At 64.4% G+C, this 56,211-nt stretch carries 53 protein-coding genes and 1 riboswitch (2 of these 54 running past the window's edge); of the genes, 25 read left to right on the top strand and 28 right to left on the bottom strand.

The window, feature by feature from the left end; translation table 11 throughout:
- On the top strand, positions 1-67 hold the end of the coding sequence (locus ACX3OW_RS15210; RefSeq protein ID WP_459096638.1) for a PilZ domain-containing protein. Its footprint begins 185 nt before the window's first position; only the last 67 of its 252 coding nucleotides appear in the window; its start codon lies beyond the left edge, outside the window; its stop codon occupies positions 65-67.
- Positions 68-225: 158 nt separating this feature from the next.
- On the opposite strand, the gene ACX3OW_RS15205 is transcribed toward ACX3OW_RS15210, so the two are convergent.
- Positions 226-483 (bottom strand): hypothetical protein, encoded by a 258-nt coding sequence (locus tag ACX3OW_RS15205; protein WP_459096637.1) that lies wholly within the window; start codon positions 481-483, stop codon positions 226-228.
- 151 nt (positions 484-634) lie between these two features.
- On the opposite strand from ACX3OW_RS15205, the gene ACX3OW_RS15200 reads away from it, so the two are divergent.
- The 4 genes from ACX3OW_RS15200 to ACX3OW_RS15185 all read left to right on the top strand — a co-directional run bounded on the left by ACX3OW_RS15200 (position 635) and on the right by ACX3OW_RS15185 (position 4,759).
- Positions 635-1,522 (top strand): LysR family transcriptional regulator, encoded by an 888-nt coding sequence (locus ACX3OW_RS15200; protein ID WP_459096636.1) that lies wholly within the window; start codon positions 635-637, stop codon positions 1,520-1,522.
- A 201-nt stretch (positions 1,523-1,723) separates the two neighbouring features.
- Positions 1,724-3,337, top strand: a complete 1,614-nt coding sequence (gene xseA, locus ACX3OW_RS15195) for an exodeoxyribonuclease VII large subunit (RefSeq protein WP_459096635.1) — start codon at positions 1,724-1,726, stop codon at positions 3,335-3,337.
- A gap of 49 nt (positions 3,338-3,386) precedes the next feature.
- Entirely contained in the window at positions 3,387-3,608 is a 222-nt protein-coding gene (locus tag ACX3OW_RS15190; protein WP_459096634.1) for a DUF2093 domain-containing protein, read from the top strand.
- 2 nt (positions 3,609-3,610) lie between these two features.
- Entirely contained in the window at positions 3,611-4,759 is a 1,149-nt protein-coding gene (locus ACX3OW_RS15185; RefSeq protein ID WP_459096633.1) for a hypothetical protein, read from the top strand.
- Here ACX3OW_RS15185 and ACX3OW_RS15180 read toward each other — a convergent pair.
- Genes ACX3OW_RS15180 through ACX3OW_RS15170 form a run of 3 tightly spaced genes read right to left on the bottom strand, consistent with a single transcriptional unit; the run spans position 4,756 to position 7,171 of the window.
- A complete protein-coding gene (locus ACX3OW_RS15180; RefSeq protein WP_459096632.1) occupies positions 4,756-6,027 on the bottom strand; it encodes an O-antigen ligase family protein in 1,272 nt (423 codons plus the stop codon). The two genes, ACX3OW_RS15185 and ACX3OW_RS15180, sit on opposite strands and share 4 nt — an antisense overlap.
- 45 nt (positions 6,028-6,072) lie before the next feature.
- The gene (locus tag ACX3OW_RS15175) at positions 6,073-6,315 is read right to left on the bottom strand and encodes a DUF4170 domain-containing protein (RefSeq protein WP_459096631.1); all 243 of its coding nucleotides are present in this window, start codon (positions 6,313-6,315) and stop codon (positions 6,073-6,075) included.
- Positions 6,305-7,171 (bottom strand): 3'(2'),5'-bisphosphate nucleotidase CysQ, encoded by an 867-nt coding sequence (locus ACX3OW_RS15170; RefSeq protein WP_459096630.1) that lies wholly within the window; start codon positions 7,169-7,171, stop codon positions 6,305-6,307. Before ACX3OW_RS15170 ends, ACX3OW_RS15175 begins: the two co-directional genes overlap by 11 nt.
- A 265-nt stretch (positions 7,172-7,436) precedes the next feature.
- Between ACX3OW_RS15170 and ACX3OW_RS15165 the strand changes: the two genes are divergently transcribed.
- Together ACX3OW_RS15165 and ACX3OW_RS15160 are read left to right on the top strand one after the other, a co-directional pair.
- Positions 7,437-7,952, top strand: coding sequence for a DUF6101 family protein (locus ACX3OW_RS15165; RefSeq protein ID WP_459096629.1), 516 nt, complete (start codon positions 7,437-7,439; stop codon positions 7,950-7,952).
- A gap of 124 nt (positions 7,953-8,076) precedes the next feature.
- Complete coding sequence (locus ACX3OW_RS15160; RefSeq protein ID WP_459096628.1) at positions 8,077-8,811, top strand: class I SAM-dependent methyltransferase; 735 nt, start codon at positions 8,077-8,079, stop codon at positions 8,809-8,811.
- A gap of 5 nt (positions 8,812-8,816) precedes the next feature.
- On the opposite strand, the gene ubiA is transcribed toward ACX3OW_RS15160, so the two are convergent.
- Complete coding sequence (ubiA, locus tag ACX3OW_RS15155) at positions 8,817-9,749, bottom strand: 4-hydroxybenzoate octaprenyltransferase (RefSeq protein ID WP_459096627.1); 933 nt, start codon at positions 9,747-9,749, stop codon at positions 8,817-8,819.
- A 128-nt stretch (positions 9,750-9,877) separates the two neighbouring features.
- Here ubiA and ACX3OW_RS15150 point away from each other — a divergent pair, with 128 nt between their 5' ends.
- From ACX3OW_RS15150 to ACX3OW_RS15125, 6 genes are all read left to right on the top strand, one after another.
- Positions 9,878-10,618 carry a 16S rRNA (uracil(1498)-N(3))-methyltransferase gene (locus ACX3OW_RS15150; RefSeq protein WP_459096626.1) on the top strand — a complete coding sequence of 247 codons (741 nt, stop codon included), beginning with the start codon at positions 9,878-9,880 and terminating at the stop codon, positions 10,616-10,618.
- Positions 10,619-10,684: 66 nt separating this feature from the next.
- Positions 10,685-12,055: a glutamate--cysteine ligase gene (locus tag ACX3OW_RS15145; protein WP_459096625.1), complete on the top strand. Its 1,371-nt coding sequence runs from the start codon at positions 10,685-10,687 to the stop codon at positions 12,053-12,055.
- A gap of 188 nt (positions 12,056-12,243) precedes the next feature.
- Positions 12,244-13,518: a phosphoribosylamine--glycine ligase gene (gene purD / locus ACX3OW_RS15140; protein ID WP_459096735.1), complete on the top strand. Its 1,275-nt coding sequence runs from the start codon at positions 12,244-12,246 to the stop codon at positions 13,516-13,518.
- Positions 13,451-14,530, top strand: coding sequence for a patatin-like phospholipase family protein (locus ACX3OW_RS15135; RefSeq protein WP_459096624.1), 1,080 nt, complete (start codon positions 13,451-13,453; stop codon positions 14,528-14,530). Before purD ends, ACX3OW_RS15135 begins: the two co-directional genes overlap by 68 nt.
- A gap of 162 nt (positions 14,531-14,692) precedes the next feature.
- The gene (locus ACX3OW_RS15130) at positions 14,693-15,208 is read left to right on the top strand and encodes a GFA family protein (RefSeq protein ID WP_459096623.1); all 516 of its coding nucleotides are present in this window, start codon (positions 14,693-14,695) and stop codon (positions 15,206-15,208) included.
- 81 nt (positions 15,209-15,289) lie between these two features.
- Positions 15,290-17,599 (top strand): Tex family protein, encoded by a 2,310-nt coding sequence (locus ACX3OW_RS15125; RefSeq protein WP_459096622.1) that lies wholly within the window; start codon positions 15,290-15,292, stop codon positions 17,597-17,599.
- 124 nt (positions 17,600-17,723) lie between these two features.
- Here ACX3OW_RS15125 and ACX3OW_RS15120 read toward each other — a convergent pair whose 3' ends face one another.
- On the bottom strand, positions 17,724-18,170 hold the full coding sequence (locus tag ACX3OW_RS15120; protein WP_459096621.1) for a nucleoside deaminase: 447 nt from the start codon (positions 18,168-18,170) through the stop codon (positions 17,724-17,726).
- Positions 18,171-18,260: 90 nt separating this feature from the next.
- Here ACX3OW_RS15120 and mutL point away from each other — a divergent pair, with 90 nt between their 5' ends.
- Both mutL and ACX3OW_RS15110 read left to right on the top strand, forming a co-directional pair.
- Positions 18,261-20,081: a DNA mismatch repair endonuclease MutL gene (mutL, locus tag ACX3OW_RS15115; RefSeq protein ID WP_459096620.1), complete on the top strand. Its 1,821-nt coding sequence runs from the start codon at positions 18,261-18,263 to the stop codon at positions 20,079-20,081.
- A gap of 3 nt (positions 20,082-20,084) precedes the next feature.
- Entirely contained in the window at positions 20,085-21,650 is a 1,566-nt protein-coding gene (locus ACX3OW_RS15110) for a VOC family protein (RefSeq protein ID WP_459096619.1), read from the top strand.
- A gap of 119 nt (positions 21,651-21,769) precedes the next feature.
- Here ACX3OW_RS15110 and edd read toward each other — a convergent pair whose 3' ends face one another.
- The 4 genes from edd to ACX3OW_RS15090 all read right to left on the bottom strand — a co-directional run bounded on the left by edd (position 21,770) and on the right by ACX3OW_RS15090 (position 26,982).
- The gene (gene edd / locus ACX3OW_RS15105; protein WP_459096618.1) at positions 21,770-23,584 is read right to left on the bottom strand and encodes a phosphogluconate dehydratase; all 1,815 of its coding nucleotides are present in this window, start codon (positions 23,582-23,584) and stop codon (positions 21,770-21,772) included.
- Positions 23,585-23,707: 123 nt separating this feature from the next.
- Complete coding sequence (gene pgl, locus ACX3OW_RS15100) at positions 23,708-24,403, bottom strand: 6-phosphogluconolactonase (protein WP_459096617.1); 696 nt, start codon at positions 24,401-24,403, stop codon at positions 23,708-23,710.
- Between the two features lie 145 nt (positions 24,404-24,548).
- The gene (gene zwf, locus ACX3OW_RS15095) at positions 24,549-26,027 is read right to left on the bottom strand and encodes a glucose-6-phosphate dehydrogenase (protein WP_459096616.1); all 1,479 of its coding nucleotides are present in this window, start codon (positions 26,025-26,027) and stop codon (positions 24,549-24,551) included.
- Positions 26,028-26,040: 13 nt separating this feature from the next.
- On the bottom strand, positions 26,041-26,982 hold the full coding sequence (locus ACX3OW_RS15090) for a glucosamine kinase nucleotide-binding domain-containing protein (protein ID WP_459096615.1): 942 nt from the start codon (positions 26,980-26,982) through the stop codon (positions 26,041-26,043).
- A gap of 214 nt (positions 26,983-27,196) precedes the next feature.
- Between ACX3OW_RS15090 and cobU the strand changes: the two genes are divergently transcribed.
- Complete coding sequence (cobU, locus tag ACX3OW_RS15085; RefSeq protein WP_459096614.1) at positions 27,197-27,751, top strand: bifunctional adenosylcobinamide kinase/adenosylcobinamide-phosphate guanylyltransferase; 555 nt, start codon at positions 27,197-27,199, stop codon at positions 27,749-27,751.
- Positions 27,752-27,908: 157 nt separating this feature from the next.
- Here cobU and cbiB read toward each other — a convergent pair whose 3' ends face one another.
- The 4 genes from cbiB to cobA all read right to left on the bottom strand — a co-directional run bounded on the left by cbiB (position 27,909) and on the right by cobA (position 32,826).
- Entirely contained in the window at positions 27,909-28,871 is a 963-nt protein-coding gene (cbiB, locus tag ACX3OW_RS15080) for an adenosylcobinamide-phosphate synthase CbiB (RefSeq protein ID WP_459096613.1), read from the bottom strand.
- Positions 28,872-29,164: 293 nt separating this feature from the next.
- The gene (locus ACX3OW_RS15075) at positions 29,165-30,598 is read right to left on the bottom strand and encodes a cobyric acid synthase (RefSeq protein ID WP_459096612.1); all 1,434 of its coding nucleotides are present in this window, start codon (positions 30,596-30,598) and stop codon (positions 29,165-29,167) included.
- Between the two features lie 181 nt (positions 30,599-30,779).
- The gene (locus ACX3OW_RS15070; protein WP_459096611.1) at positions 30,780-32,069 is read right to left on the bottom strand and encodes a cobyrinate a,c-diamide synthase; all 1,290 of its coding nucleotides are present in this window, start codon (positions 32,067-32,069) and stop codon (positions 30,780-30,782) included.
- Positions 32,062-32,826: a uroporphyrinogen-III C-methyltransferase gene (cobA, locus tag ACX3OW_RS15065; protein ID WP_459096734.1), complete on the bottom strand. Its 765-nt coding sequence runs from the start codon at positions 32,824-32,826 to the stop codon at positions 32,062-32,064. The genes ACX3OW_RS15070 and cobA overlap by 8 nt, the downstream gene beginning before the upstream one ends.
- Before the next feature lie 176 nt (positions 32,827-33,002).
- Here cobA and ACX3OW_RS15060 point away from each other — a divergent pair, with 176 nt between their 5' ends.
- Positions 33,003-33,731, top strand: coding sequence for a cobalt-precorrin-6A reductase (locus ACX3OW_RS15060; protein ID WP_459096610.1), 729 nt, complete (start codon positions 33,003-33,005; stop codon positions 33,729-33,731).
- Here the strand turns inward: ACX3OW_RS15060 and ACX3OW_RS15055 are convergent.
- The gene (locus ACX3OW_RS15055; protein ID WP_459096609.1) at positions 33,665-34,147 is read right to left on the bottom strand and encodes a cobalamin biosynthesis protein; all 483 of its coding nucleotides are present in this window, start codon (positions 34,145-34,147) and stop codon (positions 33,665-33,667) included. The genes ACX3OW_RS15060 and ACX3OW_RS15055 overlap by 67 nt on opposite strands.
- Before the next feature lie 242 nt (positions 34,148-34,389).
- On the opposite strand from ACX3OW_RS15055, the gene ACX3OW_RS15050 reads away from it, so the two are divergent.
- Both ACX3OW_RS15050 and ACX3OW_RS15045 read left to right on the top strand, forming a co-directional pair.
- Positions 34,390-35,322 carry a cation diffusion facilitator family transporter gene (locus ACX3OW_RS15050; protein WP_459096608.1) on the top strand — a complete coding sequence of 311 codons (933 nt, stop codon included), beginning with the start codon at positions 34,390-34,392 and terminating at the stop codon, positions 35,320-35,322.
- Between the two features lie 43 nt (positions 35,323-35,365).
- Positions 35,366-35,836 carry a hypothetical protein gene (locus ACX3OW_RS15045; protein ID WP_459096607.1) on the top strand — a complete coding sequence of 157 codons (471 nt, stop codon included), beginning with the start codon at positions 35,366-35,368 and terminating at the stop codon, positions 35,834-35,836.
- Between the two features lie 187 nt (positions 35,837-36,023).
- On the opposite strand, the gene cobO is transcribed toward ACX3OW_RS15045, so the two are convergent.
- From cobO to ACX3OW_RS15020, 5 genes are read right to left on the bottom strand one after another with little or no spacing between them, the layout of a single operon-like run.
- Positions 36,024-36,665 carry a cob(I)yrinic acid a,c-diamide adenosyltransferase gene (gene cobO / locus ACX3OW_RS15040; protein ID WP_459096606.1) on the bottom strand — a complete coding sequence of 214 codons (642 nt, stop codon included), beginning with the start codon at positions 36,663-36,665 and terminating at the stop codon, positions 36,024-36,026.
- Complete coding sequence (gene cobN, locus ACX3OW_RS15035) at positions 36,662-40,399, bottom strand: cobaltochelatase subunit CobN (RefSeq protein ID WP_459096605.1); 3,738 nt, start codon at positions 40,397-40,399, stop codon at positions 36,662-36,664. Before cobN ends, cobO begins: the two co-directional genes overlap by 4 nt.
- A gap of 21 nt (positions 40,400-40,420) precedes the next feature.
- Positions 40,421-41,479, bottom strand: a complete 1,059-nt coding sequence (gene cobW / locus ACX3OW_RS15030) for a cobalamin biosynthesis protein CobW (protein ID WP_459096604.1) — start codon at positions 41,477-41,479, stop codon at positions 40,421-40,423.
- A complete protein-coding gene (locus ACX3OW_RS15025) occupies positions 41,476-42,207 on the bottom strand; it encodes a CbtA family protein (protein ID WP_459096603.1) in 732 nt (243 codons plus the stop codon). The genes cobW and ACX3OW_RS15025 overlap by 4 nt, the downstream gene beginning before the upstream one ends.
- Positions 42,208-42,229: 22 nt before the next feature.
- A complete protein-coding gene (locus ACX3OW_RS15020; RefSeq protein ID WP_459096602.1) occupies positions 42,230-42,415 on the bottom strand; it encodes a CbtB domain-containing protein in 186 nt (61 codons plus the stop codon).
- A 39-nt stretch (positions 42,416-42,454) separates the two neighbouring features.
- Positions 42,455-42,695, bottom strand: a riboswitch (cobalamin riboswitch).
- A 156-nt stretch (positions 42,696-42,851) separates the two neighbouring features.
- Between ACX3OW_RS15020 and ACX3OW_RS15015 the strand changes: the two genes are divergently transcribed.
- Positions 42,852-43,106: a DUF2164 domain-containing protein gene (locus tag ACX3OW_RS15015; RefSeq protein ID WP_459096601.1), complete on the top strand. Its 255-nt coding sequence runs from the start codon at positions 42,852-42,854 to the stop codon at positions 43,104-43,106.
- Positions 43,107-43,200: 94 nt separating this feature from the next.
- A complete protein-coding gene (locus tag ACX3OW_RS15010) occupies positions 43,201-43,557 on the top strand; it encodes a DMT family protein (protein WP_459096600.1) in 357 nt (118 codons plus the stop codon).
- A gap of 137 nt (positions 43,558-43,694) precedes the next feature.
- On the opposite strand, the gene ACX3OW_RS15005 is transcribed toward ACX3OW_RS15010, so the two are convergent.
- Positions 43,695-44,639, bottom strand: coding sequence for a zinc ABC transporter substrate-binding protein (locus tag ACX3OW_RS15005; protein WP_459096599.1), 945 nt, complete (start codon positions 44,637-44,639; stop codon positions 43,695-43,697).
- A 187-nt stretch (positions 44,640-44,826) separates the two neighbouring features.
- On the opposite strand from ACX3OW_RS15005, the gene znuC reads away from it, so the two are divergent.
- From znuC to ACX3OW_RS14990, 3 genes are read left to right on the top strand one after another with little or no spacing between them, the layout of a single operon-like run.
- Positions 44,827-45,627 (top strand): zinc ABC transporter ATP-binding protein ZnuC, encoded by an 801-nt coding sequence (gene znuC, locus ACX3OW_RS15000; protein ID WP_459096598.1) that lies wholly within the window; start codon positions 44,827-44,829, stop codon positions 45,625-45,627.
- Positions 45,617-46,435 carry a metal ABC transporter permease gene (locus tag ACX3OW_RS14995; RefSeq protein ID WP_459096733.1) on the top strand — a complete coding sequence of 273 codons (819 nt, stop codon included), beginning with the start codon at positions 45,617-45,619 and terminating at the stop codon, positions 46,433-46,435. Before znuC ends, ACX3OW_RS14995 begins: the two co-directional genes overlap by 11 nt.
- Complete coding sequence (locus ACX3OW_RS14990; protein WP_459096597.1) at positions 46,425-46,838, top strand: Fur family transcriptional regulator; 414 nt, start codon at positions 46,425-46,427, stop codon at positions 46,836-46,838. The genes ACX3OW_RS14995 and ACX3OW_RS14990 overlap by 11 nt, the downstream gene beginning before the upstream one ends.
- A gap of 1 nt (position 46,839) precedes the next feature.
- Here the strand turns inward: ACX3OW_RS14990 and rsmD are convergent, their stop codons facing one another.
- From rsmD to ACX3OW_RS14955, 7 genes are all read right to left on the bottom strand, one after another.
- Positions 46,840-47,403 (bottom strand): 16S rRNA (guanine(966)-N(2))-methyltransferase RsmD, encoded by a 564-nt coding sequence (gene rsmD, locus ACX3OW_RS14985; RefSeq protein WP_459096596.1) that lies wholly within the window; start codon positions 47,401-47,403, stop codon positions 46,840-46,842.
- Between the two features lie 70 nt (positions 47,404-47,473).
- A complete protein-coding gene (locus ACX3OW_RS14980) occupies positions 47,474-49,426 on the bottom strand; it encodes a pseudouridine synthase (protein WP_459096595.1) in 1,953 nt (650 codons plus the stop codon).
- Positions 49,427-49,542: 116 nt separating this feature from the next.
- Positions 49,543-50,250 (bottom strand): hypothetical protein, encoded by a 708-nt coding sequence (locus tag ACX3OW_RS14975; protein WP_459096594.1) that lies wholly within the window; start codon positions 50,248-50,250, stop codon positions 49,543-49,545.
- A gap of 82 nt (positions 50,251-50,332) precedes the next feature.
- Positions 50,333-50,896: a signal peptidase II gene (gene lspA, locus ACX3OW_RS14970; RefSeq protein ID WP_459096593.1), complete on the bottom strand. Its 564-nt coding sequence runs from the start codon at positions 50,894-50,896 to the stop codon at positions 50,333-50,335.
- A 151-nt stretch (positions 50,897-51,047) separates the two neighbouring features.
- On the bottom strand, positions 51,048-53,966 hold the full coding sequence (gene ileS / locus ACX3OW_RS14965) for an isoleucine--tRNA ligase (protein WP_459096592.1): 2,919 nt from the start codon (positions 53,964-53,966) through the stop codon (positions 51,048-51,050).
- Between the two features lie 79 nt (positions 53,967-54,045).
- On the bottom strand, positions 54,046-55,239 hold the full coding sequence (locus ACX3OW_RS14960; protein ID WP_459096591.1) for a glycosyltransferase: 1,194 nt from the start codon (positions 55,237-55,239) through the stop codon (positions 54,046-54,048).
- On the bottom strand, positions 55,239-55,595 hold the full coding sequence (locus tag ACX3OW_RS14955) for a hypothetical protein (protein WP_459096590.1): 357 nt from the start codon (positions 55,593-55,595) through the stop codon (positions 55,239-55,241). The genes ACX3OW_RS14960 and ACX3OW_RS14955 overlap by 1 nt, the downstream gene beginning before the upstream one ends.
- A 151-nt stretch (positions 55,596-55,746) precedes the next feature.
- Between ACX3OW_RS14955 and ACX3OW_RS14950 the strand changes: the two genes are divergently transcribed.
- Positions 55,747-56,211, top strand: partial view of a helix-turn-helix transcriptional regulator gene (locus ACX3OW_RS14950; RefSeq protein WP_459096589.1) — the start only. Its footprint extends 642 nt past the window's final position; 465 of the gene's 1,107 nt are visible here — the first part of the coding sequence; the start codon lies at positions 55,747-55,749; its stop codon lies beyond the right edge, outside the window.

Genomic DNA, 56,211 nt, shown 5'->3' with positions numbered 1-56,211 from the left:
TAAATTCGCCTGCACCGTCGTCTGGCGCACCGCCACCGAAATCGGCGTCACCTACGCCGCAACCTGAACAAAAAAGCCGGACAAGCGCTCAACGCACTGGTCCGGCAAGTCATCAGGAAACGGGACCGACGGCAAAACCGGCCCGGAAGATGGCACGAGCGCGCATAGCGATTGTCCGTACCAACAGGGACGCGTCGGCATCAGGCTGACGCAAATCCGGCTTGATCAGAGGCGGGCGCTGCAGGCGCGGGCGGCGCTGAGCACCCGACCAGCCTGGCCCGGCGTGGTCATCGCCACGACAACGTCATCACGTGAAATGCCGAGATCGCTGAGGCGACTGTGATCGAGATCCAGCAGGGCTGACAACGCGACCCGTCGGGTATGCGCGGCCTGGGCCTGGGCGATCCAGCGCGCGAAGGCGGCAATTGGATTGGCTGGCGTGGCGGCCGCGATTGACCGCTCGCCGGGGAGCGAGAGAGCCATGATAGTCTCCAAACATGTGGTTGTGCCGAGGGAGGTCGGCGGGGCCGGCGCGAGAATATTGCGTCGATGATCAAGAGCTAACGCTCTGGACATCCATTCGTCCAACAAATAGATTTCATCTACCCTATCAAATTGAGTGATGGTGATTGCGATGGCATCTCCCCTCGATCTCGATCAATTGCAGAGCTTCTGCGCCATTGCCGATTGCGGCAGTTTCACCGAGGCAGCGCGCCGGGTGAACAAGACCCAGTCGGCGGTGTCGATGCAGATCAAGCGGCTGGAAGAACGGCTGGGCCAGTCGCTGCTGACCCGCGATGGCCGCAGCGTGACGCTGACCCTGCATGGCGAGGCGCTCTATGCCCGCGCTCGCAAGATGCTGCGCACCAATGCCGAAATTCTCGATCATTTCTCCGATGGCGACCTGGCCGGCTCGATCCGCTTCGGCGTGCCCGACGACTATGCCGTCCGCCTGCTGCCGGTGATCCTTTCCAGCTTCCAGCGCACCCACCCCAAGATCGCCGTCGACGTCGCCTGCATGGCCTCCGAACATTTGCTCGAAGGCATGCGCGCTGGCCGCTACGATCTCATCGTCTTCACCCAGGGCACCGAGCAGAATTACGGCGAGCTGTTCCGCACCGAAAAAATGTTCTGGGTGGCCAGCCATGGCGGGCGGGCTTTGGCCAGCGATCCGGTGGCCATCGCCTGCGGGCCGCAATATTGCATCTGGCGCAAGGACGCGATGGAAGCGCTGGACCGCAGCGGGCGGGACTATCGCATCGCCTATACCTCCTCCAACGCCACCGCGATTTCGAGCGCCGTGCTGTCGGACCTGGCTGTCGGCTTCCTGCCGGAAAGCGCGCTACAGCCGGGCATGCGCGTGATCAATGACGAGATCGCCCTGCCCCGGCTCAACGACGCCCAGATCGCGCTCAAGCGGGCCAGCCACGCCTATGGTGGCATCTATGACGCGCTGGCCAATCATATCGTCCAGTCGATGGGCAATCTCGACGCACCACGCGGGGCCGAGGCGGCGGAGTAGTCGCCCTCGGTCGCCGCCCTCGGGTCGAGCCCAACCCTCGATCGTCACCCTCGGGCTTGACCCGAGGGCTCTTCACTTCCCCAGGTCAGACGAAGTGCAGCATCCTCGGGTCGAGCCCGAGGATGACGGTCTGTGGGTGACTTTGTGGACGAGCCCTCACCGAACCCTTGACCAGCCCCTTCTGATATCGCACCAGAGAGCATGGCCGACACCCTCACCAATGCCGCCGAATTTACCGTCAGCGAAATCTCCCAAGCGGTCAAACGCACCGTCGAGGATGAGTTCGGCCATGTGCGCGTCCGCGGCGAAATTTCCGGCTTTCGCGGACAACATTCCTCGGGCCACGCCTATTTCACCCTTAAGGATGAAAGCGCCTCAATCGACGCGGTGGTGTGGAAAACCAGCTATGCCAAGCTGAGCTTCAAGCCGCAGGAAGGGCTGGAGGTGATCGTCACCGGCCGGCTCACCACCTTCCCGCGCTCCTCCAAATACCAGATCGTCATCGACAATATCGAGCCGGCCGGCGCCGGCGCGCTGATGGCATTGCTCGAAGAGCGGCGGAAAAAGCTGCTGGCCGAGGGCCTGTTCGACCGCGACCGCAAGCGCGCCCTCCCCTATCTGCCGCGCGTCATCGGCGTCATCACCTCGCCCACCGGCGCGGTGATCCGCGATATTCTGCATCGCCTCGACGACCGCTTCCCCAGTCATGTGCTGGTGTGGCCGGTGCGGGTGCAGGGTGACACCTGCGCGCCCGAAGTTGTCAACGCCATCGAAGGCTTTAACGCGCTGCTACCCGACGGACCGATTCCTCGCCCCGATCTGCTGATCGTGGCCCGCGGCGGCGGCTCCATCGAGGACCTGTGGGGCTTCAACGAGGAAGCTGTAGTCCGCGCTGTCGCCGCCAGCGGCATTCCAATCATTTCAGCTATCGGTCACGAAACCGATACGACGCTGGTCGACTACGCCTCGGACATGCGCGCGCCCACGCCCACCGCAGCCGCAGAAGCGGCGGTGCCGGTGCGGGCCGAACTGATCGGCTATGTCGACGATCTGGGCTCGCGCCAGCGTCAGGCCGCGCGCCGGCTGACCGGCAGTGCCCGTGACCGCCTGCGCGCCGCCGCAGCCGGCCTGCCCCGCCCCGGCGATCTCGTTGCCACCCAGCGCCAGCGCCTCGACCATGCCGCCAGCAATCTGTTTACCGGGTTGCGCCACTCCGTGCAGGAGCACCGCCTGCAATTTTCGCGGCTCGAGCCTCGCCTCGGCCCCAAACTGCTGGAGCGTCGTCAGGCCGAATTTAGCGAGCGGCTGCGCAATCTCTCCATGCGCGCCGATGCCGGCCTGCGCCAGACCGTCGATCGTGCCCGCCTGACCCATAATCCACGTGCCGAACGCCTCGCCGCTGCTGCCGGCCGACTGGTCGAACGCAAGCGCGCCCAATTCGATGCCATATCGCCCAAGCTGTCGCCAAATGCGCTCAAGTCCGAACTGCGCCACTCCCAGGGCCAGTTGGCGCCACTGACCGCAAGACTGCTGGCCGGCATCACCCAGACGCTGGCCGACCGCCGCGCGGGGCTGGCCCAATCGGGCAAGCTGTTGGCCTCGCTGAGCTACAAAAATGTGCTGGCGCGCGGCTATGCGGTGATCAAGGATGGCGAGGGCAATCTGGTGCAGCAACGCGCTGGCCTGCAGCCAGGCGACATGGTGGCTATCGAGTTCGCCGATGGCGCAGTGGGCGCGACCATTGCCGGCAGTCCGGCGGTCAAAAAGAAGCCCCGTCCCGCCTCGGACGGCGACACGCAGGAAAGCCTCTTTTGATCTGGCGCATTGCTCGCTATATCGATGCAACGCTTGAAGGAGTGCCAGCATGAACATCTTCGACAAGGGCTTCGCGCCCACCGAGGCGGTCATCCGCTATCTTGATGGCGACTATGTCGTGCTCAAGCCCGGCAGCTTCGTGCGCTGCGCCATCACGCAAAAGCCCATTCCGCTCGATGAACTGTTTTACTGGAGCGTCGACCGGCAGGAGCCCTATGCCGACGCCGTTGCCGCCCACACCGCTTTCGAGCGCTTCGGCCGCGGAGTCTGACGGTGGCGGCCGCAGCGTCGGGCCCCAGCCGGTTCCTTTTCATTTCCAACGGTCATGGCGAAGACGCCATCGCCGCAGCCGTCGTTGCCCAGCTCCCCAATACGGTCGCCGTTGAAGCCTATCCGATGATCGGCGCCGGCAATGCCTATACCGGGGTCTGCCCGATTGTCGGGCCACGCGCCACGCTGGCCTCCGAAGGCTGGCGCAATGTTAAAGGCTCACTGCGCCGCGACATCGCCACCGGCGGTCTGGGCACCGTGCCCCCGGCCCTCGGCTTCCTTCGCAAGATGGTCGGAAAATATGATCGCGTGGTCGTGGTCGGCGACATGGTCGGGGTGCTGGCCTGCTACCTCACCGGCCATCGTGGCCTCTATTATCTCGACGTCTACAAAACCGGCGCCGCCCGGCTCTATTCCAGCGCCGAACGCTGGACCATCAAGCGCGCCTGCACCACGATCTTCTGCCGCTCCGACAGCCTGGCGCAGGTGCTGGAACAGGCCGGCGTCGATGCGCGCTCGGCCGGCAATGTGATGATGGACACCATTCCGCAGGGCGATTACGACGCCAACAGCAGGCGCAGCCGGCCAATGGCGGTGACGCTGCTGCCGGGCAGTCGCGCACTGACGGCGGAAAGCTTTGCCCTCCAGGTCGATGCGCTGCGCACCCTGCCGACCGAATTGCGCCCGGATGTCTTCCTCGCCGTCGCCGGCAGCATCAATGTCGATGATCTGGCGCGCAAGACCGGGCTCAAACGCACCTCCATGCTCAGTGTCGAGCCGGGTGATCTCGGCGAACTTTCCGACGGCGACCTGACCATCCACATGGCGCGTGGCGGGGCGATGGGCAATCTGCTGCTGGCCTCCGATGTCGTGCTGTCGCAGGCCGGCACCGCCACGGTGCAGGCACTGGGCCTGGGCAAGCCGGTAATCACCTTCATCAACCCACGCGACCGCCGCTCGCGCTTCAACGACGAACAGCAACTCTTCGGCGAAGCCCGCACCGTCACCACCGCGGAGGCCCCCGCCATCGGGGCCGCCCTGCACCATTTGCTGGAAAATGATGATGAGCGCCGCCGGCTGGCCGGCATCGGCCGCCAGCGCATCGGCGGCCCAGGAGCCATCCACGCCATCATCGACGCCCTGGTGCGCTAAGGCTGGCTGGCCAAAGTGGTGCGCTGCAAGGCCATCAGGTAGCCCAAGACCAGCACAAACAGCATGGTTTGCGGCAAGATACCGAACATGGCGTTGGTCAGCCCCAACACGCCATAGCTCACCACCAGCATGATACTGCCCAACACCAGCGCGTGGTTTTTCCGCGCCGCCGCAGGCCATAGCAACACCAGCGGCGACAGCATGACGAAGCAATAGGCGAGGATACCGAACAGGCCTGCCATGGCGGCAAAATTGGCCAAATCGTTGTGGTAATTGTCCAATTCGGCCAACCCAGCCATACCCGGATACAGTTGGTTGGCGAAGGGCATGATCTGGCCCAGCCCAATCCCCACGATTGGCGACGATTTGAACGCCGCCAAAGCCGAATTCAGCATCGCCAACCGGATGCTATCCTGTTCCCGGATCGCCTGTGCCACTGGCGTCTGCGCAATGAGCACGGACAGCTCGGACGCGTCAGGGACCTGCTCGGGCGGAAGCCCCGCGGCGGCCTGGGCAATCTCGTGGTCGGCCAACTCGGCCGCATCAAAGAGCATGGTGGTTGCGCGATTATCTGGCGAGAGTGTCGTCAGCCCTACCGCCGCAGCCAATATAATTGCCACCCCGACAAGGGTCAGCCAATCGCGCCGGTTCCACCACACCAGGAAGGGAACCGCCACTGCCGCCGTCGCGAACCAGGCCAGCAATGGGCCACGGGAGCCCGACAGCAGGACCGCGACCAAGCCAGCCAGTGGCCCGATCAAAAACAGCAGCCGCATCGGCGATCGCCCGGCAACAACCCCTGTCAGGGCCATGAAGCCCAGCACGGCAGCAATGCCGCCATAGTGGATGGGATTATTGCCGACACCAACGCGCATGCCCTCAATCGACGCGGTCTCGGCGAGCCCCATCAGGCAGGCGGTCACGGCACCGGTCAGGCAGGCCAGGGCAAAGGCATAGGGTGACAGCCATTCCGGGCTGCGCTGGATCAGCACTGCGACGCCGGGCGCCAGCAAAAATGCTGAGAACACGGCCAGCGGCAGCAGATCCAGTTCACTCTTATAGACAAAGGGAATGGTGAGCGCGATCAGCACCAGAGCCAGCAGCGGGAGTCGAGCCGGCCAGGTCTTCAGCACGGCGTCACGGCTAACCAGCGCCAGCCCCAGCCCAAACAGGCCGGCCGCCAACACGATATAGTCGGCCACGAAGGGCGCCGTGCCCATGAAGGCGAGCCCGGAGACCAACATGATGCTGGAAAGGGAATTCAGCACGCCGCTATCCTCGTCTAATACAGCAAAAAACCTGACCGCGAAGTCTTACGGCTTGTAGGTTTCGGGCTCGAGCAGGCGGTGCAGGTGGACGATGAAATAACGCGTATGGGCGTTGTCGACGGTCATCTGCGCCTTCTGCTTCCACACCGCATAGGCCGATGCATAGTTGGGGTAGAGCCCGACGATGTCGACCTTGTCGAGATCGGAGAAGGTCACGCCCTCAAGGCTCGACAATTCGCCGCCGATCACGAGATGCAACAGCTGCTTGGTGGGATCTTCATTTGCCATCGGTCAGGTCCGTCAGTGAGGGAATGGAGAGTTCGGTGTCGCCGGCATCGGGCGCGGGACAACCATAGACTTTGATCAGTGCCGCGTGCACCAGCGGTTTTAGGCTCATGTCGCTCAGCGCTGCAAGCGCCCCGTGGCGCACGTCCCGCTTGTTGAATAGCGGGAACCCCTCGCACACATCAGCAAAATCGATGCCCGCCTCGTTCAGAATGAGCGCGGCGGCGGCAATATCCCAGTCCTGGCTGCCGCGCCGGGCCACGGCGGCGTCGAGCTTGCCGGTGGCCACCTGCACCAGCCGATAGGCCAGCGAGGGGAAAGCGGGGCCGCGGGTATAATGCAGGCCGGCCGTCTGCATCTCCTGATGCACGGCGCCCGGCGCCGGAATCAGCGGTGGCGCACCGGCCCGGCGGCTACGGCGAATGAGCTGGCCATTGAGACGCGCGCCGCCACCCTTGAGCCCGTCATACATTTCATCGCGCACCGGGGCATAGACCACCCCCGCCACCGGCACGCCATTTTCGACCACCGCCAGCGAAACCGTCCAGCTGTCCTCGCCGCGCAGGAACCCGCGCGTCCCGTCAATCGGATCGACGATAAACACCCGTTCGCATTGCAGCCGGCTAGGATTGTCGGCGGTTTCCTCGCTCAGCCAGCCATAATCGGGACGGGCATGCAGTAAAGAGGAGGCCAGATAGCGGTCGACCAGGATATCGGCCTCGCTCACCGGCGAGGCATTCTCCTTGTTCCAGCTCTTGACGTCGCGCCGGAAGAAGCTGCTGGCAATGATCCCGGCCGCGACCGCAGAGGAGCGGAGCAGTTCGAGATCGTCACTGTAACTGGTGGCGGGCGCTGGCATTGCGGGCCTTTTAGGCTTGGCGCGTGCCTTGGGCAAGGCCCCCGCCCCGCCGCAGCGCCGGGTGGCGGAATATGGCACGGTTAATGCCACCGCACCGAGCGCGGTTAATCGGTTCCTACCCGGTGCAAGACACCGCTAACCCTCTCGAAAAACAAGATAAACTTAACCCAACCGATTAAGGAGGCAGGTAAGGCGGCGCGCTATGGTGGGGGCATAAAGAGAGCGCAAAAAACAGCTCTCGAAGTTGACAGGAAGGCGAATTCAAATGGTTCATGGTGTCGCGATGGAAGGGACTTCGGTCGTTCTCGCATTCGGCCGCCCGACGCTGGCAGATCGCCGCTTCGTGGCTGCCAACGACAACGGCCCCAAAGATCCCGTCAAGACCGTTACCGTGCGCCGCATGCTGGAACAGAGCGGCGTGGCCATCAAGGTCAAGGTGCCGGTCACTGAATTCATCGGCGTCGCCGTGGCGACCCGCATCTCCGAAGAAGGCGTGCTGACCAGCTCGATCGAGCTGGTCCACTCCGACAACGAACTGAATTATCGCGTGTTTGAGGAAGAGGGCAATCACAACGTCGTCGCGGAATGGCAGAACTGGGGCAAGAAGCTCCGCCTGCCGCTGTTCATCAAGGCCGGCGACGGCGCCTATATGCCCTATAGCCAGCAGGTTGATGGCGTCATGGTCGGCAGCTCGGCCTCGCGCCGCAAGCTGGTCGCCGAAGCCAATCGCCGCCCGCGTTTCCTCAACCGCCGCAAGCCGGGCGCCCAGCCCGACGCCTAAGTTTACTGCGCCTCCAAAGCACGTCAAAAGGGGTGAACCGGTGGTGCGGTTCGCCCCTTTGGCGTTTTAAAAAATACGCCACCGCCGCATGGTGTGCATATTGAGCCGCCCGGAGGATGCTGGCATGAAACACGAAGACATTTGGGATGAGCAGGCGGCCAAGAGCTACGACACGCCCGGCACCGGCATGTTCGCGCCAGAGATACTCGGCCCCACGGTCGACCGCCTGGCGAAATTGGCCGGCTCGGGCCGCGCTCTGGAATTTGCCATTGGCACCGGCCGGGTCGCCGTGCCGCTGCGCGAACGCGGCGTGCCGGTCGCCGGGATCGAGATTGCGCCGCCCATGGTCACCCAATTGCGAACCAGGGCTGACGAGCAAACCATTCCCGTTGTCATTGGCGATATGACCAAGGCCACCGTCCCCGGTGAATTCTCGCTGGTATTCCTGGTGTTTAACGGCATTTCCAATGTGCTCACGCAGGACGAGCAGATCGCGTGCTTCCGCAATGCCGCGCGGCATCTAGGCCCGGGTGGGTGCTTCGTGATCGAATTATGGGTTCCCGAGCTGCCCCAGGCATTGCCGGCTGCGCAGGCGGTGGTGGGGCGCAGTCAGAATGGCTACATGCTGGTCGACAGTTTCGATGTCGTCGCCCAGCACGTCATTTCGCACCACTTCAACTTTGCACAGGATGCTGCGCCCACTCTGTTCCGGTCACCGCACCGCTATGTTTGGCCGTCAGAACTCGACCTGATGGGACAACTGGCTGGATTTACGCTAGAAAGCCGCCACGCTGATTGGACGGGGTCGGCCTTCACCGCCGCATCCAGATCCCATATTTCCGTCTATCGCCTGCCGTAACCGCGCTACCACACCCAATCGGCCAGCAGCGCCAGCGTCAGGGCAATGCCGACATAGTGGTTGGATTTGAACCGGGCCAGGGCATTCTCGGTGCCCCCGGTATCCAGCGTCTGCACCTGCCAGGCCAGAATGCCTGCCGCCACCAGCGACAGCACCGCAAAAATAATGCCGCCGCCGACCATCATGGCGGCCGTCAGCCACAGCAGATAGGCTACGATATAAAAGCCGGAAACGATCAATCGGGCCTGCGCGCCAAACAGGCGGGCAGTGGATTTAACGCCGATCAGCGCGTCATCCTCGATATCCTGCAGCGCATAGAGGGTGTCGTAACCGATGACCCAGAGGATGGTGCCGAAATACAGCAGCAGCGCCGGTACGGCGAGGCCGCCGGTTTGTGAACTCCAGCCCACCAAGGCGCCATAGGAGAAGGCCAGCCCCAAAAACGCCTGCGGCCACCAGGTAACCCGTTTCATGAAGGGATAAATCGCCACCAGCACCAGCGAAGCCACGCCGGCCCAGACGGTGAAGCGGTTGAACTGGAACAGGACCACCGAGCCCAGCAGCGCCTGCGCCACCAGAAACGCCAGCGCGTCGCGGGCCGTCACCTGCCCCGAGGGGATCGGACGCGAGCGGGTGCGGGCCACCTTGTCGTCGATGTCGCGGTCGACAATGTCGTTAAAGGTGCAGCCGGCGCCGCGCATCAGGATGGCGCCCACCAGCATCAGCACCACGCCCCACCAGTCAAATCCCTGCGCCGGATTGGCCACGGCAGCCAGGGCCAGCCCCCAGGCGCAAGGCCAGAACAGCAGCCAGAAGCCGATCGGCCGGTCCCAGCGCGCCAGCCGCGCATAGGGTTTCAGCCAGGCCGGGGCATAGCGATCAACCCAGTTGCCGGATTGGGCATCGGCAACGGTGCCGGAAGGATTTGCGTCTGGCATAGTGCCACGACCTCGTGGTTCGACAAGCTTAACAAGAGGTCTACTCCAACTCCGCCAATCACAGTAGACCTCATCCGGCCTTGTCGCAGGACGAGGTCGTGGCACAATGCCGCAAACTGGATTTCGTCATGCCCCGTACCCACGCCACCCTGCCTCGCCTGTTCGTTGAACCCGACCTGATCGCGGGAACCCAGCTCACCCTGGGCAAGGACCAGTCGCTGTATCTGGCGGCGGTGCTGCGCAAGAGCGTCGGCGATGAGGTGGTGCTGTTTAACGGACGGGACGGCGCCTGGCTGACCCGACTCACCAGCGACTCGAAAAAGTCGGTCGCACTCGAATTGGTCGAACAGATCGCGCCGCAAACGCCGGTATCGAATCTCTGGTATGGCTTTGCCCCGCTCAAGACCGAGCGGCTCGACTATGTGGTACAGAAGGCTGTGGAAATGGGTGTCGGCACCATCCAGCCGGTCATCACCCGCTTCACCCAGGTCAATCGGCTCAAGCATGAGCGGCTGCTGGCCAACGCCATCGAGGCGGCGGAACAATGCGAAGTGTTGAGCGTGCCCACAGTCGAAACCGAGATCACTCTGGAGCGCTTGCTCGACAATTGGCCCGCCGAACGGGCGTTGATCCTGGCCGATGAGGGCGCCGCCTCATCCTCGCCGGTCGCGGCGCTGGCCGCGCTCAAGGGCCGGCCGGTCGGGGTTCTCATCGGGCCCGAGGGCGGATTTTCCGACGAGGAACGAGCCAGATTGCTGGCACTGCCCTATATTGTGCCCATCAGCCTTGGCCCCCGCATCCTGCGGGCCGATACGGCGGCGGTGGCGGCGCTGGCGGTGATTCAGGCGACCATCGGCGATTGGCGATAAAAGCCGATTGCTTTCGGCTTGGACGGCGCTATGTTCCGCGCAATTATTTCCTGCAGAGTACGCCGAATGGCTGACCACGAGACGAACGAGCCGCTGATCGAATCGCGCGCCGACCTGATTGACGCCATGGCGCGCGGGTGCAAACCCGAGAGCGACTGGCGTATTGGCACCGAACACGAAAAACATGTGTTTCATACCAACCCCTTACGGCCCGTGACCTATGAAGGTCCGCAGGGCATTCGGGCACTGCTCGACGGCATTCAGGCCGAAACCGGCTGGCACCCCTTCTATGACGGCGACAGCCCGATCGGGCTGCGCAATGACGAAGTGGCCGGCGGGATTTCGCTGGAGCCCGGCGGGCAGTTTGAACTCTCCGGTTCTCCGCAGGCCGATTTGCATGGCACCGCCGCCGAACTCGCCGAACACATGGCCGTGACCAAGAAGGTCGCCGCACCGCTGGATATTCATTTCCTCGGGTTGGGCGTCACCCCGATCTGGTCGGTCGACCAGATCCCCTCGATGCCGAAATCGCGCTACGGCATCATGAAGCCCTATATGGAGCAGGTCGGCACGCTGGGCACGTCGATGATGTTCCGCTCCTGCACCGTGCAGGCCAATCTCGACTTTTCCAGCGAAGCCGACATGGTCAAAAAGCTGCGCGTCGCGGTGGCGCTGCAGCCGGTGGCCACCGCTTTGTTTGCCAATTCGCCCTTCTCGGAAGGCCGCGAGTCCGGCTATCTGAGCTATCGCAGCCATATCTGGCTCAACACCGACGACGCCCGCACCGGCATGCTCCCCTTCGCCTTCGACGAGGGTTTCGGCTTCGAGCAATATGCCGACTATGCCCTTGATGTGCCGATGTATTTCGTCATCCGCAATGACCAGTATGTCAATGTCGCAGGCGAGAGCTTCCGCGCCTTCCTGCGCGGCGAGCTGCCGCAATTGCCGGGCGAAAAGCCGACCAAGAAGGATTGGGAAGACCATCTCTCGACCATCTTCCCCGAGGTACGGCTCAAGCAGTTCCTCGAAATGCGCGGCGCCGATATGGGCGACGAGGCTTCGGTGGTGGCGCTGTCGGCATTCTGGACCGGCCTGCTCTATGACGAGGTTTCGCTGGAAGCCGCCTATGAGCTGATCGAGCCCTGGTCCAACGAAGACCGCGAGCAGATGCGCCGCGAGGTGCCGCGCCTGGCGCTGATGACCCCGCATGACCGCTCCAACCTCTATGATGTCGCCGCGCAGGCCGTGGGCATCGCCGAAGCGGGCCTCGTCCGCCGCGGCCGCCGCAACGCCCAGGGCAAGGATGAAACCATCCACCTCGCGCCCTTGGAAGAAACCATCCGCCTCGCCAAATCCCCAGCCCAGCGCTGGCTGGACAAGTTCCACGGCGAATGGAACGGCGACCTGACCCGCATCTTCAAAGAAGCCGAAATGTAGGCTGGGGCCACAAGCCTCTCCCCACCCACAATGTCACCCCGGCCTTGAGCCGGGGCCCATCCTGAGATCTCGAGATGGATCCCGGCTCAAGGCCGGGATGACACCGCGTTTTGGGGTGCGCCGGAGCAGAGCCCTTGCCACCGCCGCCCCGCTGGTGCATCACGCCCCCAGCAATGACGGAGGCTATGATGCGGGTTTTGGTGATCGGTTCGGGCGGGCGCGAGCATGCCTTGGCGTGGAAAATCGCCCAGTCTCCCCAACTGACCAAGCTGTTCATCGCCCCAGGCAATGGCGGCACCGGCGCCGTCGCCGAAAATGTCGTCATCGACATCACCGACCATCAGGCCGTGACTGACTTTTGCAAGCTGATGGCGATTGATTTCGTCGTCGTCGGCCCCGACGCGCAGGTGGTGGCCGGGCTGGGCGACGATGTGCGCGCCGCCGGCATTGCCTGCTTCTGCCCCAGCAAGGCCGCAGGCCAGTTGGAAGGCTCCAAGAGCTTTACCAAAGCCCTCTGCGACGAGATGAATATTCCCACCGCCGCCTATGGCCGCTTCGATAACGAAGCCGCCGCTTTGGCCTATCTCTACACTCAGGGCGCGCCGATCGTGATCAAGGCCGATGGCCTCGCCGCCGGCAAGGGCGTTACCGTCGCCATGAGCGTCGACGAAGCCGAAGCCGCCATTATCGACTGCTTTGCCGGCGCCTTTGGCGCATCCGGCGCCTCGGTGGTGATCGAGGAATTCATGGAAGGCGAGGAGGTTAGCCTGTTCGTTCTCTGCGACGGCACCGACATTCTGCCGCTGACCACCGCCCAGGACCACAAGCGCGCCTTTGAGGGCGACACCGGCCCCAATACCGGCGGCATGGGCGCTTACTCCCCCGCCCCGGTGATGACAAAAGAACTCTATGACGAAACCATCGAGCGGGTGATCTGGCCAACCGTTCGGGGCCTCGCCGCGCGCGGTACGCCCTATCAGGGGGTGCTCTATGCCGGGCTGATGCTGACCGCGACCGGCCCGCGTCTGGTGGAATATAATGCCCGCTTCGGCGACCCCGAAACCCAGGTGCTTGTCATGCGCATGGAGAGCGACCTGCTGCCGCTGCTCTACGCCACCGCCACCGGCACGCTGGCCGGCCATGACGTGGCCTGGATCGACCAGTTCGCATTGACGGTGATCATGGCGACCGAGGGCTATCCGGGCCATTATGGCAAGGGCTCGGAAATTCGCGGCGTCGACACGGTCAATCGTGATGACACTATGGTGTTCCACGCCGGAACCCGTCGCGACGGGGAACGTTTACTTGCTGCTGGCGGTCGCGTGCTGAACGTCACCGCGCTGGGCAAGGACCTCAAAGAGGCGCAACAGCGTGCTTACGCGGGCGTGGACCAGATTGATTGGCCAGAAGGCTTTTGCCGCCGAGACATCGGCTGGCGCGAGCTCGCCCGCACGTCCGTCTGAACCATTCCTCAACTTCGCCGGCCTAGGCTTCCGCAAGACCGTCTTTGACGCAGCATCGCCCCGCTCCCTGACCCCGCTGCAATTGCGCGGTCAGGCCCTCGGCCAGCAGCTGCGCTCGAAAGGCAAGGAGCGGGCCGGCATGAACAGCGGAGGGCTACCTCGGATCGGCGTGGCACTGGGCGGCGGGTCCGCCCGTGGGCTGACGCATATTCCCTATATCGAGGCGATGGACGAGCTGGGCCTCAAGCCCTCGGTCATCGCCGGCACCTCCATTGGCGCGCTGATCGGCGCCGGCTGGGCCGCCGGCATGACCGGCAAGGAGTTGCGCGAACACTCCTATCTGGTGCTGGGCACCATGCGCACCATCGCCAGCAAATTATGGGCCGCGCAGATTCGCGGCATTGGCGGCATTCTCAAAAACGGCATTTCGATGCAGCTCGACGCCACCAGCATTGTCGACGCCTTCGCCCCGAGTGATTTTCCGCTCGAATTCAAGGATCTAAAGGTGCCGCTTTATGTGGTGGCCACCGATTTCCAGTCCTGGCATCAGGTGGTGTTCAATACGGGCCTGCTGCGCCCGGCCATTGCCGGCTCCATCGCCATTCCAAGCCTGTTCAAGCCGGTGCTCTACGCCAATCACATTCTGGTCGATGGCGGCGTGGTCAATCCGTTGCCGCTGGACCAGGCCGATATCGACACCGATTTCCTTATCGGCATCGACGTCAATGGCGACCCCTCCGAGGGCCTGACCAAAACCGACCACAAGGCGCTCGATATCTGGTTCGGCTCGGCCCAGATCATGATGCATTCGCTGACCGCCCACATGATGGCGGCCTATCCGCCCGACATCTATATCCGCCCCCATGTCGCCGCCATCGGCGCGCTGGAATTCTGGCGCGTCCGCGAAATCGTCGCCCATGCCGAACAGGAAAAAGAACGCTTCAAACGCATCCTGGCGCAGAAAATCGAAGACTACATCGCCGATCGGGTCGAGGTCATCGACAGCAATTAACGGCAGTAGCCTCAAAAAACTCGGTGTCATCCCGAGATCCATTTACCGGCACAATCTCGAGATGGGCCCCGGCTCAAGGCCGGGGTGACACCGTGGGTGGGACTCCTCTTGTCGAATCCCCCCATTTCCAGTCGACCGGCTCAATCGACACGGAGCCCGCATATGGCACAAAATCGCGACCGTCAGGTCACTGCCACTTGCAGTTGCGGGCAGGTGGAAATCGAAGCGTGGGGCAAGCCGATTGCCAGCGTCATCTGCCATTGCGACGACTGCCAGGCGGCCGGGCTGATCCTGGGCGCATTGCCGGGCGCACCGCCGATGCTCGACGCGGCGGGGGGCACCGCCACGGTGCTCTATCGCAAGGATCGGGTGCGCTTCGGCAAGGGCGCGGAACTGCTGGTGAGCCACAAGCTGACCCCGGATTCGGCGACCAACCGGGTGGTGGCCAGCTGTTGCAATGCGCCTCTGGCCGTGACCTTCGATGATGCGCGGCATTGGGTGCCGCTCTATCGCGACCGGTTGAGCGGCGCTGTGCCGCCAATACAATGGCGCATCTGCACCAAATTCATCCCCGAAAACACCGCCCTGCCCGGCGCCATCCCGAGCAGTTCCATGTACCCCTTTGGCATGATGGCCGCGCTGGCGCTCTCGGCGCTGGCCATGCTGCTGCCGGGGTAAGCTGAGGATACTGCCCTAGTTTGGGTGTCATCGCTGCGTAAGGTCCAATAGGATTGCGCCCTTACGAACCGAAAGCCTGACATGTCCGCACTCGACACCCGCATTGCCGCCCAGATCGCCACCGAAATCGTCGCCCGACCCGAGCAGGTCAAGGCGGCGGTCGAATTGCTCGACGGCGGGGCCACGGTGCCCTTCGTGGCGCGCTACCGCAAGGAAGTGACCGGCGGGCTCGACGACACGCAATTGCGCAATCTGGCCGAGCGGCTGACCTATCTGCGCGAGCTGGAAGCGCGCCGCGCCGCTATCGTGAAATCCATCGACGAGCAGGGCAAGCTCACCCCGGTGCTGACGGCGTCGATCATGGGTGCGGTGACCAAGGCCGAGCTGGAAGACCTTTATCTGCCTTATAAGCCCAAGCGCCGCACCAAGGCCGAAATCGCCCGCGAGCGCGGGCTTGGCCCGTTGGCTGAAGCGATTTTGGCCAACCGCGCTAGCAACCCCGTCATGCTGGCCGAGAGCTACCTCACCGAAGAGGTTCCCGGCACCAAGGAAGCGCTCGAAGGCGCGCGCGATATCGTCGTTGAAGGGCTGAGCGAAAACGCCGCCCTGCTCGGCCAATTGCGCGCTTATATGCGCGACAAGGCCATGCTGCGCGCCAAGCTGGTCAAGGGCAAGGAAGAGGCCGGGGCCAAATTCTCGGATTATTTCGACCATGCCGAGCGCTGGAACAAGGTCGCCGGTCACCGCGCGCTGGCGATGATGCGCGGGCGCGACGAAGAGTTTTTGAGCCTCGACATCGAGGTCGATGCCGACGTCACCGAGCTGGTCAAGCCGATAGAGCGCTTCGTTGCCGGGGCCTTGCAGGCCCAGGGCAATGGCGCTGGCGATGCCTGGCTGCGCGAGGTGGCCGGCTGGGCATGGCGCACGCGGCTGCGCATCACCCTCTCCATCGATCTGATGGTGGAACTGCGCGAGCGGGCCGAAGTGGAAGCCATCGCGGTGTTTGCCCGCAATCTCAAGGATCTGCTGCTGGCCGCCCCGGCCGGCGCCCGCACCACCATGGGCATCGATCCCGGCATTCGCACCGGCTGCAAGCTGGCGGTGATCGACGCCACCGGCAAGGTGCTCGATACCGAGACCATCTATCCGTTCCAGCCGCGCAATGACGTGATGGGATCGCAGGCCGCCATCGGCCGGCTGATCGCCAAACACAAGGTGGAACTGATCGCCATCGGCAATGGCACCGGCAGCCGCGAAAGCGAAAAGCTGGTCGCCGATCTGATCGCCCGCCTGCCGACCCCGCATCCCACCAAGGTCATCGTTTCGGAAGCCGGCGCCTCGGTCTACTCCGCATCGGCGCTGGCGGCAGCGGAATTCCCGCAGCTCGACGTCTCCTTGCGCGGCGCGGTGTCCATCGCCCGCCGCCTGCAGGACCCGCTGGCCGAACTGGTCAAGATTGAACCCAAAGCCATCGGCGTCGGCCAGTATCAGCACGACGTCGACCAATATCGCCTCAACCGCTCGCTCGATGCCGTGGTGGAAGATGCGGTGAACGCAGTCGGCGTCGACCTCAACACCGCCTCCGCCCCCCTGCTGGCCCGCATTTCCGGCCTCGGCCCCTCGGTGGCCGAAGCCATCGTGGTCCATCGCGATGCCAACGGCCCGTTCCGCAGCCGCAAGGCGCTGCTGGAAGTGCCCCGGCTGGGCCAGCGCACCTTTGAGCAGAGCGCCGGATTCCTCCGCATCACCGGCGGCACCGAGCCGCTCGACGCCTCCTCGGTCCACCCCGAAGCCTATGGCGTCGCTCGCCGCATCGTCGCTGCCTGTGGCCGCGACCTGCGCTCGATCATGGGCGACAAGACGGCGCTGGCCGGGCTCGATCCGCGCAGCTTCGTTGATGACCGCTTCGGTCTGCCCACGGTGCGCGATATCGTGGCCGAACTGGAAAAGCCCGGCCGCGACCCCCGCCCCGCCTTCAAGACCGCAACCTTTGCTGATGGCGTTGACGATATCAAACACCTCAAGCCCGGCATGATGCTGGAAGGCACCGTGACCAATGTCGCCGCCTTCGGGGCGTTTGTGGATATCGGCGTGCATCAGGACGGCTTGGTCCACGTCTCCCAGCTGGCCGACAAATTCGTCAAGGACCCGCATGAAGTGGTGAAAGCTGGCGACGTGGTCAAAGTCCGCGTGACCGAAGTCGACGTCCCCCGCCAGCGCATCGGCCTCTCCATGCGCAGCGAAACCGCCGATGACGCCCCCCGCAACGAACGCCCGCGCGACACCCGCCCCACCGGCAACACCCGTCCAAAACAGCCCGCCCCACCCTCCGGCGGCCTCGGCTCCCTCGGCGACCGCCTGGCCGAAGCCATGCGCAAGGGCAAGAACTGACCACAGCCTCACCCCACCCACGATGTCACCCCGGCCTTGAGCCGGGGCCCATCCTGAGATCAGGCCGGCGAATACATGTCAGGATGGATCCCGGCTCAAGGCCGGGATGACACCGCGTTTTGGACTACCGCAGCGCCCTAAAAAACTCCCGCAACATCGCCTCCGACCGGCTGGCCCCCAGCCCGCCAATCACCTCCGGCGCATGGTGGCAGGTCGGCTGCGCAAACAGCCGCACCCCATTCTCTACCGCCCCGGCCTTGACGTCCTCAGCGGCAAAATACACCCGCCGCAGCCGTGTATGGGCGATCGCCCCGGCGCACATGGCACAGGGCTCCAGCGTCACATAGAGATCGCAGCCATCCAGCCGCCCCGAGCCGCGCTTGGCCAGCGCCGTGCGGATCGCCAGCATTTCGGCATGCGCGGTGGGATCGTTCAGCGCCTGCATCCGATTGCGCTCGGCGGCCAGCACCACCCCACCTTCCATGATCACCGCGCCAATCGGCGCTTCGCCATTGGCGGCGGCGTCTTCGGCGAGGGACAAAGCGAGGTCCATGGGGGATTGGCTGGGCATGTTGCTTCCGTAACCTCTTGTGCGCGGTTTCGCAAACGGGTCGGCAGCCTGCCCGCCATCGCCTATATTACCGGCTCAGGAGAATCGCCCGTGCCCATCCGTCAGCTACCCGAAGATCTGATCAACCGCATTGCTGCCGGCGAGGTGGTGGAGCGGCCGGCCAGTGTGGTCAAGGAGCTGGTGGAAAACGCCATCGACGCCGGAGCCAGCCGCATCGTCGTCACCACCGCCGAAGGCGGCAAGGGGCTGATCCGCATCGAGGATGACGGCCACGGCATGGGTCGCGCCGATCTCGAATTGTCGGTCGAGCGCCACGCCACCTCCAAGCTGAGCGAAGACGAGCTGGACGATATCCGCACGCTGGGCTTTCGCGGCGAGGCGCTGGCCTCCATCGGTTCGGTGGCCGAGCTGTCGATCGCCTCGCGCCCGGCCGATGCCGAAAGCGGGTTGCGCCTTGAGGTGCATTTTGGCCGCCGCGCTGGGCCGGCCCCGCTGGCGATGAACCGGGGCACCATTCTCGAGGTGAAAAACCTCTTCGCCAAGGTGCCAGCGCGGCTGAAATTCCTCAAGACCGACCGGGCCGAGGCCGGGGCGATCACCGATGTGGTCAAGCGCCTCGCCATGGCCAATCCGGCCGTGCATTTCGTGCTCAATGGCAGCGATCGCTCGCCCGCCAACTGGCCCGCCGTCTCTGGCCAGGGCGCGCTTGAAGCCCGGCTCGGTCAGGTGATCGGCGATGATTTCGCCCGCAATGCGGTGACCTTGGCCACCAGCCGCCATGGCGTGGTGGTTGCCGGGCTCGCCGGCCTGCCGACCTATACGCGGGCCAATTCGCTCAGCCAGTTCTATTTCGTCAATGGCCGCTCGATGAAGGACAAGGTGCTGGTCGGCGCCGTGCGCGCCGCCTATGCTGACTATATCTTCCGCGACCGTTTCCCCGTGGTGGCGCTGTATATCGCCGTCGATCCGGGCGAGGTCGACGTCAACGTCCACCCCGCCAAGGCCGAATTGCGCTTCCGCGATGCTGGTGCCGTGCGTAGCGCCGTGATCCGCGCCATCGGCGAGTCGCTGACCGCCGCCGGCTTCAAGGCCTCCGGCACCGTGGCCGAAGACGTGCTCGGCGCCTTCACCACCCCCGCCTATGCCAGCCCCGCCCCGACCCAGCCGACACGCTGGAGCAATCCCCTGCCGCTGGCCGGCTATGAGCGCACAGTGGGCACCGGCAGCGCCAACCCGTTTGCCCCCGACTATGCCAGCCAGTCCGGCCTCGCCGGCTTCACCGAGCCCAGCGCCCGGGTCGAACCCGAAGCCCCCGGCGCGCTGATGGAATATCCGCTCGGCACCGCCCGCGCCCAGATGTTCGACAATTTCATCATTGCCCAGAATGAAGAGGGCCTGCTGCTGGTCGATCAACATGCGGCGCATGAGCGGCTGGTCTATGAGCGCTTCAAGGCGCAACTGGCCGCCGGTCCCATCGCCAGCCAGGCCCAGTTGATCCCGCTGATCATCGAACTGCCCGAGGAAGATTGCGCCCGGCTCGAAGACGCGGCTGCCGAGCTGGAAGGCTTCGGGCTCTATCTCGAACGCTTCGGCCCGCGCGCCATTGCCGTGCGCGAAACCCCGGCTTTGCTCGGCACCTCCGATATTGACGGGCTGGTGCGCGACGTTGCCGATGGGCTGGCCGAATGGGACAGCTCCCGCGCTGTCGCCGACCGCATGGATGCCATCATCGCCCGCATGGCCTGCCACGGCTCGGTGCGCTCGGGTCGTCGCCTCCGCGTCGATGAAATGAACGCGCTGCTGCGCGACATGGAAGCCACCCCCCATTCCGGCCAGTGCATTCACGGCCGCCCCACCTATGTCGCGCTCAGCCAAAAGGATATCGAGCGCCTGTTCGGACGGACCCGATAGCACATGACCAGCGGCATTCATCACGTCACCCTGATCACCGCCGAGGTGCAGGCCAATGTGGATTTCTATGTCGGCTTTCTCGGCCTGCGGCTGGTCAAGCGCACCGGCGGCTATGAAGACCCGCGCCAGCTACATCTGTTTTACGGCGATTACGCCGCCAGCCCCGGTTCGCTGCTCACCTTCCTCGTCTGGCAGGGCGGCTCGGCCGGACAGGCCGGTGCCGGCCAGGTCAGCGAAATCGCCCTGGCCATCGCCCCCGCCTCCATCGGCTATTGGCTCGAACGGGCACTGCGCCATCAGGTTACAGTGGAAGGCACAGCGCAGGAATTCGGCGAAAGCGTGCTGCGCCTGCGTGACCCCGATGGGGTGATGCTCAAGCTGGTGGGCGCGGACCTCCCAGCCCTGACCACGCCGCAAAGCGATATCCCCGCCGAACACGCCATCCGCCGCATTCGCGGCGTAACGCTGCTGTCGGATGTGCAGGAGGAAACCGTCGGCTTCCTCACCAGCCATTTCGGCTTCCGCGCCGGCCCGGTGGAAGGCACGACGCAGCGCCTGCTCTCCGAGATCGGCGACAGCCTCGATATCCGCGATGCCTCCGGCTTCTGGCCCGGCGCAGCCGGAGCCGGCACATTCGACCACGTGGCCTTACGCGCGGTCGATGCCGAGCAGGTGGAAGCCGTGGAGCGCGTGTTGCGGCAGCGCAATTCCAGCCTCACCAATCTGCATGACCGGCATTATTTCACCTCGCTCTATGTGCGCGAACCCGGCGGCACGCTGATCGAACTGGCCAGCGACGGGCCGGGTTTTACCCTCGACGAACCGCTGGACACCCTGGGCAGCGCCCTGTTCATGCCGCCCGACGCCGCCGACTCCGAAGCCATCAAAGTGATGCTGCCGCAATTCGGCCTGCCCGGCGACGACCGCGTGGTCTACCGCGATTTGATCTACACCCACCGTTTCTACACGCCCGAACAGCCGAACGGCCAAACGCTGGTGCTGCTGCACGGCACCGGCGGCGACGAAACCGATTTGCTGCCGATAGCGCACCGCGCCGCGCCCAACGCCACCCTGCTCGGCCTGCGCGGTCGCAGCACCGAAGACGGCACCAGACGCTGGTTTCGCGGCCTCGCGCCGATGCTGTTCGACCAAAAGGATATCCGCTTCGAAGCCGGCGCGCTGGCGGCATTCCTCGAAGAAGCCCGCAGCGCCTATGCGCTCGACCCCTCGGGGCTAATCGGACTGGGCTATTCCAACGGCGCCAATTTCCTCGCGGCGGCGCTATTGCTGCAGCCAGAGCTATTAGCGCGCCGAGCCATCTTGCTGCGACCCGTGGCGGTGCTGGATCAGGTGCCGGAGGCGGATTTGCGCGGAGTCGAAGTGCTCGTTCTAGCCGGCGAGCGCGATGCCTATCGTGCCAAGAGCGAGGCGCTGGCGGCCATGCTGGAAGCGGCGGGGGCGGCTGTGCGGCTGGTGGTGGTCTCCGGCGGGCACGAGCCGGGCGACGCCGACGCAGCGGCGATTGCGGAGTGGCTCAACGCACGTGCAAGCGGTCCCACCCCCTCCTAGCCTCCCCCATCAAGGGGGAGGTACAGATCGAGTTTAGGGCACGATTTTGCCCACGAGTGGAGCGATATACCTCCCCCTTGATGGGGGAGGCTAGGAGGGGGTGACGGTTAGCCCCGATCCTACTGAAACACACTCGCCCCACGATCTGCCACGCCCACCAGGCTCCTGAATCCGGCAAACAACTCGCGCCCCATGCCAAAATGCTGGGACCGCAAATCCTCCGTCGCCGGCGTGCGCGAGAAGAATTCCTTCTCATCGCCCAAAAACGTCAGCGTGCCTTCATTGGCATCCAGCCGGATCATATCCCCATCGCGGATCTTCGAAATCGGCCCACCGTCCACCGCTTCCGGCGTCATATGGATCGCCGCCGGCACCTTGCCCGAGGCGCCCGACATGCGGCCATCGGTGACCAGCGCCACCTTGAAGCCGCGATCCTGCAAAATCCCCAGCGCCGGGGTCAGCTTGTGCAGTTCCGGCATGCCCAGCGCGCGCGGCCCGGAGAAGCGGACCACCGCGATCATGTCGCCGGTCAGCTCGCCAGCCTTGAACGCGGCCTGCAAGCCTTCCTGGCCGTGGAACACTTTTGCCGGAGCCTCAATGATGCGGTGTTCCGGCTTGACCGCCGAGACCTTGATCACCGAACGCCCCAGATTGCCGGAAAGCAGCTTGAGCCCGCCGGTCGGCGAGAATGGCGCGGCCACCGTGGTCAGCACCTTGGGCAGCGCCGATTCATGCGGCGAGGGCTGATAGGTCAGCTTCTCGTCGATCAGCTTGGCTTCCACCGTGTAGCCGGAGAGGCCATGGCCCCAGACGGTCTTGACGTCCTCATGCAGGTGCCCGCTTTCCAGCAGTTCCTGAATCAGAAACCCCATGCCGCCGGCAGCGTGGAAATGGTTCACATCGGCAACGCCATTGGGATAGACGCGCGCCAGCAGCGGCGTCGCGTCGCTCAGTTCGCTCATATCGTCCCAGGTCACCTGCAAGCCAGCGGCAGCGGCGATGGCGATCAGATGCATGGTATGGTTGGTCGAGCCGCCGGTGGCGTGGAGGCCGACCAGGCCGTTGACGATGGCCTTTTCGTCGATGACGTGGCCGACCGGGGTGTAATTATTGCCCTGGGCGCTAAGCGACAGCGCCCGCACCGTGGCTTCGCGGGTCAAGGCATCGCGCAACGGCGTGCCCGGATTGACGAAGCTGGAGCCCGGCAGATGCAGGCCCATGATTTCCATCAGCATCTGATTGGAATTGGCGGTGCCGTAGAAGGTGCAGGTGCCGGCCGAGTGATACGACTTGCTCTCGGCTTCGAGCAGTTCGGCGCGGCCGACCTTACCCTCCATATAGAGCTGGCGGACCTTGGCCTTTTCATCATTGGGCAGGCCCGACGGCATCGGCCCGGCGGGCACGAAGACAGCCGGCAGATGGCCAAAGGTCAGCGCGCCGATCAGCAGGCCCGGGACGATCTTGTCGCAAATGCCGAGATAGACGGCAGCATCGAACATGTTGTGGCTGAGCGAAATCGCCGTCGACATGGCAATGACGTCGCGCGAAAACAGCGACAGATCCATGCCCGGCTGGCCCTGGGTGACGCCGTCGCACATGGCCGGCACGCCGCCGGCCACCTGCGCCGTGGCGCCGATTTCGCGGGCCGCCTGCTTGATGATCTCGGGATAGAATTGATAGGGCTGATGCGCGCTGAGCATGTCGTTATAGCTGGTGACAATGCCCAGATTGAGCGACTTGCTGCCGGCCAGCTGCGCCTTTTCGGTCGGGGTGCAGGCGGCAAAGGCGTGGGCGAGGTTGCCGCAGGACAAGACGGTGCGGTTGACGCCGGCTTCGCGCGCGGCATCGAGGCGGCTGAGATAATCGCGACGGCTATCGCGGCTGCGGGCCGCGATCCGGTCGGTGACATCCTGAATGGCCTGACGGACAGACATAGGCGAGCTCCTGACTTTCAGTTGGGCGCGCGCTCGCATGGAACAGTGACCTGCACCGCTCTCGAGAACGCGCCGATGGAGCCCTTCGTGGCCTAAGCGATCAATTGGGGATCGCGAAGGGGACTATGGGCACCAATAGACGTTGACAGCATGGCCGGACCGCAAGACGGCGCGGATGGGCATGTCCTCGATCGGACCATCACCCAGAGCCGTGTCGAGAACGGCGGCCTTTTCCTCTCCTTCGATGTGAAGATACAGCCCATCCGTGCGGAGGAGACGCGGAAGGGTAAAGGTGACGCGTGGCTCGCCCGCGCCGGGAGCGCGGATAGCCAGCACCGGGCCGGCGGCGCTGAGCGCCTCGGCCAGCGTATCGCCGCCGGGGAAGAACGAGGCGGTGTGCCCGTCATTGCCCATGCCCAGAACCACCGCGGCGAACTGCTCGGGCAACTCGCCCAGCAGGGCATTGGTCTTGGCGATATGGGTGGCGTCGGGTTCGTCGCCACCGGAATAAAGCGGGAAGAAGCGCGCCGTGGCGGCCGGTCCCTGCAGCATGCGTTCATTGACCAGCAGCGCATTGGAGCGGTCGCTGGTGTCATCGACCCAGCGCTCGTCCACCAGCGTCACGATGACCTTGGACCAGTCGATATCCTTGGTCTTGCCCAGCGCCTGGAAGAAGCGGCTCGGCGTCGAGCCACCGCTGACGGCAATCGCCGCCATGCCGCGGGTTTCGATGGCCGCGCGAATGCGATCGGCAACGGCCTCGGCCAGTTCCTTGGCCAGGGTCGGCTTGTCAGCAAAACTGCGGCGGTCAATGGTCACTTTAAGTCTTCCTTTCAGTCACATGGCGCTGTCATCCCGGCCTTGAGCCGAGATCCATCCTGAGATGGAATGAGCGGCATGATCTCAAGATGGGCCCCGGCTCAAGGCCGGGGTGACATCGTGGGTGGGAGAACCTCACACCCTGTTATTCATCCTCATACCACGTCCGGCCGTCGCGTTCGATCAGGGCGATGGCGCCGCTCGGGCCCCAGGTGCCGGCGACATAAGACTGCGGCGGTTCGCTCGAGCGGTCCCAGGCCTCGCGGATCGGGTCGATCCACTTCCACGCGGCCTCGAGTTCGTCGCGACGCATGAACAGCGTCTGGCTGCCGCGAATGACGTCCATCAGCAGGCGCTCATAGGCTTCCGGCGTGCGCTCATTGAACGTGGCGGCAAAGCTGAGGTTGAGCGGCACTTCGCGCAGGCGCATGCCACCCGGACCCGGGTCCTTGATCATCATCATCAGCTTGACGCCCTCGTCGGGCTGCAGGCGGATGATCAGCTTGTTGGCCTTGGGCGCGCCCTCGGCATGGTCGAAAATCGAGTGCGGGATCGGCTTGAACTGGATGCAGATTTCCGAGGCGCGGCTGGCCATGCGCTTGCCGGTGCGGAAATAGAACGGCACCCCGGCCCAGCGCCAGTTTTCGACATCGACCTTGAGGGCGACGAAGGTTTCGGTGCGGCTGCCCTTCTTGTCGTCGGGCAGTTCGTCCTGATAGCCGGCCACCGAGGTGGTTTCCGACTTCACGCCCTTATACTGGCCGCGCACGGTGTTCTTGGCCACTTCGCCATTGCTTATTGGCTTCAGCGCGCGCAGCACTTTGAGCTTTTCGTCGCGCAGCGCATCGGCATCGTCGCTGGCCGGTGGCTCCATCGCCACCAGGCACAGCAGCTGCAGCATGTGGTTCTGGATCATGTCGCGCAGCGCGCCGGATTCGTCGTAATAGCCGCGCGTACCGGCCCCGACCGATTCCGCCACGGTCAGCTGGACGTGGTCGATATGCGCCGAATTCCAGATCGGCTCGAACAGCGTATTGGCGAAGCGCAGCGCCAACAGGTTCTGCACCGTCTCTTTGCCGAGATAATGGTCGATGCGATACACCTGATCTTCCTTGAAGATCTTGGCGACGCCGTCATTGATTTCCACCGACGAGGCCAGATCATGGCCCAGCGGCTTCTCGATGACGACGCGGGCGTCGCGGCGATAGAGCTTCTTCTTGTGCAGATATTCGGCGATCGGCTCGAACAGATCGGGCGCCACGGCCAGATAGAAGGCGCGCACCACCTTGGGGTCGTCGCGCAGCTTGGCGCCGAGATCGCCCGAGGTTTCGGGGTTGCTGGCATCGACCGGCACATAGGAGAAAATCTTGACGAAGCGGTCGATCACCGCGGCGTCCTGATATTCCTTTTCCACAAAGGCGGTGATGGCGTCGCGCGCCACCTGCTGGAAATCGGCATCGCTCAGCTTGCTGCGCGAAGCGCCGATAATGTGGCTGGTCTCGTCGAACTGGCCGTCCTTGAACCGGTGATACAGCGCCGGAATCAGCTTGCGCTTGGTCAGATCGCCCGTGGCGCCGAACACCACATAATCGAAAGGCTGGACGGGAATGATGCGGCTGGACACGAGGGGCTAGTCCTTAGTTAGAAGCGAAATTCTGGCGGGCGAGGATGACGGCGCCATGCAGCGGCTCGAATTTGGGCAAAGCGACGAAATCGCCATAGCGCTGTTGGAGCATGGGGAACAGGCGTTCGCCAAAGCCGCCGACAACGGCCATCACCTGGGCATTGTGGCGTTTGAACCAATTGGCATAGGTGTCGATATAGCCAAACTCGATGTCGAGCATCTTGTTGGCCACCGGATCGCCCTGTTCGAGATATTCGATGAACAGCGGCATCAGCTTGCCGAATTCGGCCGGTGCGCGCCCGATCAGGGCATCGTCGCACCCTTCCTTGCCATCATTGCTGATGACCTTCAGCTCCAGCGCCGTGCCAAACGCCCAGGACATCACCGCCTGATTGTCCCCGCCCAGCTGGGCGATCACCGCCTTGGTCAGCGGCGAGCCTTCGACCAGCCCATCCTCGGATTCCACCGCGTAGCGCATCAATTCGCGCCCCAGGATAGCGCCACTCATCTGGTCGCCGGTGGGAAAGCCCCAGCCGCCGGCCTGATGGCGTTCGCCATCGACGATGGAGAGCGCCGCCGAGCCGGTGCCGACGATGATCACCCCGCCCTCGCCGCCACCCAGCGCGCCGGCATGGGCAATGTCGATATCGTCATAGACCTGCACCCCGGCAAACGGCCAGGGCCGCGCCGCGAACTCGGCGCGGGCACTATCCATCCGGCCGCCGGCCATGCCGAAACAGGCATAAGTATTGGCGGTTTCGCTGAAATCGAGGCCCGCTGCCTTGAACACGTCGCGCGTGCCATCGCTGATAGCGCGGAAGGCGGGCTCGCCATCGTCGATCTGCAGATTGGAACGGCCGTTCTTGACTTCGGCGAGAGTCTTCAGATTCTCGTCGGCCAGACGCACGCGGCAATTGGTGCCGCCGCCATCAACGCCAAGATAATACCTGGGCACGCGGGGAATCTCCGGGATGGAACGGAAGGTAAAATATCGTTTCGGCGCGGACCATAATGCCAAAGGTGCTAAGACGAAAGTAGAATAAGGCACAAAAAGCGCCCGCTAGCGGCAAGGTGGCGCATAGTCGGCGCATACCGGCGGCGCAACCGGTTCGGCACGGAGACTATTTCCCGCTATACCGCAGCGGCGGACGGAAATGGAGAGTGATACAATGACACGACACGTATTGATCCTGGGGGGCGCCCGCTCGGGCAAGACCGCCTTTTCCGAGCAATTGGCCATTCGCAGCGGCAGTCGCCCTGCCTATGTCGCCACCGCCGAAGCGCTCGACGCCGAAATGCGTGATCGGGTGGCCAGCCATCAGGCCAGCCGCGCCACCCGCTTCACCACCATCGAGGAACCGCTGGCGCTGCCCGAGACCCTGCTGCGGGCTTCGGCCAAGCATGACGTGATCCTGGTCGATTGCCTGACGCTGTGGATCACCAATCTGCTGCTGGCCGAAATGGATGTCGCCCTGGCGGTGAGCGAATTGGGCGCCGCGCTGGTGCAGATCGAAAACTGCAAGATCATCCTGGTCAGCAATGAGGTGGGCCAGGGCATCGTGCCCGACAACGCCATGGCCCGCACCTTCCGCGACCTGGCCGGCGCCGCCCACCAACGCCTCGCCGAAATTTGCGACGACGTGCATTTCATCATTGCCGGCCTGCCGATGACCCTGAAAGGCGAAGTCGCCGAGCGCGCCGAAGGGCGAATTTACCGGGCCTGAGGCCACCGGTGACAGTCCAAACTCGATGCCATCCCCTCCCCCTTGAGGGGAGGGTTAGGGTGGGGGTGTCGTGGTCTCCACACCCACCGCGCCAGGGGAGGTTCCGACACCCCCACCCCGGCCCTCCCCTCAAGGGGGAGGGAGAAGAAAGAGTCCCTCAGGCCACAAACACCAGCAGCCCAATCACCACACTCACCCCCAGCAGCACATTGAGCGTGCTGCGATACAGCACCAGCGCCCGCAGGATGTCACTCCCCACCAGCGCCGATTTGCCACCGCCAAACTGCGGCAGCGCGACCAGTTCCCCGTCATAACTCCGCGGCCCGCCCAGCGCGAAGCCGAGCGCGCCGGCAAAGGCGGCTTCAGGCCAGCCGGCATTGGGCGATTCATGCTTGCGCGCATCGCGGCGCGCCATCGCCCAGGCCTTCGACGGGCTAGCATGCGGGGTGATGAAACAGGCGGCGGTGATCAGCAACGCCGTCAGCCGGGCCGGAATCCAGTTGACTACATCGTCCAGCTTGGCCGCCGCCCAGCCATAGTCGCGATAGCGCTCATTGAGATGGCCGATCATCGAATCGGCAGTGTTGATCGCCTTGTAGACCGCGATCCCCGGCAGCCCGAACAGCACCAGCCAGAACCATGGCGCCACCACGCCGTCCGAGGTGCTTTCGGCCAGCGTCTCGATAGCAGCGCGCGCCACCCCGGCCTCATCCAGCGCCTGCGGATCGCGCCCGACAGTATGGCTGACCGCTTCCCGCCCAGCCTCCAGCGAGGTCCGCAACGCGGTAGCCACCGCCTCGACGGCGCGCCCAAGTTCCTTTTGCGCCAGAAACGGCGTGGCGACGAGAATTTCCAGCACAAAGCCAAACGGGATGCTGCGCAAGAATTGCTGCACCAGCACGGTGATGACCAGCGTCACCCCCAGCAGCATCGCCAGCGTCAGGATGCCGGCATCGCGGCGCTGGCGCGGGGTCCGTTCGCGCTTGTCGACGCCCTGCTCCAGCCAGGTGATGGCCCGGCCGATCCAGACCACCGGATGACCGATCAGCGCCAGCAGCCGCGGCGGATAGCCAAGCCAGCGTTCCAGCAGCAGCGCGAGGGGAGCGATAAAGGCGTGCATGATGATTCCGGACCCAATATTCAGCCGCCCTACCTAACCACTGCAGCACCCCCACGAAAGCGGGAATCTCTTTACCCCAGCGCTCCCACACCCTCGATGTCATCCCGGCCTTGAGCCGGGACCCATCCTGAGATGGCGAGCTCGGCGCGCGTGACACCCCCACCCTTGATCCCTCCCCACAAGGGGGAGGGAGACGATGAACACGGACGCTGGCGCTGGCGCCTCCCTCCCCTTTGATGGGGAGGGATAGAGGGTGGGGTGGGCCAGGCACACCAAGACGTCAATAGTGACGCCTACTCCGCCAGCGCCAGCAACGCATCGATATCCAAATGCGCTTCCAGATGCGCCGCCAGCGCATCCAGCGTCGCCTCGATGCTGGCTTCATAGGCCAGATCCGCACTGGCGCCGGCCCCCAAAAAAGCCCGCCGGAACGGGTCGGCAGCAAACAGCCCATGCAGATAGGTGCCACTCACCCGCCCATCGGCGCTCACCGCGCCCTCATGGTCGGCCCCGATCTGCGCAAACGGCCGCCCCCGGTCCGGCCCCTCAGTCACCCCCATATGCATATGATAGCCGCTGATGCTCTCGCCCGACGCCGCGTGACGGGCCTGCTCGACCCGCAATTGCTTGACCGGCGTCAGCACCGTCTCGACATCGAGCAGCCCCAGCCCCGCGCTCGTCCCCGGCGCGCCTTCAATCCCATCCGGATCGGCAATCGAGCGCCCCAGCAGCTGATAGCCGCCGCAAATCCCCAGCACCCGCCCCCCGGCCCGGTGATGCGCCGCAATGTCGATATCCCAGCCATGCTCCCGCAGCGCCGCCAGATCGCCGCGCGTGGCTTTCGACCCCGGCAGGATGACCAGATCGGCATCGCGCGGCAAAGCCTGCCCCGGCTCGACCAGCACCAGCGTCACCCCGGGCTCGGCCCGCAACGGATCGAGATCGTCGAAATTGGCAATCCGCGGCAGGCGCGGCACGGCGATGGTGAAGCCACCCGAACGAGCCGTGCTGTAATCCTCCAGCGCCAGCACATCTTCGGCGGGCAGTTTCCCCGCGTCAGCAAACCACGGCACCGGCCCCAGACAGGGCACGCCGCTCCGCTCGGCAATGAAGCGTACCCCATCGGCAAACAGCGCCGGATCGCCCTGAAATTTGTTGATTAGGCTGGCCCGGATCAGCCCCGCATCCTCCGGCGCAATCACCGCAAACGTGCCGACAATAGCGGCGATGACCCCACCGCGCTGGATATCCCCCACCAGCACCACCGGCACTTTCGCCGCCTGGGCAAAGCCGAAATTGGCCAGATCATTGGCCCGCAGATTGACTTCCGACGCGCTGCCCGCGCCCTCGACCAACACGATATCGGCCGTCTCGGCCAGCTCGTTAAACGCCGCCAGCACCTCGGGCATCAGCCTGCCGCGCTCGGCCCAGTAGGCCCGCGCCGACATCGACGCCCGGCGCTGCCCTCGCACCACCACCTGCGAGCCGGTTTCCTGCTCCGGCTTGAGCAGCACCGGGTTCATCGCCGTAATCGGCTCTCGCCGCGCCGCGCGGGCCTGCAACGCCTGTGCCCGGCCAATCTCGCCGCCATCGGCGGTCACGGCGGCATTATTGCTCATATTCTGCGGCTTGAACGGCGCCACGCGCAGCCCACGATTGGCCAGCGCCCGGCACAGCCCCGCCACCAGCAGCGATTTGCCGACATCGGAGCCGGTGCCCATGAACATCAGGGATTTAGCGGGCAGAACACAATCCTTTCGCGAAAATGATCTTGGCAGGTGGTGTCACCCACCCCCGATGTCACCCCGGCCTTGAGCCGGGGCCCATCCTGAGATCATAGCATATGACCCAATCTCAGGACGGGTTCCGGCTTTCGCCGGGATGACACCGAGCTTTTGCAGGCTTTGGTTACGCCCCATCCACCACATGCGCATACGACCCCATCACCCGCCCAATCGCCGCCCCCATCGGCGGCAGCGCCTCGCCCCGCGCATCCGTCGCGGCAAACAGTGGCGGCAGGCGGGATTGCTTGGCCGACGAATAATGAAACTCATGGCCATTGAGCCGCCCCGGCCACGGCAAGGCCCCGGACTGCACCAACCGCCGATAGCCCAAAATCCGCTTGGGCCGATCAATCCGCGTGGTCACCGGCAACAGCCCGGCCATTTCATGGCCCTGCCCGGCTTTGTCCACCAGCGTCTCGCCCAGCACCATGAAGCCACCGCACTCGCCATAGAGCAGCGCCTCGCGGTCGCGCGCCGCGACCAGCCCGGCCTTGAAATTCACCGCATTGGCGAGGGTCGCGCCATGCAATTCGGGATAACCACCCGGCAGAAACACCGCGTCGCAATCGGCTTTGGGTGCTTCATCCCCCAGCGGCGAGAAGAAGCTCAGCTCAGCCCCGAGTGCCCGCCAGCCATCCAGCAGATGCGGATAGGCAAAGGCAAAAGCGTCGTCGCGGGCAATGGCGATGCGCTGGCCCAGTGGCGGCAGCGGCGCGGACGGCGCATCAGCTTCGGGCAATGGCGCGGCCAGCGCTTGCAGGCGGGCCAGATCGACATAGGTGCCGATGGCGGTGGCAGCGGCGTCAATAAAACCAGCAAAAGCCGCCATTTCGCCCGGCAAAACCAACCCGAGATGGCGCTCCGGCACCACCAGCGCCGCATCGCGCGGAATAGCCCCGAGGCACGGGATGCCCGTCGCCGCCAGCGCCTCGACCAGCATGCGCTCATGCTTGGTCGACGCCACCCGGTTGAGGATGACGCCGCCAATGCGCACGCCCGGCCGCCAATTGGCAAAGCCGGCCACCAGCGGCGCCACCGACTGGCTCTGCCGCTCGCTATCCACCACCAGCACCACCGGCAGTTCGAGCAATTCGGCCAGATCGGCAGTCGAGCCGGTATTGTCGGCCGCGCCATCGAACAGCCCCATGACGCCCTCGACCAGCAGCAGATCGGCCCCGGTCGCCTGCGTGCTGGCCAGCGCTTTGAGCCGCGCGCCACTCATGGACCACGGATCAAGATTGACCGCCTCGCGCAATGCCGCCCGCGCCAGAAACGCGGGGTCGATATAGTCCGGCCCCGTCTTGGCCGGGGCCACCACCACGCCGCTTTGGCGCAACGCCGCCAGCAGACCGAGGGTGATGACGGTCTTGCCCGAACCCGAACGCGGCGCGGCGATGACGAGGCCCTTAGCCAAAAATATGCCTCCTGGCGGCGTCGACATACCAATCGAGCGAAGCGCGATAGGCGCTGACCGGCCCCAGCACGATGATGGCGGGCGTCGGCACCTCAGTCAGCGTGCCAGCTGCGGCCAGCGTGGTTTCGATCACCGCCTGCTGCGGTGTCGCGGCATGCGAAACGATGGCCAGCCGTTCATTGCCATCGCGGCCGGCGGCGATCAGCTTTTGCGAAATCGAGCCGAGATGCTTGACCGCCATGAACATGACGATGACCGGGGCTGCCTTGGCGATGGCCGGCCAATCGACGCCCTGCGGCACCGCGCCAGTTTCGTCGTGCCCGGTGAGGAAAATCACCGCATGATTGGTGTCGCGATGGGTCACCGGAATGCCGGCATAGGCCAGCCCGCCCAGCCCCGAGGAAATGCCCGGCACGATGCGGAACTTCACGCCCGCCCGCGCCAGCGCCCCGGCCTCCTCGCCGCCGCGCCCGAACATGAAGGGATCGCCGCCCTTGAGCCGCAACACCCGCTTGCCGGCCTTGGCCAGCTCGATCAGCTGCAGGGTGATATCGGCCTGCTTGGGCGACGGCTTGCCGCCGCGCTTGCCGGCAAAGACGATTTGCGTGTGGCGCGGCGCCATGGCCAGCAATTCGGGCGACACCAGCGCGTCATGCACGATGACATCGGCCTGCCCCAGCGCATGAAACGCCAGCAGCGAGGTCAGCCCCGGCCCGCCGGGACCAGCGCCGACCAGCCAGACCGTGCCGGGCTGCATTGCCGGAAAATCGGCGTGATCGAGCCGGGCGAAATGGCCGGAAGAGTGGCGACGTTTGAACCAGTTGAGCATCAGGCAGGGCCTCGGCAGGAGGGATCGCGCAGCGCGGTCCCGGGTTGGCCTTGTGAGCCGCTATCGGAATAGGCACATTGGAAGGCAGGAGAAACGCAAAACCGATGAAGATTCTGATCCTTGGCGGCACTGGCGAAGCGCGCGAACTGGCCAACCGGCTGGTGGCGCTGGGCCATGACGTGATTACCTCGCTGGCCGGGCGCACGCAGGACCCCAAATTGCCGCAAGGCGAATTGCGCATGGGCAATTTCGGCGGCATTCCGGGGCTGGCGGCTTATCTGCGGATCGCCAAGATCGAGCGACTGGTCGATGCCACCCACCCTTATGCGGGGCAGATTTCCATCAACGCCGTGGCGGCGGCGCAGACCATCAGCGTGCCGCTGGTGCGCTATATGCGGCCGGCCTGGGAGCAACAACTGGGCGATGACTGGCTGACCGTGGCCAATGCCGCCGAAGCCGCCGCCGCCCTGCCGGCCAATGCCGAAGTGCTGCTGACCACCGGCCATACCGGGCTGAGCCAGTTTCTCGAACGCGACGATTGCCATTTCGTGGTCCGCACCATCGAGGCGCCGGCCGAAAAGCTGCCGCCGCATGCGCGCCTGCTGCAATCGCGCCCGCCTTACACGCTCGACGCTGAACTGGCGCTGCTGCAGCGCGAGAACATTACTCATCTGGTCACCAAGAATTCCGGCGGCGCGCAGACGGCGGCCAAGCTCGAAGCGGCCCGTAGGCTGGGCGTGAAAATCATCATGATCGCGCGCCCTGCCTATGGCCCGGCGCTGGAAGTCGATAGCCTCGACGCCGCCATCGCCGCGCTCCAGCGCGACGCCTGACCAAAGCTCAGCGCATCGAAATCGGCCGGACAGAGCGCCAGCGCACAGGTGGCATAAGCCGATTTCTGCTTGGCCAATACCAGCGGCCCCGCCGCAGCGGCCACCGCTTCGGCAATGGACGAACGGCCGATAGCCGCAAAAACCACCTCTGACGGGGTCGGCATGTCCTCGGCCAGTTCGGCATCCGCCAACAGACGCAGCGGCACATCGAAATGGCTGGCCGCATCCATCAGCGCGACAACACCGGATTTGCGACTGTGACTGGCAATGGCGGTGAGAGCGGAGGCCTCGACCCCCAGTCTGGCGAGGCAGCGTTCCAGCAAGGCGACGATTTCGTCGGCGCTCGCGGCGCTGTTGCAGCCGATACCGGCCACCAGCCTGGCCCCTTGGGGCAGTGTCGTTCCCGTCGTCATCATCGCCTCTCAAAGCAAGAGGCAGGTTCACTCAAGACCGTTGCAGCTCCGGACTTGGTCCCCGATTTGGGTCGACCGCACCGGATTCTGTTTCAGTTCCTTTGTCGGAACTCTGCGCCAATCTGGTTCTAGGCGGGCAGAAGCGCGTGGTCAATCAATGGCTTGCGCCAGACGCCGGCCAGATCAGAATGCTTCTGAAAATGATTTGCAAATTCAACGACTTGCCCTCGATCCGCGGAGCGGTTATGGGCAATATCGACCAATCGGAAATCGCTATTGTGAGCATCACTGCAAACCGAACGCTGGCCATTGCCGCCGCGAGCCTTGTCGTCGGCATTGTGGTGCTGGGGCTGAAATTCCTCGCCTGGAATATCACCGGCTCGATCGCGCTCTATTCCGACGCGCTGGAATCGATCGTCAATGTGGTGACCGCCATCGTGGCGCTGATCGCGGTGCGGCTGGCGCAGAAGCCGGCTGACGCCGCCCTGCCCTATGGCTATCACAAGGCCGAATATTTCTCGGCGGTGATTGTCGGCGTGATGATCATCGTCGCCGCCATCCTGATTTTCCGCGAGGCGGTGCTCGGCGTGCTGAGCCCGGCGCTCCCCGAGGCCCCGGTGCAGGGGCTGGTGGTGAGCGCGGTGGCCACGGCGATCAATGCGGTGTGGGCTTTTGTGCTGATGCGGCATGGCCGCAAGGTGCGTTCGCCGGCGCTCGAAGCCGATGGCAAGCATTTGCTGACCGACGTGGTGTCGACCATCGGCGTGCTGGTCGGGCTGGCGCTGGTGTTTATCACCGGCTGGGCGGTGCTCGATGCGCTGCTGGCCGGGCTGGTGGCGCTCAACATCCTGTGGTCGGGCTGGGGCGTCATCCGCTCCAGCGTCGGCGGACTGATGGACGTCGCCGTGCCGGTCGACACCCAGAAAACCATCCGCGAGGTCATCGCCACCAATGCCGATGGCGCCATCGAAGCGCATGACATCCGCACCCGACAGGCCGGCAAGCTGGTGTTCATCGATTTCCATCTGGTGGTGCCCGGCGCCATGAGCGTCGACGCGGCGCATAGCATTTGCGACCAGATCGAAGCCAAATTGCGCGAAACAGTGGAAGACGTGCAGATCACCATCCATGTCGAGCCCGAGAACAAAGCCAAGCATGCCGGCATCGTGGTGGTGTGAGCCGGGGCTTGCACCAACGCCCCGCCGCTGGCAGATTCCCGCCATGCGCATTCTCCTCACCCTGCTCCTCGCTTTGTTCACCACCCCCGCTTTTGCCCAGGGCTGGAATCACTACGACAATCCCCGCTTCGGCTATGGCGTCGACATTCCGCCGGGCTTTACCGGCAGCGATCTCAGCGACAATGGCGATGGACAGGGCTTTCAGAAGCTCGACGCAGCGGCGGGCCTCGTGGTCTGGGGCGGCTATTTTCTCGATGATTTCGAGACCGAGGTGAGTGCGGCGACGGCCGAAGCGGAAGCTGACGCCTGGAATATCACCGGCCAGACCACCACGCCGCGCTGGGCCGAATTCTCCGCCCTCAAAGGCATCCGCATCCTGCACCAGCGCATGGTCATGCTCTGCGATGGGTCCAGCTATGCCGCGTTCCGGGTAGAATATTCGGTGCGGGATTCCGCCGAGATGGAAACCGACATCAACCGCCTGACGCGGTCATTGCGCGGTGATGGCTGCTAGGGCTTGCCGAAGACACCCCGCATGCACAATGCGCCCCTCCCCCTTGAGGGGAGGGCCGGGGTGGGGGTCGTTTCGTGGCCAACTGGACGACCCCCTCCCTCATTCCCTCCCCTCAGGGGGGAGGGAGGCGAAAGAACCGATACACTCAGCTCGACTCCAGATCGCCGGTCCAAGGAGCGAAGCTCCCCTAAAACTCAATCCCCGCCTGCGCCTTAACCCCGGCGCGGAAATGATGCTTGATCTCGGTCATTTCCGTCACCAGATCGGCGATCTCGATCAGCTCATCCTTGGCATTGCGCCCGGTGACGATCACATGCGTATCCACCGGCTTGTTGCGCAGAAACTCGACCACTTCCTCAATCGGCAGATAGTCATAGCGCAGCACGATGTTCAGCTCATCGAGCAGCACCAGCTTGTTGCTCGGATCGTTGATCAACACCTTGGCCTGTTCCCAGGCCTTGCGGGCGGCGGCCAGGTCGCGCTGCCGGTCGGCCACGTCCCAGGTAAAGCCCTCGCCCATGGCGTTGATGGTCACCAGCTCGGGGAACTTCATCAGCACGTCGCGCTCGCCGGTTTCCCAGACGCCCTTGACGAACTGCACCACACCCACCTTGAAGCCATGCCCCAGCGCCCGGAACACCATGCCGAAAGCGGCGGTGGATTTGCCCTTGCCCTTGCCGGTATGGACAATCAGCAGCCCCTTTTCCTGGGTCTTGGTCGCCAGAATTTTGTTCCGCGCCTCGCGCTTCTTCTTCATCTTTTCGGCGTGATAGGCGTCGCGCTCGGCTTCGCTCATCAGGTCGGTTTTCTTGACGGGCTTATCGGTCATCTGGAATCCTCCAAAAAGGCAAAGGCGGAATTGGAACGCGGCGTCCACAGCCCGCGCTGGCGGGCCTCGTTGAACTTGGCGAGCAGTTCGTCATAGCCATGGGCGTTGCTGGCGCGGATAAACTCGCGCACCGCGTCACTTTCGACAAACGCCTCAAAAGCCAGATCGAAATGATGCGTCTTTACCGCGCCGGTGGTGGCGGCATAGGCGAACATGAAATCCACCGTGGCGATGATTTCAAACGCGCCGCGATAGCCATGCCGCATCATGCCGGCGATCCATTTCGGATTGACCACCCGCGAGCGCATCACGTGGGAGATTTCCTCTTCCAGCGTGCGGATCACCGGCCGCTCGGGACGGGAATGATCATTGTGATAGGCGGCGGGTTTGACCCCGCTCAGTGTTTCGGCGGCGGCGGAAAGCCCACCCTCGAACTGGTAATAATTATCGCTGTCGAGCAGGTCATGCTCGCGATTATCCTGATTGTGGATCACCGCATCGATATCGCCGAGCCGTGCGGCAAAGCGCTCGCGCTGCGGCGTGCCGTCGGCCTGTGCGCCATAGGCATATTGCCCCCAATCCAGCGCCCGCTGGGCGAGATCGGCCTTGCTGGTCCAACTGCCGGAATCGATCAGCGCATTGAGCCCGGCCCCATAGGTGCCCGGCTTGGAGCCAAAAATCCGGTGTCCGGCAGCGAGCCCGGCGTCACCTTCGGACTGCCCCTCGGCCATCAGCCCCAGCGCATCACTGCGCATGCGGGCGGCGATGGGATTATCATCAGTCGGCTCGTCCAGGGCGCCGATCGCCCGAATGGCACGATCCACCAGCGCAATCTGCGCCGGAAACGCATCGCGGAAAAACCCCGAAATCCGCAAGGTGACGTCCACCCGCGGCCGCCCCAGCTTGGCCAGCGGAATGATCTCATAGCCAGACACCCGTAGCGAACCCGGGTCCCAGGTTGGCCGCGCGCCGACCAATGCCAGCGCCTGCGCGATATCATCGCCGCCCGTCCGCATATTGGCGGTGCCCCACACCGACAGCGCCACCGCGCGCAGATGATGGCCATGATCCTGCAAATGCCGCAGCACCAGACTTTCGGCAGATTTCTGCCCCAGCTCCCAAGCCGTCGGCGTCGGCACCGCCCGCGAGTCGATGGAGTAAAAATTCCGCCCCGTCGGCAACACATCCAACCGCCCGCGCGACGGCGCCCCCGACGGCCCCGGCGCAATGAACTTGCCATCGAGCCCATCCAGCAACGCTGCCAGCTCCGCCGGCCCCGACGCAGCCAGACGCGGCCGGATAGTGCTTTCCACCGTCTCCAGCACCGCCTTGGTAGCAGCCCAATCCTCGGGCACGGCTCGGCCATCGACCAGCTCCGCCGCCAGATTTTCCAGCAGTTCCACCACATCGCCCAGCGTGCGCAGAGAACCCGCGCCAGCCACGTCTGGCCCCACCCACGGAGTGCCGAGCTTGACCATCAACGGATCAAACCCCAGCTTGAGATCATCCGCCAACGCCCGGATCAACGACGCTTCACCGGCGATTTCCCCACGCGGCACCCGCGCCAAGGCCACGATCAGATCGCGCTGCAAATCCCCCTGCGGCGACTGCCCGAACACATGCAGCCCATCCCTGATCTGCGCTTCCTTCAGATCACACAGGAAATTATCGATCTTGATCAGCGCCTCGGTCTCATCCTCCGGCAGCCCGATATCCCGATCCAGCCGCGCATCGCGGGTAAAATCCAGAATCCGCCGCTTGAGATCGACCAACCGCCGCCGATCCATCCCCGCCGCCGCGTAATATTCATCGAGCAGCGCCTCAAGGTCCTTGAGCGGCCCATAGGTTTCCGCCCGCGTCAGCGGCGGCACCAGATGATCGATGATCACCGCGCCAGTCCGACGCTTGGCCTGCGTGCCCTCGCCCGGATCATTGACGATGAACGGATAGAGATGCGGCAACTGCCCCCACAGCGCATCCGGATAGCTCGCCGCATCCAGCGCCGTCGCCTTGCCCGGCAGCCATTCCAGCGTCCCATGCTTGCCATTATGGATCAGCGCCTGCGCGCCAAACTCATGCCGCAACCACAGATACGCCGCCAAATAAGCATGCGGCGGCACCAGCACTGGGTCGTGATAGCTGAGCGTTTCATCCAGCTGATAGCCCCGACCGGGCTGGAGCAGGATGGCCACATTGCCAAAGATCAGCGCCGGGAGGTGGAAACTGTCTAGGCGCAGGAAGGGGTCGGTCGTTGGTGCGCCCCAACGCGCCGTCACCGCCGACTGGATGGCGTCAGGCAACTGAGCAAACAACTCACCATACCGCCCAAGACTCAACCGCGCCGCAGACGAACCCCGCCCCGGCTCAGCATTGGTCGGCCCGGCTTGCAGGGCGGCGATGAGATCGGCAGCGGTCAGTGCACCGGACAGGTCCAGCGTGTAACCCGCCGCCGCCAGCGTCTGCAAAATCGCCACCGTCGACGCCGGCGCATCATAGCCAACGCCATTGGCCAATCGTCCATCGCGCAGCGGATAATTCGCCAACACCAACGCAATCCGCCGCTCACCGCGTGGCGTTGCCCGCAACCTTGCCCAGTTCGCCGCCAGCGACACCGCCCGCTCAATCCCCGACGCATCCGGCGTATAAGCCGTCAACGGCACCTGGCAGCGTTCGTGCCAAACCGCGTCGGCCTTGTGCCCAACGATCAATCCGCCGATCCGCCCATCCACCTCAGGCATGACCAGGAACATCGCCATGTCCTTGGAGCTCAGCCCCTGGATATCGGCCTGCCACTGCGCCTCCGACCGCCCCGTCTGGATCAGCTGCAGCACCGGGGCGTCACTGGTCGAAAACGGATTGGTCTTGGCGTCGAGCCCATCAATGCCCAGCGCAAAGCCGGTGAGGTTGAACACCGCCGAGGGCGGAAAGGCGCTTAGCGCATTCTGCACGAAGCGAACGCAGGCCGCTTCTTTGAGCGAGGAGACCAATAGCGGCACCGGGGCCAGCCCTCGCGCTTCGAGCGCTGCAATGATCGCTGCGATGGTGGCCGTGCCGGCGCCTTCGAGCGCGGCGCGGTAGAACAGAATCGGGATATGCGGCGCGTCTGGAACATTTGCATGCAGCGCGCGCAAACCCGCTTCGTCGGTCATCCCGACGCTGGGATGCCAGAGACCGAAACGGGCGAAAGGCTGCGGCGCACTATCCGTCAGCAAACCAGCAGAAAACGGCAAGCCTGCTGCAAGCTTGTGCTGCTCCGTCGCCAGCGTGTTGAAGGCCGCCAAAATCGTGTCGGCATTGTCCGGGCCGCCGGCAACGAACAGGGAATGCAGGCGCATCCAGTCGTCGGGATGGACGCTGGAGCGCGCTTGCAGGATCGGATCGGGGTTGGCGTCGCCGGGCAGCAAAACCAGCGGAATCTGGCGGTTGCTGCACAATGCCGTCAACTCGTCGACGCCATATTGGAAATAGGCCGCGCCGCCGATCAGCCGCAGCACGACCAGCCTGGCATGCGCAACAGTCTGCTCCAGCCACAGATCGACCGACAGATTATTCGACAGGCGCAGCGTGTTGGCGAGGCGCAGTTCACCCTCCCCGGCCCGGTCGGCAGCGCCGGCCAGCATGGCCAATTCGCTATCGGCCGAGGAGGCAAACACCAGTGCGCCGGGGCGCTGGGCGAGGTCGATGGCCTCGCCTTCCTGCTGGATGGCCCCGGCCTGGGCGGAGAGTAAGTGCATGTTGCGTCAGGCCTTTTTATCTCAGGCCGCGGCGGCAGCGGCCTGATTGAGGCTGGTAGTGATGGCGGCGTGGTCGAGCGGGCTTTCGCCAATCACCACCAGAGCGGTGTCGCGCACTTCGCCATCCTTCCACGGCCGGTCGAAATAGGCGGTGACGCGCGGGCCGACGGCCTGGATCGCCAGACGCGCGGCGGCGCCGGGAATGGCGGCAAAGCCCTTGAGGCGCAGCACGTCATGCTCGCGGATGGTCTTTTCGATCACCGCCAGCAACTCATCCTTGCCGCTAACCGATTGAAGGCGAATGGAAAAACTGTCGAAATCATCATGCTCATGAGTTTCCCCGCCATGCTCCAGCTCGTGGTGGCTGGGGCGGTTGGCGATGTCATCCTCGCTGCCCATGCCCATCCCGAGCAGCGCGGCGATGTCGACATGACCGTTGCGGGCATGCAGCAGACCGACGCCGGGGCGCAGTTCGGCGCGCAGATTGGCTTCCACCTTGGCCAGCGTTTCCGCATCGACCAGATCGGTTTTGTTGAGGATCACCAGATCGGCGACCGACAGCTGATCCTCGAACAATTCACCCAGCGGGGTTTCGTGGTCGAGCATTTCGTCCTGACGGCGCAGCACGTCGATGGCGGCTTCGTCGGAGGCGAAGCGCCCCTCGGCCAGCGCCGAGGCGTCGGCGACGGTGACGATGCCGTCAATGGTCACCTGGGCCTTGATTTCCGGCCAGTTGAAGGCGCGGATCAGCGGCTGGGGCAGCGCCAGGCCGGAGGTTTCGATGACGATGTGATCGAACTTGTCCGGGCGGGCGAGCAGCGCCTGCATGGTGGGAATGAACTCATCGGCCACGGTGCAGCAGATGCAGCCATTGGACAGTTCCACCATATCCTCTTCGCGGCAGGTGTCGTCGCCGCAACCGGCGAGGATGTCCTTGTCGACGCCGAGATCGCCGAATTCATTGATGATCAAAGCGATGCGCTTGCCCTTGGGGGCGTGCGCCAGCAGGTGGCGGACCAGGGTGGTTTTGCCGGCGCCGAGGAAGCCGGTGATGACGGTGGTGGGGATCTTGGTGGTCATGCGCGGGCTCCAACCAGATTAGTGCTGCGAGCAGCGAAAACATCATTGAGCTTGCCGAACACCGTGGTCAGCACCAGCCAGAGCACCAGCGAGGTGCCCAAAGTGACGGCGGCAAATTCGGTGGCGAGATGGGCGGGGACGGCGCTCGGCTCATCGGGAGCGACGGGCGCGCCGATGATGTGAGGGATGACGACCAGCGCCGCGGCAACGGCAAAAGCCCAGCCGGCGCGGGTCTTGGCCAGCAGCAGGCAAGCCGCGCCGGTGGCCAGCGCCGTGCCGGCCCACCACAGTTGGCGGGGGAAGACGTCGGCGGCGGGCATGCCGGGCAGTTCGGGGGCGAGGCCATAGGCCGGCGCCAGCGAGAAGGTGATGAAACCGGCAATGCCCCAGAGGAAGCCATTGGCGAAGGTGATCGGGATATTGGCGAACATTGAGACGGCGCCGATGACCAGCGCGAAGCCGGCGGCGGCGAGCACCGTGGCGAGCGTCGTGTAAGCGGTGCGCTCAAAGCCGTCCTGCGGCGCCCATTCCTCCACTGCCTCGGCCTCGGTGGCGGCGGCGTCGTGGCTGTGTTCTTCGGTGGCGTCGCCGTGGCTATGGCCGCCTTCGCCTTCGAACGTTTCGGCATGCAGGATCAGCGGGGTGACGCGGAAATGCTGGATCGCGGCCGTCAATAGGCCAGCGGCCAGCGCTGCGAAAATCGCAGCGGCAAACAAATTGCGGATCATGATTATTCTCTCGTGGTCTGCCTTAGTGGCAGGGAAAACCCATGGCGTGACGGGTGTCGTGGGCGCCGTTATGCAGGCGGAAATCGCCGGCAAAGCCGGTGCCGACCAATAGGGTCAGACCGAGCATGAGCGCCAGCGAACCGGCAATGAGACGCTGGGAAATCGAGAGCGACTGGAGGCCAGTCGAGGTAGTGGTCGCAGTATTCATGGCAGCACCCTCCGTGCGCGGAATAGTTATTGGGCGTTGAGCCCGGCTCGCGTGTTGGCAGGTCTCCTGGCTTCGCGGTGGAGATAGTGCCCTCGCCTTCCCGGCTTTCGCCAGTGGCATGAGAGGGCACGCACCGCTTACAGTTGCGGGGGCAGCCACGGTTTTGCGCCCTGATGGGTACGTCGCACCGTGTTCCCTTTTCCAGCCTGCCGCCTTGGGCTTCAGGCTGGGTATCCCTCCGGCTCAACGGCCTTCGGGAACCAACACAGGTCTGGTGTGCCACCAAATGGCGCGAAGTGCAACGTCAGGTCGCCGTTGCTAGGAAAACCGCCGCCGGGTCAAGCCCGCGGGGAACGCCTGCGGGCTGATTTGCCGCCCCAAGGCAGCATCGACTCACACTAGAACCCGAACCAACAGGTCTCAGGAGATTGGACATATGAAGCCCATCAAATTCAGCCGCGAGGAAACCAAGGCCATCGTCGCCGAAATCCAGGATTACTTCCGCAACGATCTCGATCAGGACATCGGGGCGATCCCAGCCGAGATGTTGATGGCCTTCTTTGCCGACAAGATGGGCGCCTATTACTACAATCGCGGCGTCTATGATGCGCAGACCGCATTGAAGGACCGCATGGATTCCCTGCATGACGATTTGTACGGGCTTGAGCAACCCACCAAGCATCGACGCTGAGCGGCACGCTCACCGCCGCCAAAAAACGCAGGTTGCCGCTTTCGCGACAACGGCACAGCGGGTAGTGAAGAGCAGTCGTCTTTAGGAGGAAGCCTTGGGCTTCAACGTCGCCACCCTGGCGCCCATCGGGCTGCTGCTCGCTTCCAACATCTTCATGACCTTTGCCTGGTATGGGCATCTGAAATGGCCAAGTTCGGCGCTGTGGATAGCGGTGCTGATCAGCTGGGGCATCGCGTTTTTCGAATATTGGCTGGCGGTGCCGGCCAATAGGATCGGCGGCGCGGTCTATTCGCCCTCCGAGCTCAAGACCATCCAGGAGGTGATTTCCCTCTCGGTCTTCGCCGTGTTCACGGTGTTCTATTTCGGCGAAAAGCTGACGCTGAACCACGGCGTCGGCTTCGTGCTGATCGGGCTGGGCGCGTTTTTTATCTTCAAGGGGCCGTTGAAGTAGGGGCTGCTGATAGGCCACTGCCGTCGCCACACTCTCGATGTCACCCCGGCCTCGAGCCAGGGCCCACCCTGAGATCTCAAGATGGATCCCGGCTCGAGGCCGGGATGACACGGTGGTTGTGGGAGCTCCGAGGATTTCTACTTCAAGCAATCCACCATATCAGCCGCCAGCCCGCGTAACAGATTGGGGTAAAGCTCCACCCCGGCGTCCAGCGCACTGCCCTCTGGGTCCAGCGTGCCGGCTTTGGCGGTGCTGCCTTCGGTGATGGCGGCGATGATGCTGGGCGGGAAATTGGGTTCGGCGAAGACGCAGGTGGCGCCCAGTTCGGCGACCCGGGCCTTGAGTTCGTCAATCCGCGCGGCGCCGGGCATCACGTCCGGGGTGACGGTGACCGAGCCGGCCAGGGTCAGGCCGAAGCGGGCCTCAAAATATTGATAGGCATCGTGAAACACCACGAAAGGCCGGTCGGCGACCGGTGCCAGCGTGGCGGTGAGTTCGGCTTCGAGGGCGTCGAGGCCGGCGATGGTCGTTGCGGCATTGGCTGCATAGGCGGCGGCATTAGCCGGGTCCGCGTCTGACAGGGTGGCGGCAATCTGGGTGACCATCAGCGCGGCGTTCTGCGGATCGAGCCAGAAATGCATGTCGCCTTCGCCATGTTCGTCATGCGCCTCATGCTCTGCATGCTCATCTTCGTGGTCGCCATGCTCCTCATGGCTGTGGGCGTCAAACGCGCCGCCTTCGCGCACGGACAGCAGGGTGATGCCGGGGGCATCGGCCAATTCGACGACGGTCGCGTTGCCGGCAAGGGTGACCAGCGCATCGGCGAGAAACATCTCCATGCCGTGGCCGGTCCAGAACACGATATCGGCGGCTTCGAGCGCCCCGGCGTCGGAGGGTTTCAGGGCGTAGCTGTGCGGCGAGGCCGCGCCTTTGACGATCAGCGTTGGCTCGCCCACGCCTTCCATCACCGATGATACCAACGAATGCACCGGCTTGATCGAGGCCACCACGCTGGGCGCGGCCCAGGCGCTAGTGGTGAGCAGGGCCGTGGACAGCAGGGCGAGAGGGGCGAGCAATTGCATCAGCGTGACTTTCGGTCTGGGATCTGGTGATATGTTATGTTATTACGTCTTGCCGCGATGTTATGCTATAACGTATTTAGCGCCGTCAAGACCGGTCAGTGCAGATTTTTTTGCGACGACCGGCCATGACGACAGACTGCCACCCCGTCCCTCCCCTTGAGGAGGGTGCGACAGAACCGAGACCAGAATGAGCGCAACAGTGCCGCGAGAAACGCTGATCACGCTGACCAATGCCGGGGTAACCAGTGGCGGGCGAACGCTGGTAAGCGGGGTGGATCTGACCATTGCGCGCGGCGAGATCGTGACGCTGATCGGCCCGAACGGCTCCGGCAAATCCACCACCGCCAAGCTGGCGACCGGCGTGCTCAAGCCCAGCATGGGCACGGTGACGCGCCAACCGGGGCTGCGCATCGGCTATGTGCCGCAGAAGCTGAGCATCGACTGGACGCTGCCGCTAACGGTGGAGCGGCTGATGACGCTGACCGGGCAGCATTCGCCCAGCGCTATCGACGCGGCACTGGAAGCCGTAGGCGCGACGCGGCTGCTCAAGGCGGCCGTGCAGGAGCTGTCGGGCGGGGAATTCCAGCGCGTGCTGTTTGCCAGGGCGATGATCCGCAAGCCCGATCTGCTGGTGCTGGACGAGCCGGTGCAGGGGGTGGATTTTTCCGGCGAGGTGGCGCTGTACGAATTGGTGCGGCAGATCCGCGACACGACGCGGAGCGGGATCTTGATGATTTCGCACGACCTGCATGTGGTGATGGCCGAGACCGACACGGTGATCTGCCTCAATGGCCATGTGTGCTGCCGGGGCACGCCCTCGGCGGTGAAGCGCAGCCCCGAATATCTCAAGCTGTTCGGCGAGCGGGCCGCGGGGTCGCTGGCGATCTACCAGCATCATCACGACCATGAGCATGACGCGGATGGGCATATCCACCACGATCATGACCATGCTCACCACGACCATGCGGAGCATGACCATGTTCGGTGATTATTTCTCCCGCGCGCTGATCGCCGGCGTGGGGCTGGCGCTGGTGGCGGGGCCACTGGGCTGCTTCGTCGTGTGGCGGCGCATGGCCTATTTCGGCGACACCATGGCGCATTCGGCGCTGCTCGGGGTGGCGCTGAGCATCATCCTGTCGATGAATATGACGCTGGGCGTGTTCGCCGTGGCGGCCCTGGTGGCGGGGGCGCTGATCGTGCTGCAACGGCAGGCGACATTGTCGACCGATGCGCTGCTCGGCATTCTCAGCCATTCGACGCTGGCCGTGGGGCTGGTGCTGGTGGGGTTCCTCACCAGCGTACGCATTGATCTGATGGGGTTTCTGTTCGGGGATATTCTGGCCGTCTCGGTGGAGGATATCGCCATTATCTATGGCGGCGGGGTGGCCATTCTCGCCATTCTGATCCTGGCCTGGCGGCCGCTGCTGGCTTCCACCGTCAGCGCCGAACTGGCGGAGGCCGAGGGGCTGCGGCCGGAGGCGAGCCGGATGGTGCTGATGATCCTGATGGCCAGCGTCATCGCCATCGCCATGAAGCTGGTCGGCGTGTTGCTGATCACCGCGCTGTTGATCATCCCGGCCGCAACCGCGCGGCGGCTCAGCAGCACGCCGGAAATGATGGCGGTGGTGGCGGCGGTGCTGGGCGCTATCGCCGTAGTCGGCGGGCTGTTCGGCTCGCGGCAATGGGATACCGCATCGGGGCCGTCCATCGTGGTGATGGCCTTGATGTTATTCCTGGTGTCGTTGACGGTACCAGTGACGCTATTGTTCGGCAGGAGGCAAACCCATGGCACATAGTCACGATGTTCCGAGCGATCTGACGCGCAATCAGGGCCTGGTGCTGGGCGCGCTCACCCATTCGGTGGGGCCGCTGAGCGCCTATGACATTCTCGACCGGCTGCGCGGCGATGGGCTGCGCGCGCCGTTGCAGGTCTATCGGGCGCTGGACAAGCTGGTGGAGCGCGGGCTGGCGCATCGGCTGGAATCGCTCAGCGCCTTCGTCGCCTGTGCCGACGCGGATTGCCACCGCAAGGGGCTGATCGCCTTCGCCATCTGTGACGGTTGCGGCAAGGTGGATGAATTCACCGACGCAGTGATCGAGGAACGGCTGGGCGACTGGGCCAATGCCAAGGGCTTCACCGCCGAGCGCACGACGATGGAAATCCGCGGCAAATGCGCGGCGTGTGGCGTGGCGGCCTAGCCTATTCGGCCGACCCAAAACTCAAGAAATGCACCGCCGCCGAGCCGTATTCGCGGCGGTCTTCCAGGGTGAAGCCGGCCGGGATTTCGATCTTGGCGTCGACGCTTTCCTCGAATACCAGCGTGGCGCCAGGGGCGAGCCAGCCATTGGCGGCGATATGCGCCAGTGCCTGTTCGCCCAGGCCCTGACCATAGGGCGGATCGAGAAACACCAGATCGAACTGACCAAAGGTGCCCGGAGTGCCCAACGCGGTGGCGTCGCGGCGCAGCAGCTTGGTGATGCCTCCTGCCCCGAAGGCTTCGATGTGATCGCGGATCAGCCCGCGCGCTTCAGCACCGATATCGACGAAGGTGACATGGCTGGCGCCGCGCGACAGGGCCTCGAAGCCCAGCGCGCCAGTGCCGGCGAACAGGTCGAGCACGCGCACCCCGTCGAATACCGGACCAAGGCGGCTGGCGAGGATGTTGAACATCGATTCGCGGACGCGGTCTGCGGTGGGGCGGATGGAGTCGTCGGCAGGCGAGCTGAGGGCCTTACCGCGAAATTTACCGGCGACGATGCGCATGAAACTCGTCTTTCGAATGCTTGAGACATCACCCCCGGGTCAGGCCCGAGGGTGATGATAGTGGGGAAGCCTAGGCCTTGGGGCGACGCGGACCAGCAGGCCGACCAGCACCACCGGAAGGGCGACCAGCGCCGCCCGAGGGACGACCGGCACCGCCGGACGGGCGACCAGGGCCACCGGCGGGGCGACCGCCTGCAGGCCGGCCAGCACCACCACCGGGCTTGCCGAAGCCGCCAGCGGGACGACCAGCGCCGCCCGCAGGCTTGCCAAAGCCACCCGGCTTGCCGAAGCCGCCGGGGCGCGGGCCCCGAACGGGTGCAGCGCCATCGCGCTTGGGCATGGGCTTGCCATCAGGACGCATGCGCGGCTTGCCATAGGTCTTGGCCTCGGAGCCGAATTCGTCGCGGCCGGGGCGTTCCTGGCGCGGACGTTCACTGCGCTGCGGCGGGCGCTCGCTGCGCTGCTGCGGCCGTTCGCCGTCGGCGCGGAAGCGGGCCGGCTTTTCGGAGAAGTTACGGCCGGGACGCTTGGCCTCGCCCTTGAAGGCAGCGCCGTCGCCGCGTTCACTATCGGGACGCACGCGCGGCGTGAACTCGCGGGGAGCCCCATCAGCCACCGCATCGCTGCGACGCGGACCGCGGGGCGTACCGACGAACTCACGACCCTGCGGCGGCCGGGTGCCACCCTCGGGACGACCAGCACCGTCGCGCGACGGGCGCTCGCCAAACGGCTTCTTGTCACCGTAGGGCTTCTTGTCACCATACGGCTTTTTATCGCCGTAAGGCTTTTTGTCGCCGAAGGATTTCTTGTCACCAAACGGCTTCTTGTCGCCGAAGGATTTCTTTTCGCCAAACGGCTTCTTGCCGCCAGCGGGACGGGGCGCGGCCTTGCCAAAGGTGCTGGCCGACTGGTCTTCACGATCGGGACGTTTCACAACGCGGGTATTGAGTTTAGCCACAAATTCCTCGGAGGCACGGCCCTCTTCATCGTCAAAATGGATCTGGCGGGGCGGTGGTGCATATTCGTCGTCACGCGCTTCTTCGCGCTTGACCATTGGCTTGCGGCTGTCGAAGCGGCCGGGACGGTCCTGCCGGGGGCGTTCGGCGCGGACTTCTTCTTCGGTCTTTTCGGCGCCATCGGTGAAGCGGAAACGCTGACGGGCGATTTCGACGGTATTGGTGCCACGGCCGGTCAGGCGGTCACGGGTCGGCTTGCCGATCAGCGCATTGGCTTCGGCCGGCATCTCGCTGTCGAAATCGACATCAGCGGCATCGGCCAGCTTCTTGCCGAGCTGATCGCGCAGCATCTTGGCCTTGATGGTCTCGACCGCACCCACCGGGATGTCGCCGAGCTGGAACGGGCCGAAGCTGACCCGGATCAGCCGGTTCACGTCGAGGCCCAGCGCGCCCAGCACATTCTTGACTTCGCGGTTCTTGCCTTCGCGCAGCGCCAGCACCAGCCAGACATTGGCGCCCTGCTCGCGCTCCAGCGTGGCTTCGATGGGTCCATAGCGGATGCCATCGATCTCAATGCCGTCCTTGAGCTTGTCCAGTGCCGCCTGTGTGACGGTGCCGTGGGCGCGCACGCGATAGCGGCGCAGCCAGCCGGTGGTCGGCAGTTCGAGGACGCGCTTGAGGCCGCCATCATTGGTCAGCAGCAGCAGGCCTTCGGTGTTGATATCGAGACGGCCAACCGTGACGACGCGCGGCAGGCCATGGGCTTCAAGATGCTCGAAAATGGTCTCGCGACCCTCGGGGTCCTTCTCGGTGACCACGAGGCCGGCAGGCTTATGATACAGCCAGACGCGGGTGCCCTGACGGGCGGCCAGCGGGGCGTCATCGACCATGATCTTGTCACGCTCGGTGACGTTGAAGGCGGGGGTCAGCACTTTTTTGCCGTTGACCACGACGCGGCCCTCGGTGATCCACACCTCGGCATCGCGGCGGGAGCACAGCCCGGAACGGGCAATGACCTTGGCGAGACGGTCGCCGGTGTCGGGTTTGGTAGGGGCAGAGTCGCTCATCGGGCGTACTTTCATGTCATGCGGGACCCATCGGCCTGGGGATCAGGCGGGCGGCGCGAAAAAGGCGAAGCGGCCGGATGATCCGGCCGCTTGTAAAATTTGAACTGGCGCTGGGGTCAGAGCCCGATTTCGGAATCGGTGAGCTTGACGCCCCGACCGCCGAAACTGTCGACGCTGGTGCTCGGACCGGTCTGGCTCGCGCGGATCGCCTTGCGCACCGCCTCGGGGCATTTGGGATCGTTGATCGAGACCAATTCGCCACCGGGGGTCGAGCAGACCAGCTCGGAATTGCCGACGCGGGTGAAATATTCATCGGGCGGCAGATAGAGCGGACGCTTGCTGGTGGTGGACACCGACATATTGGCGGCGCGCATGCGCGCGGTCAGGGTCCGGGCTTCCTGCTCGGTCAGCGGGCGACCGGACAGCGAGCGCAAATCGACCACCTTGGCGTTGCGCAGGCGCTGCATATCGGCCTCGGTGAGATTGGTGGTGTCAATGCGCACCGTGTCGCTATTGACCGGCAGCTGCGCCAGCGCAGCTTCCTTGGCCGGCGCTGGCAGCGCCTGGCCAGAGGCCGGCAGCACCAGTGGCGCGCGCGCGTTGGTGATGTCCGCCTTGGGCGCTTCGCCCGGCAGCAGACCGACGCCGCGCGCCGTGGTTGTCATCACTTCACGCTCGAAGGTGCCGAAATCGGTCAGGGCGTTGCCGCCCTCAACCGTGGTGCACGCGCTCAGAGCCACAGCCAGCACAAGGCCAAGAGCTGCCATACCGGCCCGGCTGAGTGTTTCCAGAGCAGCTTGCTGCCCGGTCAATCCAATACGCATGAAACGTCCTTCGCGATGTCGGCGGCGCTTATAGCGCATTATGCGGCCTAAGACCAGATTCTGGCGGTAACGTGTCGCGGCATTAATTGGCGACCTGACGCGGCCGCCCCAACCCGATGAGATCGGCCAGCAGCAGGATCACCCCAGCCGTGATGGCGATGTCGGCAAGGTTGAAAATATAGAAGGACCAGGTGCCCCAATGCAGGTGGAAAAAATCGGCCACCGCGCCATAGATCAGGCGATCCAGCGCATTGGATAGCGCGCCGCCAATGCATAGCGCCAGCCCAATCCGGACCAGTGCGGAATCGGCCCGCAGCCACCAGATCGACAGCGCCACGATGGCGACGACCATGACCATGCCGAGCACCCAGGCCGGCATGCCATCGAGCAAGCCATAGGAAATCCCGGTATTCCACACCAGCACATAATCGAAGAAATCAGTGACGCGCAGGATTTCGCCACCGCGCCAGCCAGTCATGGCGAACGGCACATAGCTGGTGAACACCTCGACGCACGGCGCAGCGCCAATGGCGATGCAATCCGCCGACACCTGAACCGCCTTGTGGGCGCGGTCGATGCCGAAGGCGAGGATGGCCATGGTCAGGGAGAAATAGACGGTGGGGTTGAAGAAGGATTTCAGATTCATCGGGACTCCCACCACCCCCTCCCAGCCTCCCCCATCAAGGGGGAGGTGGAATGCGGGGGATTTGACTGGATCGAGCCACAATCGCCGAACCGCACCTCCCCCTTGAAGGGGGAGGCTGGGAGGGGGTGGCCGGGGCTATTCGCCAAGGCGATTACAGCCCTGCCGCAGCGCGTTCGCGCAGGGCCTGGGCGTCGCGGGGGGAGACGTCGGGATATTCGGCGTCCGAACCAACCTCGGGCAGGATCTTCCACGAGCGGGCGCAGCGCTGGCCTTGTGCCAGTGCCGGCACCACGGCGATGCCGGGCACGTCATCCAGCGTGAAACCCTCGCCCGGACCAGCCACAACCTCAATCGCCGAGGTGATGGCGATTTCGGCGAGGTCCTGGCCCTTGAGCGCGGTCACATAGCGCTCATCGGCAATGAACACCTTTGGCGCCGCTTCGAGCGAGGAGCCGATGCGCTTTTCGCGACGCTCGATTTCCAACGCGCCGGTGACCACGCGGCGGACCGCACGGATCAGCGTCCACTTGCTGGCCAGATCGTCGTTGAGCCAGTCGGCCGGCACTTCGGGGAAGAGCCGCAGATGGACGGACGAGCCGTCCTCAGGATGCCGCTCGAGCCAGACTTCTTCCATGGTGAAGACCAGGATCGGGGCGAGCCAGGCGGTGAGGCAATCGAACAGATGATTGAGCACCGTCAGCGACGCCCGGCGGGTCCCCGAGGAGATCGGGTCGCAATAGAGCGCGTCCTTGCGGATATCGAAATAGAATGCCGACAGCTCGATATTCATGAAGTTGGTGAGCAGCGTGACGATGCGGCGGTAGTCGTAGTCCTTATACGCCGTGCGCACCTGGCTATCGAGCTGGGCCAGCCGATGCAGCATGAGCTGCTCCAGCTCGGGCATGTCGCGGAAATCGACCGTGTCGCTGGGCTGGTAATGCGCCAGATTGCCGAGCAGCCAGCGCATGGTATTGCGCAGCTTGCGATAGCTGTCCACCGTGGTCTGGATGATGTCCTTGCCCAGCCGCAGATCTTCCGAATAGTCGGACGAAGCGACCCAAAGGCGCAGAATGTCGGCGCCATATTGCTTGATGATGTCCTGTGGGGCGACGGTATTGCCCAGCGACTTGCTCATCTTGCGGCCTTCGCCATCCATGGTGAAGCCGTGCGTCAGCACGCCCTCATAAGGGGCGTGACCATTGGTGGCGCAGCTTTCCAGCAAGGAGGAATGGAACCAGCCGCGATGCTGGTCCGAGCCTTCCAGATAGAGCGAGGCCGGGAACTTCAGATGCGGCCATTTTTGTTTATTGCGCAACACCCAGGCATGGGTGGTCCCGCTGTCGAACCAGACGTCGAGCACGTCGGTGACCATCTCATAGTCGTCGACCGCATAGGCGTCGCCGAGATAGCGGGCCGCAGCGCCGGGCTTGAACCAGGCATCGGCGCCCTCTTCCTCGAAGGACTGGGCGATGCGGTGATTGACCGCCTCATCCTGCAGGAGGGCGTTGGTCGCCTTGTTGACGAAGACGGTGATCGGCACGCCCCAGGCGCGCTGGCGCGACAACACCCAATCGGGGCGGTCGGCGATCATGGCGCGCAGGCGGTTCTGGCCGGCGGCGGGGTAGAATTTGGTGGCGTCGATGGCGTTGAGCGCGCGGTGGCGCAGGGTATCGCCCGACGCGCCCATGATGTCGCGGTCCATATAGACGAACCACTGCGGCGTGTTGCGGAAGATCACCGGCTTCTTGGAGCGCCAGGAATGCGGATAGGAATGCTTGACGCGACCACGGGCGACCATGGCGTTGCGCTCGGCCAAAGCAGCAATGACGCGGTTATTGGCATCGCCCTTCTTCCCGTTGTCATCGATGACGCGGGCGCCATCGAAGCCGGGGGCTTCATTGGTGTAGAAGCCGCCATCATCGACCGCATAGGGGATGGACGGGTCGATACCCTTGTCCTTCAGCACGCGCGACGAATTCATCCACAGCTCGAAGTCCTCGAGGCCGTGGCCGGGCGCGGTGTGGACGAAGCCGGTGCCGGCATCATCGGTGACGTGATCGCCATCGAGCAGCGGCACGGCAAAGTCATAGCCGCCGCCATGGCCCTTGAGCGGATGGTGGCAGATCATGGATGCCAGAGCGTCGGCGGGCACAGCGCCGCGATTTTCGTAGGCTTCGACCTTGGCCTTGGCGAACACTTCGGCCGCCAACTTGTCAGCGATGATGTATTTCTCGCCGATCTTGGCCCAGTTCTCGGCCGGGGCCCGCGTCACTTCATAGAGGCTGTAGTCGACACGCGCCGAGTAGGTGATGGCGCGGTTGGCCGGGATGGTCCATGGCGTGGTGGTCCAGATCACCACCGAGGTACCGGCAAAGGCGCCATCGGCGACCGGGAACTTCACCCAGATGGTGTCGCTCTCGTAATCGGCATATTCGATTTCGGCTTCGGCCAGCGCGGTGCGCTCGACCACGGACCACATCACCGGCTTGGAGCCACGATAAAGCTGGCCGCTGGTGGCGACCTTCATCAGCTCGCGCGCGATCTGGGCTTCGGCGTCAAAGCTCATGGTGAGATAGGGATTGTCCCACTCGCCGAGGATGCCGAGACGCTTGAATTCAGTGCGCTGCACATCGACCCATTGCTCGGCAAAGGTGCGGCATTCCTGGCGGAATTCGACCAGCGGAACGTCGTTCTTGTCCTTGCCCTTGGCGCGGTATTGTTCCTCGATCTTCCACTCGATGGGCAGGCCGTGGCAGTCCCAGCCCGGCACATAGGCCGAGTTGAAGCCCAGCATCTGCATCGAGCGCGAGACCAGATCCTTCAGCGTCTTGTTGAGCGCGTGACCGATATGGATATTGCCATTGGCGTATGGAGGGCCGTCATGGATGGTGAACAGCGGCCGATCCTTGGCCTGCTCGCGCTGCAGCGCGTAAATATCCATGTCTTCCCAACGCTTGAGCCAGCCCGGCTCGCGGTCAGGCAGACCGGCGCGCATGGGGAAGTTGGTTTCCGGCAAAAACAGGGTGGCCGAATAATCGGTTTCGGCGGCGCCCGGGGCAGTATCGGTCATGGAAACGGCAATCGGTAAAGGGAGATTTGCCGCCTTTTAGCAAGGGCAGGCCCAAGGGGCAAAGGTTGATTTGGGGCGGTCAGGCCAGAAGCGGCAGCAAACGCCGGCGCACCAGACCGGCAAGATCGCCAAACAGGCCAGGATAGAGCTCATCGGACACCGCCACGGCGCGACGGGCGCGGCCCGCATCGGCATGGGCCTGGTGGATGGCCTGCCGGATCGCTGTGATGTCGCGCTGATGTGGTTCGAACACCGTCACCGTGCCGAAAACGGCGGCGCGGCGGGCGTGATAGAGATGCTCCAGATGCTGGGGGAAGGCAATCTGGGGCAGGCCCAGCCCCAGCGCCATGCAGAGGCTGCCATGCTGGCCGGCATGCAGCATCAGCCGGCTGCGGCGGGCGATCAGTTCGAGCGGTACCGGTGCCTGTTCGATGATGACGCCGGCCGACGTCAGCTGCGCGGCCAGCTCAGGGCCGATGCCCGGCATGAATAGCCGCGTGGGCAGGGCCAGACCGGCGATGGCAGTCATCAAGGCCTGGTCGTCGCGCTCGGCGGTCGAGAAATAGATAAAAATCTCATCGCCGCCACCACCCAATCCGCGCGGCAGCGCCTCGTTGAGCGGCGGCAGGAGCGGCTCGCTACGCCACGGGCCGTAGGGATCGAGAGCGGGAATAGTGCGCGGCATCGACACGGCGTCGCGATAAATATCGGAAAACCGCGTGATCGGCGGCAGGCCGAAATGCTGCAAGGCGCGGTTGACGGCACTGGTGAGCTCGCGCTCGGCATAGATGCGGGTGGTGTGCTCCTCCAGCAGGGCGGGGAAATCGTCCATGCCCGCCGGCGGCGTGGAATAGCCGGTGCCGACGGCGACCATCGGGATATCGGCGATGCGGGCTGCGAGCATCGCGATGGGCGAAAAATCGCCGATCAGCATGCTGCTCTGGCGCGCCTCGATGGTGGCCAGCCACCACCCGATCTGGGGGATCAGCCGGTCGGCACTGGCAAAGCCCAGATCGCCGAGAAATTCGGCCCAGCTGGCAGTATTGGGATTGCCGGCGGCGGCGCGGCGCGTGGAATCAAGGCCCAGCCGGGCGCCGGCAAATACAAGATCGCAGAGCGGCGCGAGTTCGCCGGCATGCTCCATGCGGCAAAGCGCGGCGTCATAGACAAAGCCATCGCCAAGCGCCTCGGCCATGGCTTTGAGGGTGGTGAGATGGCCACGCCCTGCCCCGCCTTCCCAAGCCAGCAGGACGCGGCCAGTATTTTTTGGCATCAGGCCAGTTGCTGGCAGACCGGGCCGCAATTGCCGGGGACGAGTTCGCACTCCGGTGGCGGCGGCGGCTCGACCACGACAACGGGTGGCACGACAGCGGGCGGCGGCGGGCCGACAATTACCGGCGCAGGACCGCCCGAGCTGGTGATAATCGATGGCGCCCCATGGAGGTTGGGCAGGCATTGGGCGGCGTGCGCTTTCCGGTCGGAGAAGAACAGGCCGATGCAGGTGGACGTGTGTTGCGCATAGGCGCGCTGAATTTCCGAAGCCTGGACCGCCATCCCGGCCCCGGCGACGAGGGTAACGGCAGCGGTGGCGGCAGTGATGGCGCGGCGGGTACGACGGTACTTTTCCATGGGCTAACCTTTTTCAAAATCAGCCAACCCTAAAAAACCGGGCGCGAGCCCGCATCCGACACATGTTCGATGCCGAGCCGGACCGTGCGGGGTACTTGCACAAAGGGCAAAACAGGTATGCAGTGTGCTTCGCGCCCCTCAAGGGACCGAAATGGACGCCATTCTCGGGCTGATCGAAGACATCTATGCGGCGGGCGCCGACCCGGCGCAGTGGCAGCACGCGCTCGGCACCCTGGCCAACCTGACCGGCAGCATCGACGCCACCATGGGCGGACAAACGGCAGCGCATGTGCCCCTGCTGGTCAGCGTGCGGACAGACCCTGACAAAGTCCGCAGCTATGCCGAGCATTATCACCGGCGCAATGCCATGCAGTTGGCGATGCATGCGACCCCGGTGGGCCGGCCGGTGCTTGATCGGATGGTGGTCGACCACGCCGTTTTTCGCGCGGGAGATTTTTATAATGAATGGTGCGTGCCGCAAGGCTATCTGCATGGCGCGGCGCTGAATTTGGCCACCTCGCAAGGGTGGCGAGCCACCCTGATGATCTCGGGGAAGCGGCAATATGAGCCCGACACGCTTCAGTTGATGTCAGTGGTGACGCCGCATCTGATCCGG

This window comes from Devosia sp. A449 (assembly GCF_054489375.1).
The sequence above is the reverse complement of the archived record's forward strand: the minus strand, read 5'-3'. Positions and strand labels throughout refer to the sequence as shown.

Excerpts from the sequence above, each read along its gene's own strand:
- ACX3OW_RS15205 (WP_459096637.1), bottom strand. The coding sequence starts at position 483 with ATGGCTCTCTCGCTCCCCGGCGAGCGGTCAATCGCGGCCGCCACGCCA.
- ACX3OW_RS15200 (WP_459096636.1), top strand. The coding sequence starts at position 635 with ATGGCATCTCCCCTCGATCTCGATCAATTGCAGAGCTTCTGCGCCATT.
- xseA (WP_459096635.1), top strand. The coding sequence starts at position 1,724 with ATGGCCGACACCCTCACCAATGCCGCCGAATTTACCGTCAGCGAAATC.
- ACX3OW_RS15190 (WP_459096634.1), top strand. The coding sequence starts at position 3,387 with ATGAACATCTTCGACAAGGGCTTCGCGCCCACCGAGGCGGTCATCCGC.
- ACX3OW_RS15175 (WP_459096631.1), bottom strand. The coding sequence starts at position 6,315 with ATGGCAAATGAAGATCCCACCAAGCAGCTGTTGCATCTCGTGATCGGC.
- ACX3OW_RS15170 (WP_459096630.1), bottom strand. The coding sequence starts at position 7,171 with ATGCCAGCGCCCGCCACCAGTTACAGTGACGATCTCGAACTGCTCCGC.
- ACX3OW_RS15165 (WP_459096629.1), top strand. The coding sequence starts at position 7,437 with ATGGTTCATGGTGTCGCGATGGAAGGGACTTCGGTCGTTCTCGCATTC.
- ACX3OW_RS15160 (WP_459096628.1), top strand. The coding sequence starts at position 8,077 with ATGAAACACGAAGACATTTGGGATGAGCAGGCGGCCAAGAGCTACGAC.
- ubiA (WP_459096627.1), bottom strand. The coding sequence starts at position 9,749 with ATGCCAGACGCAAATCCTTCCGGCACCGTTGCCGATGCCCAATCCGGC.
- ACX3OW_RS15150 (WP_459096626.1), top strand. The coding sequence starts at position 9,878 with ATGCCCCGTACCCACGCCACCCTGCCTCGCCTGTTCGTTGAACCCGAC.
- ACX3OW_RS15145 (WP_459096625.1), top strand. The coding sequence starts at position 10,685 with ATGGCTGACCACGAGACGAACGAGCCGCTGATCGAATCGCGCGCCGAC.
- purD (WP_459096735.1), top strand. The coding sequence starts at position 12,244 with ATGCGGGTTTTGGTGATCGGTTCGGGCGGGCGCGAGCATGCCTTGGCG.
- ACX3OW_RS15130 (WP_459096623.1), top strand. The coding sequence starts at position 14,693 with ATGGCACAAAATCGCGACCGTCAGGTCACTGCCACTTGCAGTTGCGGG.
- ACX3OW_RS15125 (WP_459096622.1), top strand. The coding sequence starts at position 15,290 with ATGTCCGCACTCGACACCCGCATTGCCGCCCAGATCGCCACCGAAATC.
- ACX3OW_RS15120 (WP_459096621.1), bottom strand. The coding sequence starts at position 18,170 with ATGCCCAGCCAATCCCCCATGGACCTCGCTTTGTCCCTCGCCGAAGAC.
- ACX3OW_RS15110 (WP_459096619.1), top strand. The coding sequence starts at position 20,085 with ATGACCAGCGGCATTCATCACGTCACCCTGATCACCGCCGAGGTGCAG.
- edd (WP_459096618.1), bottom strand. The coding sequence starts at position 23,584 with ATGTCTGTCCGTCAGGCCATTCAGGATGTCACCGACCGGATCGCGGCC.
- cobU (WP_459096614.1), top strand. The coding sequence starts at position 27,197 with ATGACACGACACGTATTGATCCTGGGGGGCGCCCGCTCGGGCAAGACC.
- cbiB (WP_459096613.1), bottom strand. The coding sequence starts at position 28,871 with ATGCACGCCTTTATCGCTCCCCTCGCGCTGCTGCTGGAACGCTGGCTT.
- ACX3OW_RS15075 (WP_459096612.1), bottom strand. The coding sequence starts at position 30,598 with ATGTTCATGGGCACCGGCTCCGATGTCGGCAAATCGCTGCTGGTGGCG.
- cobA (WP_459096734.1), bottom strand. The coding sequence starts at position 32,826 with ATGCAGCCCGGCACGGTCTGGCTGGTCGGCGCTGGTCCCGGCGGGCCG.
- ACX3OW_RS15060 (WP_459096610.1), top strand. The coding sequence starts at position 33,003 with ATGAAGATTCTGATCCTTGGCGGCACTGGCGAAGCGCGCGAACTGGCC.
- ACX3OW_RS15055 (WP_459096609.1), bottom strand. The coding sequence starts at position 34,147 with ATGATGACGACGGGAACGACACTGCCCCAAGGGGCCAGGCTGGTGGCC.
- ACX3OW_RS15050 (WP_459096608.1), top strand. The coding sequence starts at position 34,390 with ATGGGCAATATCGACCAATCGGAAATCGCTATTGTGAGCATCACTGCA.
- ACX3OW_RS15045 (WP_459096607.1), top strand. The coding sequence starts at position 35,366 with ATGCGCATTCTCCTCACCCTGCTCCTCGCTTTGTTCACCACCCCCGCT.
- cobO (WP_459096606.1), bottom strand. The coding sequence starts at position 36,665 with ATGACCGATAAGCCCGTCAAGAAAACCGACCTGATGAGCGAAGCCGAG.
- cobN (WP_459096605.1), bottom strand. The coding sequence starts at position 40,399 with ATGCACTTACTCTCCGCCCAGGCCGGGGCCATCCAGCAGGAAGGCGAG.
- cobW (WP_459096604.1), bottom strand. The coding sequence starts at position 41,479 with ATGACCACCAAGATCCCCACCACCGTCATCACCGGCTTCCTCGGCGCC.
- ACX3OW_RS15025 (WP_459096603.1), bottom strand. The coding sequence starts at position 42,207 with ATGATCCGCAATTTGTTTGCCGCTGCGATTTTCGCAGCGCTGGCCGCT.
- ACX3OW_RS15020 (WP_459096602.1), bottom strand. The coding sequence starts at position 42,415 with ATGAATACTGCGACCACTACCTCGACTGGCCTCCAGTCGCTCTCGATT.
- ACX3OW_RS15015 (WP_459096601.1), top strand. The coding sequence starts at position 42,852 with ATGAAGCCCATCAAATTCAGCCGCGAGGAAACCAAGGCCATCGTCGCC.
- ACX3OW_RS15005 (WP_459096599.1), bottom strand. The coding sequence starts at position 44,639 with ATGCAATTGCTCGCCCCTCTCGCCCTGCTGTCCACGGCCCTGCTCACC.
- znuC (WP_459096598.1), top strand. The coding sequence starts at position 44,827 with ATGAGCGCAACAGTGCCGCGAGAAACGCTGATCACGCTGACCAATGCC.
- ACX3OW_RS14995 (WP_459096733.1), top strand. The coding sequence starts at position 45,617 with ATGTTCGGTGATTATTTCTCCCGCGCGCTGATCGCCGGCGTGGGGCTG.
- ACX3OW_RS14990 (WP_459096597.1), top strand. The coding sequence starts at position 46,425 with ATGGCACATAGTCACGATGTTCCGAGCGATCTGACGCGCAATCAGGGC.
- rsmD (WP_459096596.1), bottom strand. The coding sequence starts at position 47,403 with ATGCGCATCGTCGCCGGTAAATTTCGCGGTAAGGCCCTCAGCTCGCCT.
- ACX3OW_RS14980 (WP_459096595.1), bottom strand. The coding sequence starts at position 49,426 with ATGAGCGACTCTGCCCCTACCAAACCCGACACCGGCGACCGTCTCGCC.
- ACX3OW_RS14975 (WP_459096594.1), bottom strand. The coding sequence starts at position 50,250 with ATGCGTATTGGATTGACCGGGCAGCAAGCTGCTCTGGAAACACTCAGC.
- lspA (WP_459096593.1), bottom strand. The coding sequence starts at position 50,896 with ATGAATCTGAAATCCTTCTTCAACCCCACCGTCTATTTCTCCCTGACC.
- ileS (WP_459096592.1), bottom strand. The coding sequence starts at position 53,966 with ATGACCGATACTGCCCCGGGCGCCGCCGAAACCGATTATTCGGCCACC.
- ACX3OW_RS14960 (WP_459096591.1), bottom strand. The coding sequence starts at position 55,239 with ATGCCAAAAAATACTGGCCGCGTCCTGCTGGCTTGGGAAGGCGGGGCA.
- ACX3OW_RS14955 (WP_459096590.1), bottom strand. The coding sequence starts at position 55,595 with ATGGAAAAGTACCGTCGTACCCGCCGCGCCATCACTGCCGCCACCGCT.